53 protein-coding genes, 1 rRNA gene and 1 pseudogene (1 of these 55 cut by a window edge) are annotated in these 57,241 nt (G+C 57.9%); 23 read left to right on the top strand and 32 right to left on the bottom strand.

Annotated features, from left to right (window positions below):
• Together iscR and trmJ are read right to left on the bottom strand one after the other, a co-directional pair.
• Positions 1-313 carry the 5' portion of a Fe-S cluster assembly transcriptional regulator IscR gene (iscR, locus tag WFN61_RS09550; RefSeq protein WP_144818148.1) on the bottom strand. It extends 179 nt beyond the left edge of the window, so the window shows 313 of its 492 coding nt (coding positions 1-313); its start codon is at positions 311-313; the stop codon falls past the left edge of the window.
• A gap of 174 nt (positions 314-487) precedes the next feature.
• On the bottom strand, positions 488-1,216 hold the full coding sequence (gene trmJ, locus WFN61_RS09545) for a tRNA (cytosine(32)/uridine(32)-2'-O)-methyltransferase TrmJ (protein ID WP_144818147.1): 729 nt from the start codon (positions 1,214-1,216) through the stop codon (positions 488-490).
• 122 nt (positions 1,217-1,338) lie between these two features.
• Between trmJ and suhB the strand changes: the two genes are divergently transcribed.
• Complete coding sequence (gene suhB / locus WFN61_RS09540) at positions 1,339-2,142, top strand: inositol-1-monophosphatase (protein WP_144818146.1); 804 nt, start codon at positions 1,339-1,341, stop codon at positions 2,140-2,142.
• Between the two features lie 41 nt (positions 2,143-2,183).
• Here suhB and WFN61_RS09535 read toward each other — a convergent pair whose 3' ends face one another.
• Both WFN61_RS09535 and WFN61_RS09530 read right to left on the bottom strand, forming a co-directional pair.
• Positions 2,184-3,158, bottom strand: coding sequence for a nickel/cobalt transporter (locus WFN61_RS09535; RefSeq protein ID WP_312928211.1), 975 nt, complete (start codon positions 3,156-3,158; stop codon positions 2,184-2,186).
• Positions 3,155-3,796: a DUF1007 family protein gene (locus WFN61_RS09530; RefSeq protein ID WP_312177596.1), complete on the bottom strand. Its 642-nt coding sequence runs from the start codon at positions 3,794-3,796 to the stop codon at positions 3,155-3,157. Before WFN61_RS09530 ends, WFN61_RS09535 begins: the two co-directional genes overlap by 4 nt.
• 124 nt (positions 3,797-3,920) lie before the next feature.
• Here WFN61_RS09530 and csiE point away from each other — a divergent pair, with 124 nt between their 5' ends.
• Positions 3,921-5,198, top strand: coding sequence for a stationary phase inducible protein CsiE (gene csiE, locus WFN61_RS09525; RefSeq protein WP_144818143.1), 1,278 nt, complete (start codon positions 3,921-3,923; stop codon positions 5,196-5,198).
• On the opposite strand, the gene WFN61_RS09520 is transcribed toward csiE, so the two are convergent.
• Positions 5,195-6,334 (bottom strand): 3-phenylpropionate MFS transporter, encoded by a 1,140-nt coding sequence (locus WFN61_RS09520; RefSeq protein ID WP_144818142.1) that lies wholly within the window; start codon positions 6,332-6,334, stop codon positions 5,195-5,197. The two genes, csiE and WFN61_RS09520, sit on opposite strands and share 4 nt — an antisense overlap.
• A 415-nt stretch (positions 6,335-6,749) precedes the next feature.
• On the opposite strand from WFN61_RS09520, the gene WFN61_RS09515 reads away from it, so the two are divergent.
• From WFN61_RS09515 to WFN61_RS09490, 6 genes are all read left to right on the top strand, one after another.
• A complete protein-coding gene (locus WFN61_RS09515) occupies positions 6,750-7,733 on the top strand; it encodes an autoinducer 2 ABC transporter substrate-binding protein (RefSeq protein ID WP_042389020.1) in 984 nt (327 codons plus the stop codon).
• Between the two features lie 103 nt (positions 7,734-7,836).
• Positions 7,837-9,345 carry a sugar ABC transporter ATP-binding protein gene (locus tag WFN61_RS09510; protein ID WP_257758231.1) on the top strand — a complete coding sequence of 503 codons (1,509 nt, stop codon included), beginning with the start codon at positions 7,837-7,839 and terminating at the stop codon, positions 9,343-9,345.
• Positions 9,338-10,324 carry an ABC transporter permease gene (locus tag WFN61_RS09505; RefSeq protein ID WP_144818140.1) on the top strand — a complete coding sequence of 329 codons (987 nt, stop codon included), beginning with the start codon at positions 9,338-9,340 and terminating at the stop codon, positions 10,322-10,324. Before WFN61_RS09510 ends, WFN61_RS09505 begins: the two co-directional genes overlap by 8 nt.
• Position 10,325: 1 nt before the next feature.
• On the top strand, positions 10,326-11,279 hold the full coding sequence (locus WFN61_RS09500; protein WP_103818843.1) for an ABC transporter permease: 954 nt from the start codon (positions 10,326-10,328) through the stop codon (positions 11,277-11,279).
• Between the two features lie 17 nt (positions 11,280-11,296).
• On the top strand, positions 11,297-12,934 hold the full coding sequence (locus WFN61_RS09495) for an FGGY-family carbohydrate kinase (RefSeq protein ID WP_144818138.1): 1,638 nt from the start codon (positions 11,297-11,299) through the stop codon (positions 12,932-12,934).
• On the top strand, positions 12,931-13,530 hold the full coding sequence (locus tag WFN61_RS09490) for an SIS domain-containing protein (RefSeq protein WP_337038587.1): 600 nt from the start codon (positions 12,931-12,933) through the stop codon (positions 13,528-13,530). Before WFN61_RS09495 ends, WFN61_RS09490 begins: the two co-directional genes overlap by 4 nt.
• Positions 13,531-13,628: 98 nt before the next feature.
• On the opposite strand, the gene glyA is transcribed toward WFN61_RS09490, so the two are convergent.
• Positions 13,629-14,882: a serine hydroxymethyltransferase gene (gene glyA / locus WFN61_RS09485; protein WP_144818136.1), complete on the bottom strand. Its 1,254-nt coding sequence runs from the start codon at positions 14,880-14,882 to the stop codon at positions 13,629-13,631.
• A gap of 313 nt (positions 14,883-15,195) precedes the next feature.
• Between glyA and hmpA the strand changes: the two genes are divergently transcribed.
• Complete coding sequence (gene hmpA, locus WFN61_RS09480; protein ID WP_257758235.1) at positions 15,196-16,386, top strand: NO-inducible flavohemoprotein; 1,191 nt, start codon at positions 15,196-15,198, stop codon at positions 16,384-16,386.
• A gap of 55 nt (positions 16,387-16,441) precedes the next feature.
• Here the strand turns inward: hmpA and glnB are convergent, their stop codons facing one another.
• From glnB to purL, 5 genes are all read right to left on the bottom strand, one after another.
• On the bottom strand, positions 16,442-16,780 hold the full coding sequence (gene glnB / locus WFN61_RS09475; RefSeq protein WP_002438074.1) for a nitrogen regulatory protein P-II: 339 nt from the start codon (positions 16,778-16,780) through the stop codon (positions 16,442-16,444).
• 80 nt (positions 16,781-16,860) lie between these two features.
• Positions 16,861-18,198 (bottom strand): two-component system response regulator GlrR, encoded by a 1,338-nt coding sequence (gene glrR, locus WFN61_RS09470; protein WP_144818248.1) that lies wholly within the window; start codon positions 18,196-18,198, stop codon positions 16,861-16,863.
• Positions 18,198-18,932, bottom strand: coding sequence for a two-component system QseEF-associated lipoprotein QseG (gene qseG / locus WFN61_RS09465; RefSeq protein ID WP_257758236.1), 735 nt, complete (start codon positions 18,930-18,932; stop codon positions 18,198-18,200). The genes glrR and qseG overlap by 1 nt, the downstream gene beginning before the upstream one ends.
• On the bottom strand, positions 18,933-20,363 hold the full coding sequence (qseE, locus tag WFN61_RS09460) for a two component system sensor histidine kinase QseE/GlrK (RefSeq protein ID WP_312282956.1): 1,431 nt from the start codon (positions 20,361-20,363) through the stop codon (positions 18,933-18,935).
• Between the two features lie 498 nt (positions 20,364-20,861).
• Positions 20,862-24,749, bottom strand: coding sequence for a phosphoribosylformylglycinamidine synthase (purL, locus tag WFN61_RS09455; RefSeq protein ID WP_312282957.1), 3,888 nt, complete (start codon positions 24,747-24,749; stop codon positions 20,862-20,864).
• A 266-nt stretch (positions 24,750-25,015) separates the two neighbouring features.
• Here purL and mltF point away from each other — a divergent pair, with 266 nt between their 5' ends.
• The gene (gene mltF, locus WFN61_RS09450) at positions 25,016-26,590 is read left to right on the top strand and encodes a membrane-bound lytic murein transglycosylase MltF (protein WP_312282958.1); all 1,575 of its coding nucleotides are present in this window, start codon (positions 25,016-25,018) and stop codon (positions 26,588-26,590) included.
• On the opposite strand, the pseudogene tadA reads toward mltF, so the two are convergent.
• The 4 genes and pseudogenes from tadA to murQ form a co-directional block, all read right to left on the bottom strand.
• Positions 26,587-27,112, bottom strand: a pseudogene (gene tadA / locus WFN61_RS09445) (tRNA adenosine(34) deaminase TadA). The gene mltF and the pseudogene tadA sit on opposite strands and share 4 nt — an antisense overlap.
• Positions 27,113-27,138: 26 nt before the next feature.
• Positions 27,139-27,774 (bottom strand): phosphatidylglycerophosphatase C, encoded by a 636-nt coding sequence (gene yfhb, locus WFN61_RS09440; protein WP_144818129.1) that lies wholly within the window; start codon positions 27,772-27,774, stop codon positions 27,139-27,141.
• A gap of 3 nt (positions 27,775-27,777) precedes the next feature.
• A complete protein-coding gene (locus WFN61_RS09435; protein WP_312177571.1) occupies positions 27,778-29,142 on the bottom strand; it encodes a PTS transporter subunit EIIC in 1,365 nt (454 codons plus the stop codon).
• A gap of 9 nt (positions 29,143-29,151) precedes the next feature.
• Positions 29,152-30,048 (bottom strand): N-acetylmuramic acid 6-phosphate etherase, encoded by an 897-nt coding sequence (gene murQ, locus WFN61_RS09430; protein WP_312235407.1) that lies wholly within the window; start codon positions 30,046-30,048, stop codon positions 29,152-29,154.
• A gap of 116 nt (positions 30,049-30,164) precedes the next feature.
• Between murQ and WFN61_RS09425 the strand changes: the two genes are divergently transcribed.
• Positions 30,165-31,013 (top strand): MurR/RpiR family transcriptional regulator, encoded by an 849-nt coding sequence (locus tag WFN61_RS09425; RefSeq protein ID WP_144818126.1) that lies wholly within the window; start codon positions 30,165-30,167, stop codon positions 31,011-31,013.
• A 55-nt stretch (positions 31,014-31,068) separates the two neighbouring features.
• Positions 31,069-31,329 carry a YfhL family 4Fe-4S dicluster ferredoxin gene (locus WFN61_RS09420; RefSeq protein ID WP_144818106.1) on the top strand — a complete coding sequence of 87 codons (261 nt, stop codon included), beginning with the start codon at positions 31,069-31,071 and terminating at the stop codon, positions 31,327-31,329.
• Here the strand turns inward: WFN61_RS09420 and acpS are convergent.
• The 7 genes from acpS to lepA all read right to left on the bottom strand — a co-directional run bounded on the left by acpS (position 31,326) and on the right by lepA (position 37,845).
• The gene (acpS, locus tag WFN61_RS09415) at positions 31,326-31,706 is read right to left on the bottom strand and encodes a holo-ACP synthase (protein WP_312282969.1); all 381 of its coding nucleotides are present in this window, start codon (positions 31,704-31,706) and stop codon (positions 31,326-31,328) included. The genes WFN61_RS09420 and acpS overlap by 4 nt on opposite strands.
• Complete coding sequence (gene pdxJ / locus WFN61_RS09410; RefSeq protein WP_144818104.1) at positions 31,706-32,437, bottom strand: pyridoxine 5'-phosphate synthase; 732 nt, start codon at positions 32,435-32,437, stop codon at positions 31,706-31,708. The genes acpS and pdxJ overlap by 1 nt, the downstream gene beginning before the upstream one ends.
• Before the next feature lie 29 nt (positions 32,438-32,466).
• Complete coding sequence (gene recO / locus WFN61_RS09405) at positions 32,467-33,192, bottom strand: DNA repair protein RecO (RefSeq protein WP_337038586.1); 726 nt, start codon at positions 33,190-33,192, stop codon at positions 32,467-32,469.
• Between the two features lie 65 nt (positions 33,193-33,257).
• Positions 33,258-34,166, bottom strand: coding sequence for a GTPase Era (era, locus tag WFN61_RS09400; protein ID WP_312282970.1), 909 nt, complete (start codon positions 34,164-34,166; stop codon positions 33,258-33,260).
• Complete coding sequence (rnc, locus tag WFN61_RS09395; RefSeq protein ID WP_042395511.1) at positions 34,163-34,843, bottom strand: ribonuclease III; 681 nt, start codon at positions 34,841-34,843, stop codon at positions 34,163-34,165. Before rnc ends, era begins: the two co-directional genes overlap by 4 nt.
• A gap of 210 nt (positions 34,844-35,053) precedes the next feature.
• Positions 35,054-36,028, bottom strand: a complete 975-nt coding sequence (lepB, locus tag WFN61_RS09390; RefSeq protein ID WP_042395509.1) for a signal peptidase I — start codon at positions 36,026-36,028, stop codon at positions 35,054-35,056.
• Between the two features lie 17 nt (positions 36,029-36,045).
• Entirely contained in the window at positions 36,046-37,845 is a 1,800-nt protein-coding gene (lepA, locus tag WFN61_RS09385) for a translation elongation factor 4 (protein WP_042395506.1), read from the bottom strand.
• 287 nt (positions 37,846-38,132) lie between these two features.
• Here lepA and WFN61_RS09380 point away from each other — a divergent pair, with 287 nt between their 5' ends.
• The gene (locus WFN61_RS09380; RefSeq protein WP_337038585.1) at positions 38,133-38,531 is read left to right on the top strand and encodes an acyltransferase family protein; all 399 of its coding nucleotides are present in this window, start codon (positions 38,133-38,135) and stop codon (positions 38,529-38,531) included.
• Positions 38,506-39,267: an acyltransferase family protein gene (locus WFN61_RS09375; protein ID WP_337038743.1), complete on the top strand. Its 762-nt coding sequence runs from the start codon at positions 38,506-38,508 to the stop codon at positions 39,265-39,267. Before WFN61_RS09380 ends, WFN61_RS09375 begins: the two co-directional genes overlap by 26 nt.
• Positions 39,268-39,340: 73 nt before the next feature.
• Here WFN61_RS09375 and rseC read toward each other — a convergent pair whose 3' ends face one another.
• The 5 genes from rseC to rseD are packed head-to-tail and all read right to left on the bottom strand — an operon-like array spanning position 39,341 to position 42,104.
• The gene (gene rseC / locus WFN61_RS09370; RefSeq protein ID WP_312282971.1) at positions 39,341-39,820 is read right to left on the bottom strand and encodes a SoxR-reducing system protein RseC; all 480 of its coding nucleotides are present in this window, start codon (positions 39,818-39,820) and stop codon (positions 39,341-39,343) included.
• On the bottom strand, positions 39,817-40,770 hold the full coding sequence (gene rseB / locus WFN61_RS09365; protein WP_222888530.1) for a sigma-E factor regulatory protein RseB: 954 nt from the start codon (positions 40,768-40,770) through the stop codon (positions 39,817-39,819). Before rseB ends, rseC begins: the two co-directional genes overlap by 4 nt.
• Entirely contained in the window at positions 40,770-41,420 is a 651-nt protein-coding gene (gene rseA, locus WFN61_RS09360; RefSeq protein WP_222888531.1) for an anti-sigma-E factor RseA, read from the bottom strand. The genes rseB and rseA overlap by 1 nt, the downstream gene beginning before the upstream one ends.
• Before the next feature lie 31 nt (positions 41,421-41,451).
• On the bottom strand, positions 41,452-42,027 hold the full coding sequence (gene rpoE / locus WFN61_RS09355; protein ID WP_042395496.1) for an RNA polymerase sigma factor RpoE: 576 nt from the start codon (positions 42,025-42,027) through the stop codon (positions 41,452-41,454).
• Positions 42,024-42,104: a rpoE leader peptide RseD gene (rseD, locus tag WFN61_RS09350; RefSeq protein ID WP_243731523.1), complete on the bottom strand. Its 81-nt coding sequence runs from the start codon at positions 42,102-42,104 to the stop codon at positions 42,024-42,026. Before rseD ends, rpoE begins: the two co-directional genes overlap by 4 nt.
• Before the next feature lie 307 nt (positions 42,105-42,411).
• On the opposite strand from rseD, the gene nadB reads away from it, so the two are divergent.
• Positions 42,412-44,031, top strand: coding sequence for an L-aspartate oxidase (nadB, locus tag WFN61_RS09345; RefSeq protein WP_312235552.1), 1,620 nt, complete (start codon positions 42,412-42,414; stop codon positions 44,029-44,031).
• Here the strand turns inward: nadB and trmN are convergent.
• Entirely contained in the window at positions 44,016-44,753 is a 738-nt protein-coding gene (gene trmN, locus WFN61_RS09340; RefSeq protein WP_144818097.1) for a tRNA(1)(Val) (adenine(37)-N(6))-methyltransferase TrmN, read from the bottom strand. The genes nadB and trmN overlap by 16 nt on opposite strands.
• Positions 44,754-44,884: 131 nt before the next feature.
• On the opposite strand from trmN, the gene srmB reads away from it, so the two are divergent.
• Positions 44,885-46,207, top strand: a complete 1,323-nt coding sequence (gene srmB, locus WFN61_RS09335; protein WP_257758244.1) for an ATP-dependent RNA helicase SrmB — start codon at positions 44,885-44,887, stop codon at positions 46,205-46,207.
• Positions 46,208-46,251: 44 nt separating this feature from the next.
• Here the strand turns inward: srmB and grcA are convergent, their stop codons facing one another.
• Positions 46,252-46,635 (bottom strand): autonomous glycyl radical cofactor GrcA, encoded by a 384-nt coding sequence (grcA, locus tag WFN61_RS09330; protein WP_042395490.1) that lies wholly within the window; start codon positions 46,633-46,635, stop codon positions 46,252-46,254.
• 314 nt (positions 46,636-46,949) lie between these two features.
• Here grcA and ung point away from each other — a divergent pair, with 314 nt between their 5' ends.
• A complete protein-coding gene (gene ung / locus WFN61_RS09325) occupies positions 46,950-47,639 on the top strand; it encodes a uracil-DNA glycosylase (RefSeq protein WP_144818095.1) in 690 nt (229 codons plus the stop codon).
• Positions 47,640-47,687: 48 nt separating this feature from the next.
• On the opposite strand, the gene WFN61_RS09320 is transcribed toward ung, so the two are convergent.
• Complete coding sequence (locus WFN61_RS09320; RefSeq protein ID WP_144818094.1) at positions 47,688-48,737, bottom strand: tRNA/rRNA methyltransferase; 1,050 nt, start codon at positions 48,735-48,737, stop codon at positions 47,688-47,690.
• Positions 48,738-48,929: 192 nt separating this feature from the next.
• Here WFN61_RS09320 and trxC point away from each other — a divergent pair, with 192 nt between their 5' ends.
• The 5 genes from trxC to WFN61_RS09295 all read left to right on the top strand — a co-directional run bounded on the left by trxC (position 48,930) and on the right by WFN61_RS09295 (position 54,675).
• On the top strand, positions 48,930-49,349 hold the full coding sequence (gene trxC / locus WFN61_RS09315) for a thioredoxin TrxC (protein WP_144818093.1): 420 nt from the start codon (positions 48,930-48,932) through the stop codon (positions 49,347-49,349).
• 73 nt (positions 49,350-49,422) lie between these two features.
• Positions 49,423-50,121: a tRNA-uridine aminocarboxypropyltransferase gene (gene tapT / locus WFN61_RS09310; protein WP_312282977.1), complete on the top strand. Its 699-nt coding sequence runs from the start codon at positions 49,423-49,425 to the stop codon at positions 50,119-50,121.
• A 32-nt stretch (positions 50,122-50,153) separates the two neighbouring features.
• On the top strand, positions 50,154-52,814 hold the full coding sequence (locus tag WFN61_RS09305; protein WP_312282972.1) for a bifunctional acetate--CoA ligase family protein/GNAT family N-acetyltransferase: 2,661 nt from the start codon (positions 50,154-50,156) through the stop codon (positions 52,812-52,814).
• Positions 52,815-52,943: 129 nt separating this feature from the next.
• Positions 52,944-54,299: a CDP-diacylglycerol--serine O-phosphatidyltransferase gene (gene pssA, locus WFN61_RS09300; protein WP_257758300.1), complete on the top strand. Its 1,356-nt coding sequence runs from the start codon at positions 52,944-52,946 to the stop codon at positions 54,297-54,299.
• Between the two features lie 55 nt (positions 54,300-54,354).
• Positions 54,355-54,675: a YfiM family lipoprotein gene (locus WFN61_RS09295; protein WP_312282973.1), complete on the top strand. Its 321-nt coding sequence runs from the start codon at positions 54,355-54,357 to the stop codon at positions 54,673-54,675.
• Here WFN61_RS09295 and WFN61_RS09290 read toward each other — a convergent pair.
• Positions 54,672-55,124, bottom strand: a complete 453-nt coding sequence (locus WFN61_RS09290; protein ID WP_256596821.1) for a DUF4385 domain-containing protein — start codon at positions 55,122-55,124, stop codon at positions 54,672-54,674. The genes WFN61_RS09295 and WFN61_RS09290 overlap by 4 nt on opposite strands.
• 119 nt (positions 55,125-55,243) lie before the next feature.
• Here WFN61_RS09290 and WFN61_RS09285 point away from each other — a divergent pair, with 119 nt between their 5' ends.
• Positions 55,244-57,040 (top strand): thiamine pyrophosphate-requiring protein, encoded by a 1,797-nt coding sequence (locus WFN61_RS09285; RefSeq protein ID WP_312282974.1) that lies wholly within the window; start codon positions 55,244-55,246, stop codon positions 57,038-57,040.
• Between the two features lie 100 nt (positions 57,041-57,140).
• Here WFN61_RS09285 and rrf read toward each other — a convergent pair.
• Positions 57,141-57,241 (bottom strand): 5S ribosomal RNA (rrf, locus tag WFN61_RS09280); the annotation flags it as partial.

The raw sequence follows: 57,241 nt of genomic DNA, 5'->3' as shown, positions 1-57,241 counted from the left end.
GGCACTTATCGCCGCCCTGGCAGCCGCCTTTACCCTGACAGCGGGTGGCGTCTACCGATTCGTCAACGGCGCTGATCACTTCGCCAACGGCGATGCTGTTGGCATCTTTACCTAACAGATAACCGCCGCCCGGACCGCGCACGCTGGCGACCAGGCCATTTTTACGCAGGCGGGAGAAGAGCTGCTCCAGATAAGAGAGGGAGATTCCCTGACGCTCGGAGATATCAGCCAACGGCACCGGGCCCGATTCAGAGTTGAGCGCAACGTCCAGCATTGCAGTAACGGCATAACGCCCTTTAGATGTCAGTCTCATGTCTTACTTAACCTCAAACTCGCCCCTGCCCGGGGTTGTCGTTATATAGATAGTTATAAAAACAGTTATAAATGGTCTGTTACATAGCAGGCGCAAGTGTGACATTCCCGACTAAAATGGTCAACTATTTACTTGACTGTTTTAGTCAGGTATTAGGCGTTTTGTGCCGTTTTATTACTCTTTACTCTTCTGCTCAATCGACGCCAGAATACCGCGCAGGATGTTCAGCTCCTGGCTCTCCGGACGTGCGCGGGTAAACAGTCGACGCAGCTTGTTCATTACCTGTCCCGGATGATCGGGGCGGATAAAACCGGTCGCCAGCAGAGTCTGTTCAAGGTGGCCGTAGAAGCGCTCAAGGTCGTCTACCAGCGGATAAGGCGTCTCTTCCTCTGCCGGTTCAGCGTCGGCTTCCTGCGCCGCCAGCCAGGCCATGCGGACTTCATAGGCGATGACCTGTACCGCCATGGCCAGGTTCAGCGAGCTGTACTCCGGGTTCGCAGCAATAGCAACGTGGTAGTGGCACTTCTGCAACTCTTCGTTGGTCAGGCCCACGCGCTCGCGGCCAAATACCAGCGCGACCGGCGCGTGCTGCCCTTCGCTAACGCTCTTCAGTCCGCACTCGCGCGGATCCAGCATTGGCCACGGCAGCGTACGGGAGCGCGCGCTGGTGCCCACCACCAGGCTGCAGCCCGCCAGCGCGTCGTCGAGGGTGTCGACAATCTGTGCATTACCGATGACGTCGCTAGCCCCGGCGGCCAGGGCGATGGCCTGGGAGTCCGGCTTCACCAGCGGGTTAACCAGCCAAAGGTTTGTTAAGCCCATGGTTTTCATGGCGCGGGCAACGGAGCCCATGTTGCCGGTGTGAGAGGTTTCAACCAGCACGATTCGTATATTTTGCAGCATAGTTTTTCAGCGTCTTAAGAATATTTGCGCATATTAGCATAAAGCAAAGACATAATCCGAACTCGCTGGTATACTCTGCGCCGTTTTCACCCCCGTTCTTTAACATCCAGTGAGAGATACCGATGCATCCAATGCTGACCATCGCCGTGCGCGCAGCGCGCAAGGCGGGTAATGTAATTGCCAAACACTACGAAACGCCCGACTCTGTTGAAACCAACCAGAAAGGCAGCAATGATTTCGTAACTAACGTTGATAAAGCCGCCGAGGCTATGATTATCGACACTATCCGCAAATCTTACCCGCAACATACCATTATCACCGAAGAGTCCGGTGAACACGCAGGCGAAGATCAGGATGTGCAATGGGTTATCGATCCACTGGATGGCACCACCAACTTTATCAAACGTCTGCCCCACTTCTCGGTCTCAATCGCTGTGCGTATTAAAGGCCGTACCGAAGTTGCCGTGGTTTACGATCCAATGCGTAACGAACTCTTCACCGCTACCCGTGGCCAGGGCGCACAGCTCAACGGCTACCGCCTGCGTGGCGGCACCGCTCGCGATCTGGATGGCACCATCCTGGCGACCGGTTTCCCGTTCAAAGCCAAACAGCATGCCCCGACCTACATCAAGATCGTGGGTAAACTCTTCACCGAGTGCGCTGACTTCCGCCGCACCGGCTCTGCCGCGCTGGATCTGGCCTACGTTGCCGCTGGTCGCGTAGACGGTTTCTTTGAGATCGGCCTGAAGCCGTGGGATTTTGCCGCAGGGGAGCTGCTGGTTCGTGAAGCAGGTGGCCTGGTGTGTGACTTCACCGGTAACCACAACTACATGATGAGCGGTAACATCGTCGCCGGTAACCCGCGCGTAGTGAAAGCCATGCTGGCGAACATGCGTGACGAGCTGAGTGAAGCGCTGAAGCGTTAAGCATCGCTAACGCCGGATGAGCGCTTCGCTTATCCGGCGATTTAAAACGGCCTCAATCCCCTGCCCACCGGCACTGCACTGAGCCACATCACCACCGCCGCCGTTACCAGAATCACGCCTCCAGCCAAAGCCAGCGTTGACCAGCCTACCTGCTGCCACAGCACCGGCGTTTTAGTGCCGCCGAGTTTGACCGCCAACCGCCGAAAGCTATGCACCAGCAGCGCCAGAGAAGAGATGGTCAGCGAAGTGCCTGCCGCCATCGCCATGGCCGATGCCATTCCCCAGCTAAACACCCCGATAACTTTACTAAACAGCAGGACCATGATCGCCCCGGAACAGGGTCGCATCCCCATCGACAGAATAATCATCAGTCGGGCGCGCCAGTCATCGCCGCGCGTGAGCTGCTCCGGCGTGGGCAGATGCTGATGCCCGCAGCCGCAGTGGGCATCGTGCACATGGTGTGGGGTAAAAGCGGTAAACTTCGGCCTGCGCAAGAGCAGACGCAGCTTATTCAGCGCCCGCCAGCAGAGCAGGAGTCCCAGCACGCCCACCAGAGCATAGCTCCCCTTCTCTAACCAGTAGCTGCTCACATGCAGCTGACGGGCAGGCAGCTGGAGCAGGGTCAGAACCACAACCACCAGCACAATGGCTACCAGCCCCTGCAGCAGCGACGAGGCGAGGGTCAGGCCTATGCTCGACCTCAGTTTTGACGGATGGGTGGCGAGCCAGGTGGTTATCACCACTTTACCGTGGCCCGGCCCAAGGGCGTGTAGCACTCCATAAAGAAAGCTAAACAGCAGCAGCGCCCCACCCGCCCGGCTCGGATCCGCCGCCACGCCTTTTAACAGGGCGCTCATCTGCTGGTTAACTTCCCGCTGCCAGCCCGCGCTCTCCAGCATGATCCGGGGCCAGGCGTGCCACAGCTGAATCCCACCCACCACTGCACAGAGCAGCAGCAGGGCCAGCGGCCAGAGCGCACGCCAGCGGGGCGCGCCTCTTACTGAACTTAGCATCATGCCTTGCACTCCAGAGTCACGGTCTGGGCAAACTGCTTGCCGAGATCCATATCCTCCGGCGGCGCATCCTCTTTATCCAGCGACTGCGCGAAGGCCAGAGTCTCCTCCCCCGGCGTCGGCGTGTGCAGCTCTGCCTGGCAATGTTTTTGCAGATCGGCAGAGAGCGTAATGTCGCGCTCGCTCTGGTAGGTCATATCGACATAGTAGGTGGGATCGAAGGTGGAAAAGGTGTAGCGCTGCCCGGCCAGCGGCTGCGGCGTGGCCAGCGGCAGGGTAAAGGTCAGCACGGCCTGGTGATCGACCCGCGACATGCCGTAGTGCGTGGGCCGATTAAGAAACTTAACCCGCTGCCCGTTATGCCAGACCTCGGTAAAGTAGTGCTGCCCCAGCACGTTGGCCATCACCTCTGCCGCCAGCTTTTTCCATACCGGCGATTCCGGCTTAGCGTCGCCAGCGTCATAGAGCAGATCGGCTGAAGTGATCTCATCCATCGTCCAGCGCATATCGAGAGCAACGAGCTGCCCCTTCGCCACAACCGGCTCGGTTTGCAGACGAATAAAGCTATGGGGATGCGCCAGCGCGGGAAGCGATAAAAACGCGAAAACCAGCGCGCCAGCGTACGGTTTAACTGTTTGCATGTGTTCCTTACGAGAAAAATTCTGTGACGCCCCCCGGCATTCCTGAGGGAAAGCCCGACAGCGGGGCTTTCGCCGCCGTATCCTTTAGCTATTCTTATCGAAACCCCTAACTGGAATCCAGCAGATGACAACCGTAACGATACCGCCATCTGTGCTCTCCAGTTCACAACGCCGCTGTCATGTACTCCTAATGCTCGCCCTGCCAGGACAAACGGTGACACCAGATATACTCGGCAAGCTGAACAACGTGGACGGCACAATTACCCGGCAAGATATTGCCGATACGGGTCATGAGATCCAGCGCTACCATCGGCTGAACATTACCGCGCAGCAGGACGGCAGCTACCGCATCGAGGGCGCGGCCCTTGACCAGCGTCTCTGCCTCATCCACTGGCTCAAGCGCGCCATTCGTCTCTGCCCCAACTTTGTTAGCGCTCACTTTACCCCGGCGCTAAAAAATGCGCTTAAGCAGCAGGGTATCGCCAGAACATTGTATGACGATACTAACCTGCATGCCCTGATTAATCTCTGCTCCCGTCGCCTTGAACGGCAGTTTGAGCAGCGGGATATTCAGTTCCTCCGCCTCTATCTACAATATTGCCTGCTTGCGCACCAGCTTGGCTTTACGCCCGCGTTCGCCCCCTTGCAGCAGGCCTGGGCCGAGGCGCGGGCGGAGTATCTGGTCGCCCATGAGATCATTCGCCACTGGCAGCGCCGGGTCGTTCCGATCCCACACGTGAGCGAGCATCTCTTTCTGGCGGTGCTGTTTATGCTGCTGCGCACGCCGGATCCGATCCGCGACAGCCACCAGCAGGATACCCGGCTGCGGGAAGCTATTCACCGCACCATCGAACGCTTTCGCACCCTCTCCGGGATGGACTTTAGCGATGAGCAGGGGCTGACCGATCAGCTCTATATTCACCTGGCGCAGGCGCTGAACCGTAGCCTGTTTGGCATCGGAATCGACACCAGCCTGACGGAGGAGATTAATCTGCTCTATCCCCGGCTGATGCGTACCACCCGCGAGGCGCTGCTCTGTTTCGAAGAGGAGTATAACCTGTGCTTTACCCATGAGGAGGCGGGACTGGTGGCAGTGATCTTTGGCGCATGGCTGATGCAGGAGAGCGATCTGCACGAGAAGCAGGTGGTCCTGCTCACCGACGACGCGCCGGAGCGGGAGCGGGCCATTGAAGAGCAGCTGCGTGAGCTGACGCTGCTGCCGCTGAATATCAAGTATCTGCCGCTCGCCACCTTCCAGCAAGAGGGAGCCCCGCGCGAGGCCGCCCTGATAGTGACCCCTTACGTGACGCCGCTGCCGCTCTTCTCCGCCCCGCTGATCCATGCGGTGATGACCCTGAGCGAGCAGCAGCAGCGACACATTCGCGACATGCTGGAGTCTTAAGCCCGGGCGGTAACGCCGGGCCGAACAAACAGCGCGGGCAGCGCGACCAGCGCCATCACCCAGAATACGCCCTGGTGCAGATGCTGGAACAGGAAGCCAGCAAAGATGGTCATGACCGCGATGCTACCCCCCATCGCCACCGCCGAGTAGACGGCCTGCAGGCGGATCACCTCGCTCCCCTGGCGGGCGGCAATATAGCGCATCGCCGCCAGGTGGCAGACGGTAAAGGTTCCACAGTGCAGCACCTGCACCACCAGCAGCCACGGCAGCGCCGTGGTCCAGCCCATCAGCGTCCAGCGCACTACGCCGCACACCGCCGACAGCAGGAGCAGATCCCGGGCGCTCCAGCGGCGGAACAGGCGATTGCTCAGGGCGAAGATTATCACCTCCGCAACAACGCCCAGCGACCAGAGATAGCCCACCGTTGAGGCGGAGTAGCCCGCCTCCTGCCAGTAGATGGCGCTGAAGCCGTAGTAGGCGGCGTGCGCCCCCTGCAGCAGCGAGACGCAGGCAAGAAAGCGCCCGTTCTGACGTATCAGGCTGCGCCATGCGGGCCAGCCGGCGGCGGCCTGCGCCCGGCGCTCCCCAAGCGGCATCACCGACGGACGCAGCAGCATCCCGAGCAGCATGGAGACACTCCCCAGGGTAAGCATCGCCAGGATCGCCCGGTAGTCGAAGAGGCTCACCAGCTTGCCGGTTAGCGCCGAGCCGATCACAAAGGCGACCGATCCCCACAGGCGCACCCGGCCATAGTCCATGACGATCTGCTTTTGCCAGGTGTTGGCCAGCGCGTCGGTGAGCGGCACCAGCGGCGAGAAGAACAGGTTAAAGCCGATGATGATCGCCATCAGCCAGCCAACGTGGTTTCCAGCCCAAAAGGCCAGGGCAAACAGCAGCGTCAGGAGAGCCAGTACACGCAGGGCGAACACCAGCCGGGAGGGATCGGTGACCCGAGGGGCAATAATCAGGCTGCCAAGAAAGCGAGCGACCAGCCCTGCGCCGAGCAGCAGGCCGATGGTTTCCGGCGTCAGGCCGGTGCCCTTGAGCCAAACGCTCCAGAAAGGTAAAAAGATGCCGTAGCTGAAAAAGTAGGTAAAGTAGCTCAGCGCCAGCCAGCGCGTAGAATGCAAAACCATGAATCCCTCCCGTTTTGAAGGCGTTAGTCTGGCGTTAAAACCCTGCAGGTGCAAGCAAACCCTAAACAGCGAGACGGGTTGCCAAAGCGTGAATTTGCTTGTCTCGATTCAGTTCACATATTTGCAACTTGATACACGCTGGGAAAGGGTAAAACGACGCGAAACCGAGCCTGAGTTACGTTAAATGATAATAAAATGTTACATATAAGTTATTAATTAAGCATTTTTTAACATTAATAACCACTTATAACGTAATGTCATTATTGATATTTAACCTTATTTTAACCTAAAATTATCCTTGTATTTACATTTTCGTGCGCAGATCACACTTCAAATTTCTGCGATACGTTTCCCCTTCCCTTCATTGCTAATCTTCCCCTCGTGACATGCCTCGGTCCCTAAAAAAGGTAGAACTATGAAATTCAAACTCGCATTGCTCAGCGCAGCCCTGATTTCTGCATGCATGGTGTCCGGTACGTCGGTTGCAGCGGAGAAGTATGAAATTGCCGTGGTCGCCAAGGTGACCGGCATTCCGTGGTTTAACCGTATGGAAACCGGCGTCAACGAGGCGGCGAAAAAGCTCGACGTTAACGCCTACCAGACCGGCCCTTCAACGCCGGATCCGGCCCAGCAGGTGAAGGTGATTGAGGATCTGATCGCCAAAAACGTTAACGCCATTATCGTGGTACCGAACGACGCTAAAGTGCTGGAGCCTGTGCTGAAAAAAGCCCGCGATAAAGGCATCGTGGTGCTGACCCATGAGTCACCGGATCAGCAGATTGGTCAGTGGGATATTGAAACCATCGACAGCGAGAAGTATGCGCAGGCCAACGTCGATGAGCTGGCAAAAGATATGGGCGGCAAAGGCGGCTACGCCATCTACGTTGGCTCCCTGACGGTGCCGCTGCATAACGCCTGGGCCGATTACGCCATTAAATATCAGAAAGAGAAATACCCGGATATGTTTGAGGTGACCTCGCGCCTGCCGGTAGCCGAGAGCATCGACAAGTCCTACTCCACGACTCTGGACCTGATGAAAACCTATCCGCAGATGAAAGGGGTGATCGGCTTCGGCTCCCTCGGCCCTATCGGTGCTGGCCAGGCGGTGCAGAAGAAACGGGCAAAAGAGAAAGTGGCCGTGGTGGGTATCGCCATGCCAGCCCAGGCTGCACCTTATCTGATGCGCGGCGATATCAAGAAAGCGCTGCTGTGGGATCCGAAAGATGCAGGCTATGCGCTGGTGACCGTTGCCGACCAGCTGCTGAAGGGTAAAGAAGTCACGTCCGATCTGACCATCGACGGTTTAGGGAAAGCCGATGTCGACATGGAGAAGAAAGTGATCCGCTTTAACAAGATCCTCGAAGTCACTAAAGATAACGCACAGTCGCTCGGTTTCTAAGGCTCTCCGCCTACACCAGGGAACCTCAACGCCGGCCGTCTGGCCGGCACACTCGAACAAAACGACTTAAGCGCCCAAACGGGCGCTCGCAGGGGTATTGTCCATGGCCGACACCACCGCATTTATCACTCTTGAGAATATCAGCAAGCAATTCCCGGGCGTGCTGGCGCTGGATAACGTGAACCTGACGCTACAGAAAGGTGAAGTTCACTGTCTGGCAGGGCAGAACGGCTGCGGTAAGAGCACCATTATTAAAGTGATCTCCGGCGTCTATCACCCGGAAAAAGGGGCGCAGATCCAGCTCGACGGCAAACTGTTCCACCATCTGACGCCACAGCTCTCTGCCCACTACGGCATTCAGGTTATCTACCAGGATCTCTCCCTGTTTCCTAACTTCAGCGTGGCCGAAAACATAGCCGTTAACCGCTATCTGCCGGGCGGAGACGTTTGGGTGCGGCGCGGCGCGATGCGCAAGCAGGCGCTGGCGGCAATGCAGCGGATCGGCGTCAGCATCGATCCCGATAAAAAGGTCGAGAAACTCTCTATTGCCGACCGTCAGCTGGTGGCGATTTGTCGCGCTATCGCCGCCGATGCCCGGCTGGTGATTATGGATGAGCCAACCGCCTCCCTCACCCGCCAGGAGGTAAACGGCCTGCTACGGGTAGTCAACGAATTGAAAGCCGCCGGGATCTGCGTGGTATTCGTCAGCCACCGCCTCGACGAAGTGATGGAAGTGGCGGATCGCATCAGCGTCATGCGCGACGGCAAGCTGGTGGGGACGTATCCGGCGAGCCAACTCGACAGCCACGAACTGGCGTTCCTGATGACCGGCCAGCGCTTCCACTACAGCCCGCTGCCGGAAAAACCGTCTGCCGAGCAGGAGCCGATGCTGGAGCTGCGTAACTTAAGCCGCCGGGGAAAATACCAGAATATCAACCTGTCGCTGCGCAGCGGTGAGATTGTCTCCATCGTTGGCCTGCTGGGTGCCGGGCGCACCGAGCTGTGTCTGAGCCTGTTCGGTATGACCCACCCGGAGAGCGGAGAGATGCGCATCAACGGCAAGCCGGTCACCCTGCGCAATAACCATGACGCCATTAAGCACGGGATCGGCTACGTCTCAGAGGATCGCCTGACCCAGGGGCTGATCATGGAGCAGTCGATCTACGACAACACCATCGTCACGGTATTCGACAAGCTGCATTCGCGCGGCGGCCTGCTGGATCACGGCAAGGCGAAAAAGCTAGTGGCCGATCTGATCCGCAACTTGAATATCAAAGTTTCCGATCCGCATCTGCCGGTGAAAACGCTCTCCGGCGGTAACGCTCAGCGGATCGCCATTGCGAAATGGGTAGCGACGGATCCGCGTATCCTGATCCTCGACTCCCCCACCGTTGGGGTGGATATCGCCAACAAAGAGGGTATCTACCAGATCGCCCGCGACCTGGCAGAACAGGGCATGGCGGTGCTGATGATCTGCGATGAGATCCCGGAAGCCTATTACAACAGCCACCGCGTGCTGGTTATGCGCCGCGGCAAGCTGGTCGCAGAGTTTAATCCGCATCGCTGTACGGAACAGGAGATTGCTGAAGTGGTTGAGGTGATCCATGAATAACAGACTTTCCCGCCTGGTCGGGCAACATGAGTTCTGGCTTGGGCTGCTGGTGGTAGCGCTGGCGGTCGGGCTGAGCATCAGCACCGACGAGTTTTTCTCGCTGGGTAACCTGACGGACGTCGCCACCAGCTACGCAATCCTCGGGATCCTCGCCTGTGGCCTGTTCGTGGTGCTGATCTCCGGCGGGATCGATATCTCCTTCCCGGCCATGACCGCCATTGCCCAGTATGCGATGGCAAGCTGGGTGATCGGCCACGGCGGCAACTTTGCCCTCGCGCTGGCTATCGCGATGGCCGTCGGGCTGCTGCTCGGGCTGATCAATGGTTTCCTGGTCTACTGGCTGCGGGTCCCGGCGATTATCATCACCATCGCGACGCTTAACGTCTACTACGGCCTGCTGGTTTACGCCACCAAAGGCACCTGGCTGTATGGCTTCCCGGACTGGTTTATGAACGGCATCAACTGGCTGTCGTTTACCGCCGCCGACGGCTACGACTACGGCCTGACCCTGCCCCTGCTCTGCCTGGCGGCGGTCATTCTCTTTACCGCCGTACTGATGAACTTTACCCGCCTCGGTCGCCAGATTTACGCCATGGGTGGCAACCGCGACGCGGCCTCACGTCTGGGGCTGAATCTCGTGAAGCTGCACTTCTACGTCTACGGCTACATGGGCATTCTCGCCGGGGTCGCCGCCGTGGTGCAGGCGCAGATCACCCAGTCCGTTGCCCCCAACTCGCTGCTCGGTTATGAGCTGACGGTGCTGGCGGCGGTAGTGCTGGGCGGAACCAGCATGAGCGGTGGACGCGGCACCTTAACCGGCACGCTGCTGGGGGTTGTGCTGCTGGCGTTTCTGCAAAACGGCCTGACGCTGCTGAGCGTCTCCTCTTACTGGCACACCGTATTCAGCGGCGTCATTATCCTGGTCAGCATCAGCGCCACGGCGTGGAATGAAAAACGCAAACTCGCAAGGGAGCTTTAAGATGAAAGCAATCGCACGACTCTTACCCGGTGATGCCATCATCCGCCTGCAGTGCGTGATCATTATCGTCGTTGCCGTGGTCTTCTCGGCGCTGCTGGGCAGCCGCTTCTTCAGCGTTGCTAACTTCCAGTCCATCACCTCGCAGCTGCCGATCCTCGGTATGCTGGCGCTGGGAATGGGCATCACCATGCTCACCGGCGGCATTAACCTGTCGATTATCGCTGGCGCTAACGCCTGCTCGCTGGTGATGGCGGCGGTGATCGTCAGCCATCCGGATAATCCGCTATTTCTGGCGCTGGCCCTGCTAGCCGGGGCGGCGGTAGCGGTAGCGATCGGCACGCTGAACGGAGCGCTGATCGCCTGGGTGGGGGTATCGCCTATCCTCGCTACGCTCGGCACCATGACGCTGATCTCCGGCCTCAATATACTGCTCTCTAACGGGACGGTGATCTCCGGCTTCCCGGCAGCGATCCAGTTCCTGGGCAATGCCACCGTGGTGGGCATCCCCGTGGCGCTGCTGCTCTTCTTATTGGTGGCGGTGCTGCTGTGGGTTCTGTTGGAGCACACCACACTCGGGCGCAGCCTCTACCTGGTGGGCTCTAACGAGCAGGCCACCCGCTACAGCGGCGTGAATACCGTCCGCGTGCAGATTGCAGTGTATGTCATCTCTGCCCTGCTCGGCTGGGTCGCCGCCATTTTGATGATGGCGAAATTCAACTCAGCAAAGGCTGGCTACGGCGAATCCTATCTGCTGGTGACCATTCTCGCCTCGGTGCTGGGCGGCATTAACCCCGACGGCGGATTTGGCCGCATTGTCGGCCTGGTGCTGGCTCTCGTCGTACTGCAGATGCTGGAAAGTGGCTTTAATCTGCTGGGGATCAGCAGCTATCTGACCATGGCGCTGTGGGGTGCCGTGCTGATCCTCTTTATCGCATTACAGAATCGTAAAGCCTGATGTCAGGAGAACAAATTATGGCGAGTTACTTCATTGGTGTGGACGTAGGCACAGGGAGCGCCCGGGCGGGCGTGTTTGATCTTAACGGCAGAATGGTCAGCCAGGCCAGCCGGGCCATTGAAATGTATCGTCCGCAGGCTGATTTCGTTGAGCAGTCCTCCGACAATATCTGGCAGATGGTGTGCAACGCGGTGCGCGATGCGATGAATCAGGCGGATATCAATCCCATTCAGGTGAAAGGCCTGGGGTTCGACGCTACCTGCTCGCTGGTGGTGCTGGATAAAGAGGGTAAGCCGCTGACGATCAGCCCCTCCGGGCGCAGCGAGCAAAATATTATCGTCTGGATGGATCACCGCGCCATTACCCAGGCCGATCGCATCAACGCCCTGCACCATCGCGTGCTGGACTACGTCGGGGGAATTATCTCCCCGGAGATGCAGACCCCGAAGCTGCTGTGGCTGAAGCAGCACATGCCGAATACCTGGGCCAACGCGGGTTACTATTTTGATCTGCCGGATTTCCTTACCTGGCGCGCCACGGATGACGATACACGCTCGCTCTGCTCTACGGTCTGCAAATGGACCTACATGGGCCACGAGGATAAGTGGGACGGCAGCTACTTCCGCCAGATTGGGCTGGAGGATCTGCTTGAGCACGACGCGGAGAAAATTGGCCGCTACGTTAAAACCATGGGCGAACCGCTCGGCCACGGCCTGACGCAGCGTGCCGCCAGTGAGATGGGGCTGATCCCCGGCACCGCGGTGAGCGTGTCAATTATCGATGCCCATGCGGGTACCCTCGGCACGTTGGGAGCCAGCGGCGTCTCTGGCGAAGTAGCGGATTTCGATCGCCGCGTGGCGCTGATTGGCGGTACCTCGACGGGTCATATGGCGATCTCCCAGCAGCCGCGCTTTATCGGCGGCGTCTGGGGGCCTTACTACTCGGCGGTGCTGCCTGACTACTGGCTTAACGAAGGCGGCCAGTCGGCGACCGGGGCGCTGATCGACCATATTATTCAGTCTCACCCCTGCTACGAAACCCTGCTGGCGCAGGCTAAAACCCAGGGGCAGACCATCTATGAAATACTCAACGCCCTGCTGCGCAAGATGGCCGGCGAGCCGGAGGATATCGCTTTCCTGACCCGCGATATTCATATTCTGCCCTACTTCCACGGCAACCGCTCACCGCGCGCTAATCCGACGTTAACCGGGGTGATTAGCGGTCTGAAGCTCTCCCGTACGCCGGAGGATATGGCCCTGCACTATCTGGCAACTATTCAGGCGATTGCCCTCGGTACCCGGCACATTATTGAGACTATGAATCAGACTGGCTATACCATCGACACCATTATGGCCAGCGGCGGCGGCACCAAGAACCCGATCTTTGTGCAGGAGCACGCTAACGCTACCGGTTGCGCGATGCTGCTGCCGGAAGAGAGTGAAGCCATGCTGCTCGGCGGTGCGATGATGGGCACGCTTGCGGCGGGCGTGTTCGAAACCTTCCCGGAGGCGATGTCGGCCATGAGCCGGATCGGTAAGACCGTCACGCCGCAGACCAATAAGATCAAGCAGTACTACGACCGCAAGTACAAGGTGTTCCACGCGATGTATGAGGATCACATGAAGTACCGCCAGCTGATGCAGGAGGGCGCATGAGCTCATCGTGGCAGCAGGCAACCGCCGCCTGGGATATCTATAGCGAGGCGTTGGCTGGACTCGGTCAGCACCTCAGCGAGCCGCAGTGGGAGGCGCTGCTGGCCGAACTGCGCGGTTGCAAAGGCAAGATTGTCGTGACGGGAGTCGGTACCTCCGGCATCGCGGCGCGTAAGATTGCCCATATGCTGGCCTGCGTAGAGCGCCCAGCGATCTACCTGAACGCCACCGACGCGGCCCACGGCGATCTGGGCTTTTTACGCGCCGATGACCTGATGATCATGCTCTCCCGCGGGGGGAACTCCGATGAGCTGACGCGCCTGCTGCCAGGGCTTGCGGCCCGCAGCGTGCCACTGGTCAGCGTGACCGAAAATGCTGATTCGGCGATTGCTCACGCCTCGCGGCTGGTGATCTCTACCGGCGTGCAGCGTGAGATCGATCCATTGAACATGCTGGCAACCACCTCCATCGTGCTGGCACTGGCGATTTTTGATGCCGCCTGCGCCTGCCTGATGAGCGAGAGTGGGTATTCAAAAGAGAGCCTGCTGGCAGTGCATCCCGGCGGCGACGTGGGCGTTACGCTGCGCAGCGAGCAATGATACGCCCGGCGGCGCGATGCTTGCCGGGCCTACAGGCTAGCGCACTACCTGACGAAAAAAAGGCCGCATCAGCGGCCTTTTTTCATAACAAAGCGGGATTATGCGTAAACCGGGAAGCGGGCGCAGATATCCAGCACTCTCTTTTTGGTGCTTTCAATGACGGCTTCGTCGTTGATATTGTCCAGAATGTCGCACATCCAGCCAGCCAGCTCTTTCACTTCCGCTTCTTTAAAGCCGCGGCGAGTCACAGCCGGAGAACCGATACGGATACCGGACGTCACAAACGGGCTCTTCGGATCGTTTGGCACGCTGTTTTTGTTCACGGTGATGTTGGCGCGGCCCAGGGCAGCGTCAGCTTCTTTACCGGTCAGGTTCTTATCAACCAGATCCAGCAGGAACAGGTGGTTTTCAGTACCGCCAGAAACCACTTTGTAGCCACGGTTCAGGAACACGTCCACCATCGCTTTGGCGTTCTTCGCGACCTGCTGCTGGTAAACCTTGAACTCTGGCTCCATCGCTTCTTTCAGTGCCACCGCTTTTGCCGCGATAACGTGCATCAGCGGGCCGCCCTGCGCGCTTGGGAAGACAGCGGAGTTCAGTTTTTTGTACAGCTCTTCATCACCGCCTTTCGCCAGGATCAGACCGCCGCGTGGGCCCGCCAGGGTTTTGTGGGTGGTGGTAGTCACAACGTGCGCGTGCGGAACCGGGTTCGGGTAGACGTCTGCGGCAATCAGACCCGCAACGTGCGCCATATCAACGAACAGGTAAGCACCGATGCTGTCTGCGATTTCACGCATTTTTGCCCAGTCAACCACGCCGGAGTAAGCGGAGAAGCCACCGATGATCATCTTCGGCTTGTGCTCTTTAGCCTGCTTCGCCATGTCTTCGTAATCAATTTTACCTGACTCATCAATACCATAAGGGATGATGTTGTACAGCTTGCCGGAGAAGTTAACCGGGGAGCCGTGAGTCAGGTGGCCGCCCTGCGCCAGGTTCATACCCAGAACGGTATCGCCCGGTTGCAGCAGCGCAGTGTAGACCGCGAAGTTAGCCTGGGAGCCGGAGTGCGGCTGAACGTTAGCGTAGTCTGCGCCAAACAGCGCTTTGGCGCGGTCGATAGCCAGCTGCTCAACCACGTCGACGTATTCGCAGCCGCCGTAGTAGCGTTTGCCCGGGTAGCCTTCGGCATATTTGTTGGTCAGCTGAGAACCCTGTGCCTGCATAACGCGCGGGCTGGTGTAGTTTTCGGAGGCGATCAGCTCAATGTGCTCTTCCTGACGTACTTTCTCTTGTTCCATCGCCTGCCACAGCTCGGCATCATAATCGGCAATGTTCATTTCACGCTTTAACATCCGCATCTCCTGACTCAGCTAACGGTAATTTTCAATGGCCCTCGGGGCACCGGCGACCAGTATAACCGATCCATTTTCTGATAACAGGTCTTGACATGGGTTTTTACGCAAACGATTGGCTCCCCGTGGCGCAAGGGTTTGTCCCATAAGTATCCTCCCCTGTAATCACGATTTCTTTTCAGGTATATCGTGCAAATATTTCATGACATCGCGACGCAACCTAAATACGCTATTAACCATTTACAATGCAGGGGAACTTTTATAAGATGCATTTAAAATACAACTTATAGAAATGATCAATAAGGAAAAGGCAATGCTTGATGCTCAAACTATCGCAACCGTAAAATCCACTATTCCCCTGCTTGTTGAGACCGGCCCAAAGCTAACGGCGCACTTCTATGATCGCATGTTTAAGCATAATCCGGAGCTGAAAGAGATTTTCAACATGAGCAACCAGCGCAACGGCGATCAGCGTGAAGCGCTGTTTAACGCTATTGCTGCCTATGCCAGTAACCTTGAGAATCTCCCGGCGCTGCTGCCTGCGGTAGAAAAGATCGCCCAGAAGCACACCAGCTTCCAGATCAAACCTGACCAGTACAACATTGTCGGTGAACATCTGCTGGCAACCCTTGATGAGCTGTATAGCCCGGGTCAGGAGGTGCTGGAGGCGTGGGGTAAAGCCTACGGCGTGCTGGCGGGCGTGTTCATCAACCGCGAAGCCGAGCTGTATAAAGCCCACGCTACCCAGCCCGGCGGTTGGGAAGGCACCCGCCCCTTCCGCATCGTGGCGAAAACGCCGCGCAGCGCGCTGATCACCAGCATTGAATTCGAGCCGGTCGACGGCCAGCCGGTGGCCGAGTATCGCCCAGGCCAGTATCTCGCCGTCTGGCTGAAACCGGACGGTTTCCCGCATCAGGAGATCCGCCAGTACTCCCTGACCCGCAAGGCCGATGGTAAAGGGTATCGTATCGCCGTGAAGCGTGAGCAAGGCGGTCAGGTTTCCAACTGGCTGCACGACGAAGCGCGCGTGGGCGACGTGGTTCAGCTGGCTTCTCCGGCGGGTGACTTCTTCCTCGACGTGCCTGCGCAGGCTCCGGTGACGCTGATCTCCGCTGGCGTGGGTCAGACCCCGATGCTGGCCATGCTGGATACCCTCGCCAGCGCGCAGCATCAAGGCCAGGTGAACTGGTACCATGCAGCCGAGAGCGGCGAGGTGCACGCCTTTGAAGATGAGGTTGCCGCCCTGGGCAGTAAGCTGCCGCACTTCCAGGCGCACACCTGGTATCGTATTCCCACTGAGGCAGATCGCAGCGCAGCACGCTTTAATAGCGAAGGGCTGATGGATTTAAGCAAGCTGGAGGGGGCGTTTAGCGACCCGGCGATGCAGTGTTACCTCTGCGGCCCGGTAGCCTTTATGCAGTTTGCGGCGAAACAGCTGATTGCGCTTGGGGTTGATGCCGATCGCATCCACTACGAGTGTTTCGGTCCGCACAAGGTTCTCTAAGATCTCGCTTACCCCGGCCCGCGCAAAGGGGGGCTGGGGTAAGCCTGCGGACTCTTTAGATAGCCGCGTCGTCCTCTTCGCCGGTACGGATACGTACTACGCGTGCCACGTCGAAAACGAAAATTTTACCGTCGCCGATTTTCCCGGTCTGCGCCGTGCGGATAATGGTATCCACGCAGGTATCGACGATATCGTCCGTCACCACGATCTCAATTTTTACCTTCGGCAGAAAATCCACCATGTACTCCGCGCCACGGTACAGCTCGGTGTGGCCCTTCTGGCGACCAAAGCCTTTCACCTCGGTGACGGTCATCCCGGTAATGCCGACTTCAGCCAGCGCCTCACGCACATCATCGAGCTTGAAAGGTTTAATAATCGCATCAATCTTTTTCACGGTGATCCCCTAATTCTTTTGCCTGTCAGCAGCGTCGTAATCGATTGCTCACACTACCATATTTCACGTGCGTGTGCGGCCTACTCTTTAAAGTCGTTGGCGTCCAGCTCGTGACGAGAAAGCAGCTTATAAAACTCGGTGCGGTTACGCCCGGCCATCCGCGCGGCGTGGGTGACGTTACCCTTAGTGATCTGCAACAGCTTGCGCAGATAGTTAAGCTCAAACTGGTTCCGGGCGTCAGCAAAGGTCGGCAGCGCGGTGTTCTCTCCCTCCAGCGCCTGCTCCACCAGCGCATCGCTGATCACCGGCGAGGAGGTGAGCGCCACGCACTGCTCAATGACGTTCACCAGCTGGCGTACGTTGCCCGGCCATGAGGCGGTCATCAGGCGCTTCATGGCGTCGGTAGAGAAGGCCCGCACAAATGGCTTATGCCGGCTGGCCGACTGGCGCAGCAGGTGGTTGGCCAGCAGGGGGATATCCTCTGCCCGCTCCACCAGCGCCGGGATCTTCAGGCTGACCACGTTCAGGCGGTAGAAGAGATCCTCGCGAAATTCACCCCGCTCCATGGCCTTTGGCAGATCGCGGTGGGTCGCAGAGATGATCCGCACGTTGATATCGATATCGCGATTGCTACCCAGCGGACGTACTTTGCGCTCCTGCAATACGCGCAGCAGCTTGACCTGAAGTGGGATAGGCATATCGCCAATCTCATCGAGAAACAGCGTGCCGCCCTCTGCCGCCTGGAACAGCCCTTCCCGGCTGCTGACCGCACCGGTAAACGCCCCGCGCGCGTGACCAAACAGCTCCGACTCCAGCAGCTGCTCTGGCAGCGCGCCGCAGTTGATGGCAATAAAGGCATTTTTGCCGCGCGGGCTGGCGTTGTGGATCGCCTGGGCAAGGATCTCCTTGCCGGTTCCGCTCTGGCCGCTGATCAGCACGCTAACGTCGGACTGGGCCACCATGTGCGCCTGCTCCAGCAGGCGCAGCATCACCGGGCTACGGGTGATGATATTCTCCCGCCACGTCTCGTCGCTGGCGGGGGCCGCATGCTCAAGGGCATCGTCGATAGCTTTATAGAGCGCGTCTTTGTCCACCGGCTTGGTGAGAAAGCCAAATACCCCGCGCTGGGTGGCAGCAACGGCGTCGGGAATCGAGCCGTGGGCGGTGAGGATGATCACCGGCATGCCCGGCTGGACGCGCTGGATCTCGGCAAACAGCTGCATGCCGTCCATCTCGTCCATCCGCAGGTCGCTGATCACCAGATCGACCTTCTCCCGCGCCAGCACGCGCAGCCCCTCCTGGCCGCTTTCGGCGGTCACTACGCTATAGCCTTCGCTAGTCAGGCGCAGGCCCAGCAGCTTCAGCAGGCCGGGATCGTCATCCACCAGCAGCAGATGGGCGGGTTTACGCGGCGTCATCATGGCTTAACCTCCTCCTGTTGGGCATCCGGCTGTGCCGGACGGGTGCTGTCGGGGAGCTCCGCCCCGCCAGGTTTGCGCGTCGAGAGCCGCCGCTCAATGTCAGTTAAGTTCTCCAGCTTACGCGAGGTGATCTCCAGCTCCTCGCGCAGATGCTGCTGCTGCTGACGTAACGCCTCCAGATCGCTGTCCCGTGACTCCTGAAGCTTGGCATAGCGCGAACGCTCCTCTGCCAGCTGAAGCTGCGTCGCCTGACCGTCGCGCCACACCTGGAATAGCGTCCGCACCTGCATTGGCAGCTGCGGGCTGAGGGTGTCCATCCGCGTAGTAAAGGCGCGTCTCTCAAGCGGGGTAATTTTGGCGTTGGCCAGCAGAATGCCGCGCTTGAAGGTAGACTGCCAGGTGTCATCCGGCCAGCGCCTGGCTTCGGCACGCGCCATTACCGGCGAGAGGCGTTCCGCGCAATCCATGCCGCGCAGCCAGTAAAGCGGATTCGACTCAACGGCCTGCCCGGTGAGCGACCAGACGTTATCACAGGGCGTTGACAGAAAATCGGCCAGCTGATGCTGGGGAAGCTTCTCTTGCTGAACTTTATTCACCGGTTTAAGGGGGGCGTCAGGTGCGCAGCCCGCCAGCAGCAGGCAGGTTAAGCCAACAGGCAACGTGGAATGCTGCGAAATCATTTTCACAACGCGACTCAAAATATGCGACATAGTTACCTGATATAGATTCATTTAGCTTTTATCCGATCCAGCCAGCGGCAGCTCAATGCGAAAACAGACGCCCGCTTCATCGCTGGTGACCAGCTGCAGTTCACCCTGCATGCGCAGAATACAGTCCCTGGCGATGCTCAGACCCAGCCCGCTGCCTTTTACCGCGCCTTTTCGCTGGTGGCTACCTTGATAGAAAGGTTCGAAAATCATCTCCCGCTCGGCCTGCGGAATAGGTGTACCGCTATTGGTGACCTCTATACGCAAGCGCGTGCCGTGCGGATAGCTACGAATAAGAATGTTACCGGATTCAGTGCCATAGTGCACCGCGTTAGAGTAGAGATTGTCCAGCACGCTCAGTAACAGCACCGGCTCCGCCAGGCAGCTCTCCGCCTTCAGCGCGACCTCCGTATGCATCATTTTAGCCCGTGCCGGTAAACTGTGAGCGGAGATCACCGTCTCGACCAGCGGTGTAATGGCTACCGTCTCCAGCTCTACTGCCCCATCGGCCAGCTTGCGGTTGTAGTCCAGCAGCTGCTCGATCAGTTTTTGCAGGTTACGGCTACTGCCGTCCAGAATATCGACCACCTCTTTTTGCTCCGCCGTGAGTGGCCCCACCACCTCGTCGGCCAGCAGCTCCGTGCCCTCCCGCATGCTGGCCAGCGGAGTTTTCAGCTCGTGGGAGATATGGCGCAGAAACTGATGGCGCTGAGACTCCAGCCACGCCAGCCGCTCGCTGAGCCAGATGATGCGTTCGCCGACGGAGCGCAGCTCGCGCGGTCCCTTAAAGGCCACCCGACTGTTCAACGACTGCCCTGCCCCAAGCCGGTTGATCATTCGCTCAATCCCCTTCACCGGGCCGATGATCATGCGGGTAAAGAGCAGCACCAGCACCAGGCTGACCAGAAACAGCAGCAGCGCCTGCCAGCCAAAGAACTGACCGCGGGCGGCAATCTCCTGCTGAAGCTGCTGCCCGCGGTTAAACACCACTTTACGGGTAGTTTGCACCATCTCGGTATTGGCGGCAGCGAAGGCTTCAAGGCTGGTGGAGGCCGCCTGGGTGGGGCCGCTGTTGTGGCACTGCAGCTGGGCAAGGGCGTTGAGATCCTCCCGTAACGCCTGGGAGAGTCGCTCATCCGGCAGCACGTCAGCGTGGGCATCAAGCATGTCGCTGTAGCGTTTGCGCTGGCTCTGGTAGACCCGCGCCAGAGTGGGATCGTCAAGAACGCAGTACTGCCGGTAGCTGCGTTCCATCTCCAGCGCCGCGTTGGTCATCGCCTCGCTGCGCCGGGCATCGATAAGCGTGGTTCGGTTGGTGCGCGCCGCCTGGGCGCTGAGCGTGTTCAGGCTTTGCCACGCCTGCCAGGCCAGCACCAGCAGCGGCAGCAGAACCAACAAAAACGCCATAATGACAAGCTGTCGCAGGGAGTGGGGAAATGCAGGCCAGCGTTTCAACGCGTTACTCTCGTTAGAAAGGATTTACCGGAATGCTAGCTGAGGATGACCAAGGGGGGAAGGCTAAAAATAATAAAGCCGGGTAAAAACCCGGCATTATCATGAAATAGGCGGTGCCTTACTCGACGTTTCGCCTCGGGCCTGAAATAGCAGCGCTATGATCAGAAGTGAGACGGCAGGCACCTGTTTGTGCGTCATTCCAGGGTTTATGTAGCGCGTCCCGAAGGGGCTGACATAAGAAGGTGAATGAGCCACTGCGCTATTATATGCACAAGTTATGCCAATGTATATTGTTAATGCATAACCTTCTGTTTATATAGCTGTTTATTATTTTGTGAACTGCATCATCTTTGCGCTCTTTTTAAGCAAAGTGTCGCTAATTAGCAACACCTAACAAGCCTCAAAAATAAAGCATTTAAAATCAATAAATTAAATGTCTCCAAATGGAGACATCGATTTTTGCCGCTGTCGGGATTTTGCGACAGCGGCGTTGTGCTCTTAACCCAGCTGCTTACGGGCGTTGCGGAAAATGCGCATCCACGGGCTATCCTCGCCCCAGTTTTCCGGGTGCCAGGAGTTCGCCACGGTACGGAATACGCGCTCCGGATGCGGCATCATGATGGTGACACGTCCGCTTTCGCTGGTCACCGCCGTAATACCGTTCGGCGAGCCGTTCGGGTTGGCCGGATAGGTCTCGGTGACCTTACCGAAGTTATCCACGTAGCGCAGCGCCACCAGTCCCTTGCTCTCCAGCTGGGCGAGGTGCGCATCGTCACGCACTTCAACCAGGCCTTCCCCGTGGGAAACCGCGATAGGCATCATCGAGCCAACCATACCCTGCAGCAGCAGCGATGGGCTTTGCGTGACCTCAACCAGGCTGAAGCGCGCCTCGAAGCGATCGGAGACATTACGCACAAAGCGCGGCCACAGCTCGCTGCCAGGGATCAGCTCGCGCAGATTGGACATCATCTGGCAGCCGTTACAGACGCCCAGGGCCAGGGTCTGCGGACGGTGGAAGAAGGTTTCGAACTCGTCGCGTACGCGCTCGTTGAAGAGGATCGATTTCGCCCAGCCCTCACCCGCACCCAGCACGTCCCCGTAGGAGAAGCCGCCGCACGCCACCAGCGCGTGGGCGCTCTCAAGCGTAGTGCGGCCCGCCAGCAGGTCGCTCATGTGCACGTCAATGGCGTCAAAGCCCGCACGGTGGAAGGCGGCTGCCATCTCAACGTGGGAGTTAACCCCCTGTTCGCGCAGGACGGCCACTTTTGGCCGTGCGCCGGTGGCAATATAGGGCGCAGCCACGTCTTCATTGATGTCGAAGGAGAGCGTCACGTTGAGGCCCGGATCGTTATCCTGCGCCTTGGCGTTATGCTCCTGATCGGCACAGGCCGGGTTATCACGCAGGCGCTGCATCTGCCAGGTGGTCTCTGCCCACCACATACGCAGCGTGGTGCGGCTTTCGCTGAACACCGCCTGGTCGTTAGCGGTAATTACGAAGCGATCGCCCGCAACGGCGTGGCCCAGGTAGTGTACGCAGTCGGCCAGGCCATGGGCGCTGAGGATGTTCTCCACCGCCTCACGATCTTCGGCGCGCACCTGGATCACTGCCCCCAGCTCTTCGTTAAACAGCGCCGCCAGACGGTCGCTGCCCAGGGCGGCGATATCGGCCTCGATCCCGCAGTGGCCGGTAAAGGCCATCTCGGCGAGGGTCACCAGCAGGCCGCCGTCTGAGCGGTCGTGGTAGGCCAGCAGCTTACGCGCCGCCACCAGCGCCTGCATGGCGTCGTAGAAGCCCTTCAGCTGATGCACGTCGCGCACGTCGGCCGGTTTATCACCCAGCTGGCGATAAACCTGGGCCAGTGCCGTCGCGCCCAGCGCGTTGTGGCCCTTGCCAAGGTCAATCAGCAGCAGGGCGTTATCGTCGGTAGAGAGCTGCGGCGTCACGGTGTGGCGCACGTCCTCAACGCGGGCAAACGCGGTGATCACCAGCGACAGCGGCGAGGTCATCTCGCGCTGCTCGCTACCCTCCTGCCAGCGGGTTTTCATCGACATCGAGTCTTTACCCACCGGGATGGTCAGGCCGAGGGCCGGACACAGCTCCTCACCTACCGCCTTCACCGCCTCATAGAGGCCGGCATCTTCCCCCGGGTGACCCGCTGCGGCCATCCAGTTCGCGGAGAGCTTGATGCGTTTGATATCGCCAATCTGGGTGGCGGCCACGTTGGTCAGCGCTTCACCTACCGCCAGACGGGCGGAGGCGGCAAAGTCCAGCAGCGCCACCGGAGAGCGCTCCCCGATGGACATCGCTTCGCCGTAGTAGCTATCAAGGCTGGCAGTGGTTACCGCGCAGTTGGCCACCGGGATCTGCCACGGGCCAACCATCTGATCCCGGGCGACCATGCCGGTGACCGTACGGTCGCCAATGGTCACCAGGAAGGTTTTTTCCGCCACCGCAGGCAGGTGCAGCACGCGGTTAACCGCTTCGGCCACGGTAATGCCCTGCGGGTCGAAGAGATCACCAGCGGCTTTCAGCGACTCAACGTTGCGGGTCATCTTCGGCGTTTTACCGAGCAGGACGTCCAGCGGCAGATCGATAGGCTGATTGTCGAAGTGGCTGTCGGTCAGGCTCAGGTGACGCTCTTCGGTCGCTTCGCCGATCACCGCATACGGGGCGCGCTCACGGCGGCACAGGGCGTCGAAGAGATCCATCTGATCGGCAGCCACCGCCATCACGTAGCGCTCTTGTGATTCGTTACACCAGATCTCCAGCGGGCTCATGCCTGGCTCGTCGCTCAGAATGCTGCGCAGATCGAAACGTCCGCCGCGGCCGCCGTCGCTCACCAGCTCCGGCATGGCGTTAGAGAGACCGCCTGCGCCAACGTCGTGAATAAACAGAATCGGGTTGGCATCGCCCAGCTGCCAGCAGCGGTCGATTACCTCCTGGCAACGGCGCTCCATCTCCGGGTTATCACGCTGTACCGAGGCAAAGTCGAGATCGGCATCGGACTGGCCGGAGGCCATGGACGAAGCCGCCCCACCGCCAAGACCGATATTCATCGCCGGGCCGCCGAGCACGACCAGCTTCGCGCCAACGGTAATCTCACCCTTCTGCACGTGATCGGCGCGGATGTTACCGATACCGCCCGCCAGCATGATCGGCTTATGGTAGCCGCGCAGCTCTTCGCCGTTGTGGCTGTTGACCTTCTCTTCGTAGGTACGGAAGTAGCCGGTCAGCGCCGGACGGCCAAATTCATTGTTGAACGCCGCGCCGCCCAGCGGACCGTCGGTCATGATATCCAGCGCGGTAACGATACGATCCGGCTTGCCGAAATCCTCTTCCCACGGCTGCTCAAAGCCCGGAATACGCAGGTTAGAGACGGAGAAGCCCACCAGGCCCGCTTTCGGCTTCGCGCCGCGTCCGGTTGCGCCTTCGTCACGGATCTCACCGCCGGAGCCGGTTGCTGCGCCCGGCCATGGCGAGATCGCCGTCGGGTGGTTGTGGGTTTCGACCTTCATCAGGATATGGGTAGGCTCCTGATGGAAATCGTAACGGCCTGCTTCGCTATCGGCGAAGAAGCGCCCAACCTCTGAACCTTCCATCACCGCCGCGTTGTCTTTATAGGCCGACAGCACGTGGTCCGGGGTTTTCTCAAAGGTATTTTTGATCATTTTAAACAGCGACTTCGGCTGCTGCTCGCCGTCGATTACCCAGTCGGCGTTGAAGATCTTGTGTCGGCAGTGCTCGGAGTTCGCTTGGGCGAACATGTACAGCTCGATGTCGTTCGGGTTGCGCCCGAGGGTGGTGAAGGCATCGAACAGGTAATCAATTTCGTCTTCCGCCAGCGCGAGACCCAGACGCTGGTTAGCCTCTACCAGCGCTGCACGTCCCTGTTCCAGCATGTCCACGCTCTCTACCGGCGCGGGCTGATGGTGGGCAAAGAGTTTCTCCGCCTCTTGCAGCGCGTCAAAGGTCGTCTCCATCATGCGGTCATACAGCTCGGCGGCCACCGCCTGCCACTGTTCAGCGCTTAGGGTAGACGCTTCAACGTAGTAAGCGACGCCGCGCTCAAGGCGGGCGATCTGCGTCAGGCCGCAGTTGTGGGCGATATCCGTTGCTTTTGAAGACCAGGGAGAGATGGTCCCCGGACGCGGCGTCACCAGCAGCAGCTTGCCGGCAGGCGCGTGGCTGCTCAGGCGCGGGCCGTAGGTCAGCAGGCGGCCGAGCTGGGCGTGTTCATCGGCATTTAGAGGAGCGTTGAGGTCAGCGAAATGGACATACTCAGCGTAAATGTTGCTTACCGGGAGGGCGGCTGCCTGAAAGCGTGCCAGCAGTTTGTTGATACGGAATGCAGACAGTGCAGGCGAACCACGCAGAATTTCCATCATAAGTCTCTCGTCTTTAGCGCGTCGATGACGCTGTAAGAATGCGCCAGGGGGAAAACGGGCGTCATTATAAAGAATCCTGCCCGCCGACGAAACCGTTTGCGTGGAAATAAAATTGCCCGGAATTTTTAGCAATAGATGTTACCTAATTCTCTAATAAGTTGCTAAGTGCCGCAATCTTAAGCAAAATGCCGCTCACTTCCGGATAAATGCTTTTCTATAATAATGACGGCGGACTGAGGCGTCAGGTGACGCAGAGAATTAACTCCTTGAGAAAATTAAAGTTTAATTATCTGCTTATCGGCATTGTGACTCTGCTGCTGGCAGCAGCTCTGTGGCCCTCGATCCCCTGGTCGGGTAAAGCCGAAAACCGCATCGCTGCGATCCAGGCGCGCGGCGAGCTGCGCGTCAGCACCCTGGTCTCTCCGCTTACCTGGAACGCCACCAGTGATAAACCCACCGGCCTCGATTACGAGCTGGCCGAACAGTTTGCTACCTATCTCGGCGTGAAGCTGCGCATCACCGTGCGGCAAAACATCAACCAGCTGTTTGACGATCTCGATAACGACAGTGCCGATATGCTGGCGGCCGGGCTGGTCTATAACAACGAGCGCATCAAGCACTATCAGAGCGGGCCGGTCTACTATTCCGTTTCCCAGCAGCTGGTCTATCGGGTAGGCAGCCTGCGTCCACGCACGTTAGCCTCAGTGACCGATGCGCAACTGACCGTCGCGCCGGGGCACGTTGTCATTAGCGATCTGCAGGCGTTAAAGGAGAAGAAGTACCCGGATCTGAGCTGGAAGGTCGACGAGAAGCTGGGCACTAACGATCTGCTCTTGCAGGTTGCTCAGGGAAAGCTGGCCTATACCATCGCCGACTCCGTGGCCATCAGTCTGTTCCAGCGCGTGCACCCGGAGCTGGCGGTGGCGCTGGATATTACCGACGAGCAGCCGGTGGCATGGTTTAGCCAGAATGATAGCGATAACGCCCTCTCCGCCGCCATGCTGGACTTCTTCAACGTGATTAACGAGGACGGCACCCTGGCGCGCCTTGAGGAGAAGTATCTCGGCCACGGCAAGGGGTTCGACTATGTTGATACTCGCGCCTTCCTGCGCGCCATCGATAGCGTCTTGCCTGACCTGCGTCCGCTGTTTGAAAAGTACGCCCAGAAGATCGACTGGCGTCTGCTGGCGGCCATCTCTTATCAGGAGTCCCACTGGGACACGCAGGCCACCTCCCCCACCGGCGTACGCGGCCTGATGATGCTGACTAAAAATACCGCCCAGAGCCTGGGCCTGACCGATCGCACCGATGCTGAACAGAGCATCAGCGGCGGGGCGCGCTATCTTCAGGATATGATGGATCACGTCCCGGCAACGGTGCCCGAGGAGGAGCGGATTTGGTTTGCGCTGGCGGCCTACAACATGGGCTATGCCCATATGCTTGACGTCCGCGCCCTGACGGCGAAGACCAAAGGCAACCCGGATAGCTGGTCAGATGTCAAACAGCGTCTGCCGCTGCTTAGCCAGAAGGCGTGGTATAGCAGGCTCACCTATGGCTACGCCCGCGGGCATGAAGCTTACGCCTACGTGGAAAATATCCGTAAGTATCAGATTAGCCTGGTAGGTTATCTGCAGGAGAAAGCGCGGCAGCAGGAGCAGCAGATTGCTCACGAGCAGCGTATGGCGCAAAGCTATCCGGTGGTCGCTCAGGAGGAGCTTGCCGAGACCCACTACGGCGTGATGCCGCTGAGCGCCTTCTCTCCCGCCGAGGCGTTCGGTCAGTCCAGCTTTACGCTACCGGGGATTTTGAACCAGGCGTCAGCAGGCGCTGAGACGCCTTAGCGCGCCTGCTTTTGCGCTTTGATCGCCAGCCGACGCTGGCGGAAAAATTCGCTGAGCATGCCGGAACACTCCTCACTTAGCGTCCCCTCGACGATCTCTACCCGGTGGTTCATCCCAGGATGGTGCAGGACATCCATCAGGGAGCCTGCCGCGCCGGTTTTCAGATCGCGCGCGCCAAACACCAGCGTGCCGATACGGGCGTGAACCATTGCCCCCGCACACATAACGCAGGGCTCCAGAGTGACGTAGAGGGTGGTATCAAGCAGACGGTAGTTTTGTAGCACCAGCCCCCCCTGACGCAGGGCCATGATCTCGGCGTGCGCGGTGGGATCGTGGCGGCCAATGGGCCGGTTCCACCCCTCGCCAATCACGCGGTCGTTGTGCACCAGCACCGCCCCGACCGGCACCTCCCCTTCATCCCAGGCGCGCTGCGCGAGCATAAGCGCGTGGCGCATCCAGTATTCATGGGTCAATTCGGTATCGGACACGGCTCAGCACTCCAGTAGTCAAAACGGGGCGCATTATACACAGGTGTAAGTACGCACACACTATTCGAGTTGCTGAAGCTCACCGTGGGGGGTGACGCGCCACCGATGCTCGCAGAAGTAGAGCAGCGGGTTATCCTGCTTGCTGTCGCTGTAGCCGCTGTAGAGGCGCAGCGGCGTGCCGATTTTCCGCTCCAGCTGCACCACCTTCTCATGCCCGAGGCAGCGCATGGAGAGCACCCAGCCACCGTGGCTGCGCCGGATCTGGCTGGCGATCAGGTTGACGCGGGGCAGCCAGGGAGTATCAAAATAGACCTGCTCCACCAGCGGCTGCGGGGAGCCGGTGATCAGCCAGATATCAGCATCGGAGGCGTCGAGATAGTTGGTCAGGCGATCCTGCACCACCGGGAAGGCGGTGACGCGCTCGCGGAACCAGGTTACAAATGACTTTTCCAGCGCTTTAAGCCGCGCCTCGCTGTGGCCAAAGGTGCAGCCCCACAGCAGCAGGCTCATCGGCCAGCGGGCGGCCCGCCCCTTTACCAGTAACGCAATGCCGATAACCGGCAGCAAAGGTAGAACGAGCAGCGCATTGAGTGGCTGATGCCGCAGCAGATACCGCAGAAATGTCCCGAACATATCCTGCTGATGCAGCGTTCCATCCAGATCGAAAAACACAACACGACGCTCGCTATTTGCCAAACCCTACTCCTTTGGATCGTTAAAACCTAACAGCCAGGTAAACACGAACCCGGCGAGGACAGCCAATAAATAGCCTAACAGATAGATCGTGACTTTTCCGGTAACAATCGTTAAAGCCAGAGGTAAACCGGAAATGCCAAAGGTAATGACCGTCGCCACTTTCCAGTAGCAGACCAGTGCCCCACCCACCGCGCCGCCCAGACAGGCACCGATAAACGGCTTACCCAGCGGCAGCGTAACGCCAAAAATCAGCGGCTCACCGATGCCGAGCAGCCCTACCGGCAGCGCGCCTTTAATGACCGTTTTTAACCGGGTATTGCGCGTTTTCAGCAACACGGCGAGCGCCGCCCCGACCTGGCCGACCCCTGCCATTGAGAGGATAGGTAGCAGGGCGTTATAGCCATGCGCCTGGACCAGCTCCACGTGGATCGGCACCAGCCCCTGATGCAGGCCGGTAAGCACCAGCGGCAGAAAGGTCCCGGCCAGCACCGCCCCCACCAGCAGGCCGCCGCGATCGATAGCCCAGCCTGCCCCCTGAGCAATAGATTCAGAAATCCACCCCCCGAGCGGCTGTAGCGCCACGATAGCTATCGCCCCGGTGATGAGCGTGGTCAGCAGCGGGTTGAGAATCAGCTCCAGCGAACCCGGTAGCCGCTCGCGCAGCCGCTTCTCAAACCAGCACATCAGGGCTACCACCAGCAGCACGGCGATCACCCCGCCGCGCCCAGGCTGCAACGCTTCGCCAAACAGGGTGATCTGCGCCAGCTGCGGGCTGGAGAGAATACCGGCCATCACCCCGCCTAACGCCTGCGAGCCACCGAAGACCTTCGCCGCGTTGACCCCCACGAGAATATTCATGATCGCAAACACGGCGCTGCCAAAGATGCCGAGCAGCCCCAGCAGGTTGGGGTAGTGAATCGCGATATCGCCAGCAATATCGGGCCGCTTCAGGATATTGATAATGCCGGTGATAAGCCCGGAGGCGATGAACGCCGGGATAAGCGGAATGAAAACGTTCGCCAACATGCGCAGGGCGTCGCTCATTGGCGCTTTATACTGGGCTTTTGCCTGCGCCTTGTTACGGTCGATCTCATCCGGAATCGGCGCTGCCTCCGCCCCGTTAGCCAGCGAGCGCATGGCATCCACTACCTGGCCCGCTCTTCCTGGCCCGACAATCAGCTGATGCTGCTCCCCCTGCTTAACGTAGCCGCTGACGCCCGGAAGCGCTTTCAGCCCGCTGATATTGAGCAGCCCCTCATCCTGCACCTCAAACCGTACGCGGGTCATACAGTTTTCCAGCCGCAGAATATTGCCCTGCCCGCCAATGCCCTGCAGGATCTCTCCTGCCAGCGTCAGTGACTTATCCATGTGTACCTCTTAGCCATTCAGCGCGGCGCGTAAGAATCCCTGGTGCATGTCGAGCCGGGCGCGGGCTGCATCCACGTCCAGGCCGGTCAGCACCATCAAAATAGCGGGCTTGACGTCATACCCGGTCTGCTCCAGCACGCTGCGAGCCTGCTCAAGGGTAACGCCCGTGGCTTCAACTACCATTCGGCAGGCGCGGTCAATGAGCTTAATATTGCTCGCTTTCATATCGACCATCAGGTTTTGGTAGACCTTGCCAAACTTAACCATCGCCCCGGTGGAGATCATGTTCAGCACCAGCTTCTGCGCCGTGCCGGACTTGAGGCGGGTAGAGCCGGTCAGCGCTTCCGGCCCCACGACCGGCGAGATAGCAATATCCGCCGCCTGAGCTATCGGCGAACCGGGATTACAGGAGATAGCCACCGTGGTGCAGCCTGTAGCCCGGGCATACTTAAGTCCGCCGATAACGTAAGGCGTGCGGCCAGATGCGGCCAAACCTACTACCAGATCCTGGGGGGTGAGGGTCAGGTCACGCAGATCGTCCTCCCCCAGCTGCGGGTTATCCTCTGCTCCCTCTACCGCTTTAAGCAACGCCCCTGGACCTCCGGCGATCAGGCCAATCACCAGATCGTGCGGGACGCCAAAGGTCGGCGGGCACTCCGAGGCATCCAAAACGCCGAGCCTGCCGCTGGTGCCTGCGCCCATATAGATGATACGTCCACCTGCTTTCAGCGCTGTCGCGGCAGCATCCACTGCCCGTGCAACATCTGGCAATGTCTCTTTCACTGCCAGCGCGACCAGCGTATCCTGTTGATTAAAACGGGTTACTAACTCGATAGTCGAAAGCGCGTCCAGATCCATCGTCTCAGAATTTCGCGTTTCTGATACCAGTGAGCCAAGATTCATTATCAGTACCTTTTGAATATTTTATTCGTGTCCAGCGCAGTATAATGGAATATATAATTCATTGATGCCTGCGAACAGGATGTTTGTAGCCGTTGTCACGTTTTGCCCCTGGAGTTGTCATGAACTGTTTGATTCACATCCGTCAGCGCTATACGGGCCTGGCGCAGAGCGATAAAAAGCTGGCGGATTTTCTGCTTACCCAGCCCGCTCGCGCGCTCCATCTGAGTTCTCAGCAGCTGGCCGCCGAGGCGGGCATCAGTCAGTCGAGCGTGGTGAAATTTGCCCAGAAGCTAGGGTTTAAAGGCTTTCCGGCGCTTAAGCTGGCGATTAGCGAAGCGCTGGTTAGCACGCCAACGCCCCACTCCGTTCCGGTACATAACCAAATCCGCGGCGACGATCCCCTGCGCGTGGTGGGCGAGAAGCTGATCCATGAGAAGGTCAGCGCCATGAACGCGACCCTTGATGTAAATAGTGAAGATAAGCTGCAGGAGAGTGTGATCATGCTGCGCGATGCGCGACGGATCGTACTGACGGGCATCGGCGCATCCGGGCTGGTGGCGCGTAACTTTGGCTGGAAGCTGATGAAGATTGGTTTTCACGCCGTGGTCGAGCAGGATATGCATGCCCTGTTAGCAACGACCCAGGCGATGGAGAGCAGCGATCTGCTGCTGGCTATCTCCTATACCGGCGAAAGGCGGGAGATCAACATGGCGGCGGATGAAGCCTTACGCGTTGGAGCAAAGATCCTGGCGATCACCGGCTTTACCCCTAACGCCCTGCAGCAGCGTTCAACCCGCTGCCTCTATACCATTGCCGAAGAGCAGGCCACCCGCAGCGCCGCCATCTCCTCTACCAGCGCCCAGATGCTGCTCACCGACCTGCTGTTTATGGCCCTGGTGCAGCAGGACCTGGAGCACGCCCCGGAGCGGATCCGCCACAGCGAAGCGCTGGTGAAAAAACTGGTCTGAGCACAAATCGGGCGTATAATACCCGCCCTGCTTGTGTAGCTTCTGAGATTTTTCGATGGCGTTGCTGATCACCAAAAAATGCATAAACTGCGATATGTGCGAACCCGAGTGTCCGAACGAGGCCATCTCGATGGGTGAGAGCGTTTATGAGATTAACAGCGATCGCTGTACGGAGTGCGTCGGCCACTACGAGACGCCGACGTGTCAGAAGGTCTGCCCTATCCCCAATACCATTCTCAAGGATCCGGCGCACGGTGAGAGCCAGGAGCAGCTGTGGGACAAGTTTGTCCTGCTGCACCACGCGGATAAGATCTAACTCTCGATAATTACCGTCGCGCAGGCGTAGCGGCGTTCATCTGCCAGAGTGACGTGCATATGGGTCACGCCCAGCCGCTCTGCCAGCGTCAGCGCTTCGCCCCACAGGCGCAGACGCGGCTTGCCTAACTCGTCGTTAAACACTTCAAACTGGTTGAACGCCAGACCGTTGCGAATCCCGGTCCCGAACGCTTTCGCCGCCGCCTCTTTCACCGCAAAGCGCTTGGCAAGAAAGCGTACCGGCTGCTGGTGCGCCTGGTAGATTTCCCACTCGTTAGCGCTCAGTACCCGCTTTGCCAGCCGTTCGCCGGAGCGGGAGATGACCGCTTCAATGCGGTCAATCTCCACAATATCCGTGCCTAAGCCCAGAATAGCCATCAGGCGCGCGCTTCCAGCATCAGGCGTTTCATCTCGGCGACCGCCTCTTTCAGGCCGCTCATCACCGCCCGGCCAATAATGGCGTGGCCGATGTTCAGCTCGTGCATCTCCGGGATGCGGGCGATAGGTTTCACGTTGTGATAGGTCAGACCGTGGCCGGCGTTGACCTTCAGGCCGAGGCTTGCCGCATAGGTGGCGGCGCTGGCGATGCGCTCCAGCTCTTTGGCCTGGGTGGCGTCGTCTTCCGCGTCCGCATAGCAGCCGGTGTGAATTTCGATGTAGGGTGCCCCTACCTCTGCGGCGGCTTTGATCTGCTCGCGATCGGCATCGATAAACAACGACACCAGGATCCCGGCCTCCGCCAACCGCGTGCAGGCGTCGCGCATCTTATCCCGCTGCCCGGCCACGTCCAGTCCGCCTTCGGTGGTGACCTCCTGGCGCTTCTCCGGTACCAGGCAGCAGAAGTGAGGTTTAGTCTCGCAGGCGATAGCCAGCATCTCTTCGGTGACCGCCATCTCCAGATTCATGCGCGTATCGAGCGTCTGGCGCAGCACCTTCACGTCGCGGTCGGTGATGTGGCGGCGATCCTCGCGCAGATGCACCGTAATACCGTCCGCCCCCGCCTGCTCGGCAATAAACGCCGCCTGGACCGGATCCGGGTATGCCGTGCCACGCGCGTTACGCAGGGTGGCAATGTGATCGATATTAACGCCTAACAGTAGTTCAGCCATGACAATACAATCCTCGAATATCCTTTGTTTTATGGTGTATCCGGCGCTGGCCGTTTCGGCACAAACTGGCGAAACAACTCCCGGCTTTTTAACGGCTTACCGCCAAGATACGGCTTCAGGGCCGCGCGGGTAAAGCGTTTCGCCGCTTTTAACGTATCGCTATCGGGAAACTCACGCTCGGCGAGCGCTCGCAGCTGACGGCCGGTGAAGGTACGGTTATCGATTACCACGCTGGCGATAAACCCCTTCTCCTCCCGGTAGCGATAGGTCATGGTGTCCTCTACCGCTTCGCCGGTCCCGGCGCAGTGCATAAAATCGATGCCGTATCCCAGGTGCCCCAGCAGCGCCAGCTCAAAGCGCCGGAGGACCGGTTCGGGCGAGCCGCTCAGGCCTGCCAGCGCCTGGATACAGTGCAGGTAATCGAAAAAAAGTTCAGAGAAGCGCGTCTCATGTTCAAGCACGCGAGAGATAAGTTCGTTAACGTAGAGGCCGCTGTAGAGCGTGATACCACTCAGAGGGAGCGCCAGCGACACCGCTTCCGCGCTGCGCAGGGTTTTGACTTCACCCCGGCCGCCGAAGCGTACCAATAGAGGCGTAAAGGGCTGGAGTGCGCCCTTGAGGTTGGAACGTTTTGCGCGTGCGCCTTTAGCAACAAGGCGCACGCGGCCCGACTCTTCCGTGAAGACGTCCAGCATCAGGCTGGTTTCGCTCCAGGGACGACTATGGAGAACAAAAGCGCGCTGCCACCCTTCCATTAGCCTCTATACTCGTCGTCTTTCATGCCGCAGGTACGTTGGCCGTACCCGTTCGTTTCGGTCAATTACTTGAGGTCGTCAACGTAGCCGAGGCTACGCAGGGCGCGCTCGTCGTCAGCCCAGCCGGATTTGACCTTCACCCACAGCTCAAGGTGCACCGGAGCTTCGAACATCTCCTGCATATCTTTGCGGGCTTCAATACCGATGGTTTTGATCTTGGCCCCTTTGTTGCCAATCACCATCTTCTTCTGCCCCTCGCGCTCAACCAGGATCAGGCCATTGACGTCGTAACCGCCGCGCTCATTGGTGACAAATTGCTCGATCTCAACGGTCACCGAGTAGGGCAGCTCTTCGCCAAGGAAACGCATCAGTTTTTCACGGATGATCTCCGAGGCCATAAAGCGCTGGGAACGGTCGGTAATGTAATCTTCCGGGAAGTGGTGAATCGCTTCCGGCAGGTGCTTACGCACGATGCTGGCAATGGTATCCACGTTCATCCCGGTCTCGGCAGAGAGCGGCACGATATCGAGGAAGTTCATCTGGCTGGCGAGGAACTGCAGGTGCGGCAGCAGTTCCGCCTTCTCCTGCACGTTATCGACCTTGTTAACCGCCAGGATCACCGGCGCTCTGCCGTCGCGCAGCTTGTTGAGCACCATCTCATCGTCCGCCGTCCAGCGGGTACCTTCCACTACGAAGATCACCAGCTCAACGTCGCCGATAGAGCTGCTGGCCGCCTTGTTCATCAGGCGGTTGATAGCGCGCTTCTCTTCCATATGCAGACCCGGGGTATCCACGTAGATGGCCTGGTAAGCGCCTTCGGTATGGATCCCCGTGATGCGGTGACGCGTGGTCTGCGCTTTACGGGAGGTAATAGAGATCTTCTGCCCCAGCAGATTGTTCAGCAGCGTAGATTTGCCCACGTTGGGACGTCCAACGATGGCAATAAATCCGCAGTATGTTTTTTCGTTGCTCATTCCAGCTCCAGTTTTTTCAACGCCTGTTCGGCGGCAGCCTGCTCCGCCTTACGGCGGCTGGAACCTGTGCCGACCACCGGTTCACTCAGGCCGCTTACCTGGCAGTGGATAGTAAATTCCTGATCGTGGGCTTCACCACGCACCTGCACAACCAGATAGGTTGGCAGCGGCAGGTGACGACCCTGTAAAAATTCCTGCAAACGCGTCTTCGGATCTTTTTGCTTATCTCCTGGGCTGATCTCGTCCAGGCGAGTTTGATACCAGTAGAGGATCAGCTTTTCGACGGTCTGGATATCGCTATCGAGAAACACGCCGCCAATTAACGCCTCAACGGTGTCGGCCAGAATAGACTCCCGGCGAAAACCGCCGCTTTTAAGCTCGCCCGGCCCTAAACGCAGGCACTCGCCCAGCTCAAACTCGCGGCCGAGTTCAGCCAGCGTGTTGCCGCGCACCAGCGTCGCGCGCATCCGGCTCATATCGCCTTCGTCCACGCGGGGGAAGCGGTGATAGAGCGCGTTAGCAATAACGAAACTTAAAATGGAGTCACCCAAAAACTCCAGACGCTCATTGTGTTTGCTGCTGGCGCTGCGATGGGTTAACGCCTGCTGCAATAACTCCTGATGTTGAAAAGTGTAGCCCAGCTTCCGTTGAAGCCGATTAATTACGATGGGGTTCATGCGATACCAATAGGATGAATGCGTCAAAAATGCAGCACACGAAACCGACCTGAAGAGAACAACGCGGTTTCGTGTGCCGTGGCTCCCTGCGGAACCAGCCTTAACTTCGGGGGAATATTCTATACACAACGGCGAGGGATGTCGTTAGCCGGGACTGATTTATCGTGGAAATAATTTGGGTTGCAGCCAGATTCGCTGCAACCCGACGGATTAGTGGATGCCACCGATGCGATTTAAGCGCACGCCGGTAGGCCACTCGCCCTCTTGTTTCTCGAAGCTCATCCAGATCGCGGTGGCCCGACCTACCAGATTCGCCTCCGGCACAAAGCCCCAGTAACGGCTGTCCGCGCTGTTGTCGCGGTTATCACCCATCATGAAGTAGTGTCCCGGCGGCACGATCCAGGTCGCCAGCGGCTGGCCTGGCTGCTGGTGATAGAGCCCCAGCTGATCCTGCGCAATCGGCACGGTCAGAATGCGGTGCGTCACATCACCCAGCGTCTCTTTACGCTCGGCAAGGCGCACGCTGTTCTCTTTGGTTTCACCCGGCGGCAGCTGGAAGAAGCCGCTGCTGGCCTCGCCACCGTTACGGCGGCTAAAGGTCTGGACAAAATCGCTGGGCGCAACGTTGGAGTAAGTGATCGGCAGCGCGCTGGCGCACGCCTGACCGGAGCTGCACCCTGGCTGTACCGTTACCTGCTTGGCAACCGGATCGTAGCTGACCTTATCGCCCGGCAGGCCTACCACGCGCTTGATGTAGTCCAGGCGCGGATCGTCCGGATACTTAAACACCGCGATGTCGCCGCGTTTCGGGTGGCCGGTTTCGATCAGCGTTTTCTGGTAGATCGGATCTTTAATCCCGTAGGCAAATTTCTCCACCAGGATAAAGTCGCCGATCAGCAGGGTTGGCATCATCGAACCAGATGGGATCTGAAACGGCTCATAGATAAATGAGCGCACCACCAGCACAATCGCCAGCACCGGGAACACAGAGGCTCCGGTCTCCAGCCAGCCCGGTTTCGGGCTCACTTTTTTCAGCGTTTTTTGATCCAGCGTATCGCCCGCCGCCGCCTGGGCTGCGGCCTGCCGCTCCCGACGCTTTGGTGCAAATACGGCCTTGTCCAGGCACCAGAGCAACCCTGTCACCAGGGTTGCAATCACCAGGATCAGGGCAAACATGTTCGCCATACCAACTCCTTAATGGTTTATTTGCCGTCTTTACCTACGTGCAGAATGGCGAGGAAGGCTTCCTGCGGCAGCTCAACGTTACCGACCTGCTTCATACGTTTCTTACCGTCTTTCTGCTTCTGCAGCAGCTTTTTCTTACGGCTAACGTCGCCGCCATAGCACTTGGCGAGAACGTTTTTACGCAGCTGTTTCACCGTCGAGCGGGCAATAACGTGGTTACCGATGGCGGCCTGAATCGCGATATCAAACTGCTGGCGCGGGATCAGCTCTTTCATCTTCTCAACCAGCTCACGACCGCGGTACGGCGCGTTATCGTTATGGGTGATCAGCGCCAGGGCATCAACACGTTCGCCGTTAATCAGGACGTCAACGCGGACCATGTTTGAGGCCTGGAAGCGCTTGAAGTTGTAGTCCAGCGACGCGTAACCGCGTGAGGTGGACTTCAGGCGATCGAAGAAGTCGAGCACCACCTCCGCCATTGGGATCTCATAGGTCAGCGCCACCTGTTTACCGTGGTAGACCATGTTGGTCTGCACGCCGCGCTTCTCAATGCAGAGGGTGATGACGTTGCCCAGGTACTCCTGCGGCAGCAGCATGTGGCACTCAGCGATAGGCTCGCGCAGCTCCTGAATGTTATTCAGCGGCGGCAGCTTGGAGGGGCTGTCGACGTATACCGTCTCTTTTGAGGTGGTCACGACTTCATAGACTACGGTCGGCGCAGTAGTGATCAGGTCCAGATCGTATTCACGCTCCAGACGCTCCTGGATGATCTCCATGTGCAGCAGGCCAAGGAAGCCGCAGCGGAAGCCGAAGCCCAGCGCGGTAGAGCTTTCCGGCTCGTAGAACAGCGAGGCGTCGTTGAGGCTCAGCTTGCCCAGCGCATCGCGGAAGTTCTCGTAGTCGTCAGAGCTAACCGGGAACAGACCCGCGTAAACCTGCGGTTTCACCTTTTTAAAGCCCGGCAGCGCTTTATCCGCCGGGTTGCGAGCGGTGGTCAGGGTATCGCCCACCGGCGCACCAAGGATGTCTTTGATGGCACAGACCAGCCAACCGACCTCGCCGCACTTCAGCTCGGTGCGGTCAACCTGCTTCGGCGTAAAGATGCCCAGGCGATCGGCGTTATACGTCTGGCCGGTGCTCATCACCTTGATCTTATCCCCCTTGCGCATGGTGCCGTTGTTGATACGAACCAGAGAGACAACGCCCAGGTAGTTATCGAACCAGGAGTCGATGATCAGCGCCTGCAGCGGCCCCTCAGGATCGCCCTGCGGCGGGGGAATATCACGTACCAGACGCTCCAGCACGTCGCCCACCCCTACCCCGGTCTTCGCGGAGCAGCGTACGGCGTCGGCGGCGTCGATACCGACAATGTCTTCAATCTCTTCCGCCACGCGCTCTGGATCGGCAGCCGGCAGGTCGATTTTGTTCAGAACCGGAACCACTTCCAGATCCATTTCCATCGCGGTGTAGCAGTTAGCCAACGTCTGCGCTTCCACGCCCTGGCCTGCATCGACGACCAGCAGCGCGCCTTCGCACGCCGCCAGCGAACGGGAGACTTCATAGGAGAAGTCAACGTGTCCTGGAGTGTCGATAAAGTTCAGCTGATAGGTTTCACCGTCAGCGGCTTTATAGTCCAGGGTTACGCTCTGGGCTTTAATGGTGATCCCGCGCTCGCGCTCAAGATCCATGGAGTCCAGCACCTGGGCTTCCATTTCGCGATCGGAGAGGCCGCCGCAAAGCTGGATGATACGGTCAGACAGCGTCGATTTACCGTGGTCGATGTGCGCAATGATGGAGAAGTTACGTATATTCTTCATATGTAAGGATTTTCTAACCCAAGTGTTATTTTAAATCATTTGATGGACATGGCAGCGAACGTGCAGTGCTACTTACCGTCCCGTACATTGCCGAGCATCTTACACTGTAGAGGGCAAATCGTCAGCATAGGATCCTTTCATTAACATAAAAGGTTACATTCCTGCACGATTCTCACTTCCCACTATATGATGAGAACACCTTAAGCATATCCAGCACCGGGTATCGCTCAGTTCATCGGTAAGTGCTACTATGCGCGAGTCTGTATACATGACTACTCGGATCTATAATGTATAATTTATATTTAATTGTGATATTTTCTTTATCTCTGCTCTTGGTAATAAAAGCATTAAATTATTTACCCCACCCTGCTTCACAAGGAAGAAATATAACCCTTGACGCCTTCAGGGGCTTATTAGCACCCTTAGTACTATGTCATCATTTCGTTCTCACCTATCATTTCAAAGTGGACGGCGTTTGGGGGTTAGCGAAAAATAAACTTGTTAGTAATATTGGTGCCATTCCCGTATCAATGTTTTTTATGATTACTGGCTATCTTTTTATCGGAAAAATTTGCCGTGGAGGCATCCACTGGCGCGAATTGGCTATTAATAGGGTTTTGCGCATTTACCCTCTCTTTATATTTGTTTTAGGTGTGATTTATACCATCTACTTTTTTTTATTATAAAGGCCACGCTACGCCCGGAGAACTCATATTTTCATTTCGCGAAGCATTGATATTTAATCTTCCACCGTTAAATGGTATTGAGATCGCATCATTTATAAGCGGAGCCCACTGGACGCTCATTTACGAAGCTGTCTTTTACCTGTCGCTTCCTATCCTGGCTCTGCTTAATCTGAAGACGCTAAGCGTACGGGCTATTTTATGTGCAGCACTACCTGCAATAATTCTATATAGTAGCTATCATACTCTGGGTCTGATAGACGATCTATTTACTCTTTTTGCTTATGGTGGTCTCGCCTACGCTATCGCCTCTTCACGGTTCGCTTATATCTTCAGAAGCAAACTTATGACATACATTGCGCTAGTGACGTTAATTTATGCCCTATTCTTCTCACATTACTACACTTATAAACAGATGTTTTTAATTAGCATCTCATTTTGCTGTATTGCGGCCGGTAATGATATGTTTGGATTACTAAAAAACAGAGGGTTAACTAAACTTGGTGATATTAGCTATAGCATATATCTGACTCATGGGTTTATTCTTTATACCCTTTTTACTCTTTTTAATTTACTTCCCTTTGCAGATACACCTGAATATATTTACTACCTTCTCCTTCCAGCGATTATGACGCTTGCATGCGGCGTAGCCATAATAACTTATACCTATATTGAATCGCCCTTTCTTACGATTAATGCAAAGCTCAAAACACGGTTATTTAAAAAAGATAAAGCGTAGGAAGAGAGTTAAACAGCGTTAAATGAACGCCTGGCTGAGGATGACTCAAGCCAGGCGGTGAAAAAGCGAGACTTTATAGGCCTGCGTCCGGAGTGTGCATTTCTACACGTAGCTCGTTTGGCGGCAGGGCAACGCTCAGGATCACCGGCTGCCAGGCTTCGCGGGCAGCCAGCCTGGGTGAAAACGCGCGAGCCAGCAGAAAGCCCCCGACGCCGCCCAGCACCGCGCCGCCCATCGCCGCCAGGTCGTAACCAAACAGCGTCTGGAACAGTGCGGCCATGACAAACAGCCCCACCAGCGGTGACATATAGACCAGCAGCGCAGAGCTGAGCAGGCTGCCTTCGGCGATACCCAGCTCGACCTTCTGCCCGACCACCAGCGGCTGCGCGCTGGGCACGGTAATAGTGTGGGTCATCTGCGGGCCGAGCTTGTTCAGAACGCGGCTGCCGCACCCTGCGCGCGAGGCGCAGCTGTTACAGGATGCTTTAACATCACAGCTGACAACGGCTTCGCCATTGTGCCATGAGACCACGGTTGCCCACTCTTTGATCATTGTGCTGCCCTGAATTTAAGACTGTCTGCAATACGTTTTGCAGTCTGCGGCGGAAGCTCGCCGACTACGGTAATCTCTGCGTTATCCCGCACTGTGGTGCTGACGGTACGACGCCCGGTGCGTAGCATTTGATCGCTGCTGTTCTGGCTGGCGCGGTTAACGTTAATAGAGAAGCTGAACAGGCCGTCAGAGAAGAGACGCGACTCCACCGGCATATCGATCGTCGGCAGCTTGCGACGGCTGCTGGAGACTTCGCTAAAGCCCTGCGGTAGCCAGGTCGCCGACCAGTTGAAATTGATCTTTTCGCCCGCCGGAACCGACAGCAGCGGCGGCAGGTTAGCTTTGGCGAGGTTCTCCATATTGCTTCCCACCTGCTCATTCACGGTGACCGCGACGACGCGGAACTGCTCCAGGGTCTCCCCGTCGCGATCGAGCAGATCGACCCGCATGGGAAGCTTGGTCTCCGCATCCAACCAGACAATATAGCTGTAGCGGGTACCGTCACGGGCCACGACGCGGATCACCTCGCACAGGCGATCGGCAATCCGGGTACGCCCTACTGAGATGAAATCGTAGAAGGCCGCTAGCCGTTTGAAATCGGTATAGACCAGAGAGGGCAACGAATCGACGATGTAGTCGCCGGTCAGCGTAAACGGCTCAAGGCCCGGCTCGAAATAGCTTATTTCACTGCCGCGCTGAACGACCTCACGACGCGGGCCATCCATCTGTAACAGCTGGGCGAGAGGCTGATTTGCCAGCCGGGCATGTCGATAGCGTAACGACTCGACGCCCTGCTTATTAATGCTGACAAAAGAGAGCTCATAGTTGAGAGACTGGCTGGCCAGGTTCATCTGCTGCAACAACGCCCCGGAGGTGACATCAGCCGAGGCGTTAGCAGAAAACAACAGACTACCGGCCATGAGAGACATGGCACACCAAAGTTGCTTCATTACTGCGATTGCGTTCCTAAAGTTTGGGTTCCTGGCACCTGTACAGCGGCCTGCTGGGTTTGCGCCTGCTCAAACTGAAGCTGTTCGGAGTGCAGGCGACGCTGCAGCTCATAGTCCTGCAGCATCGCATTGATACGGCGGCGCTGCTCCTGAACCTGCTGCTGCTGACCCGCATCGGCAGTGGCCTCCGACGGGACGCCAAGGCTAACCGGGCTGGCTTTGCCCATCATAGGAAGCGTGTTAAACACCGGCGCTTCAGGCTGCTGGGCACTGTCGGATGGACTATTATAGTGCTGCACGCCAACGATCACCGCAAGCGAAACGCAGGCGGCTACGCCCATTTGCGTAAGCTGGCTTGCCCAGGGACGCACTTTGGCCCAGAACGGCATCTTCTGCCACTGCTGTGGCGCAGGCTGGGATTCCGGGATCAATGGTGTTGCCTGCCGTACCGGTTCGTCGGCAATAGCAGCCATGACGCGGGCTGAGATATCGAAATGGATGACGTCGGCAGTGTCACCGCGTAAAGCGTCACGCACCAGGTGATAACGCTCCCAGGTTTCCTGCATTTCCGGATCGCGAGACAGCTCCTTGAGCAGCTCGGTATCCAGCGTCTCACCATCCATTAAAGCGGAAAGCTTTTCTTTCTGCATGCCTAATACCTTTTCCAGTATCCCGCTATCGTCAACGCCTGATAAGCGGTTGAACTTTATTATCAATGGCTTCCCGAGCTCGGAAGATACGTGAACGTACCGTACCCACCGGGCAGTCCATAATGGCGGCTATCTCTTCATAGCTAAGGCCATCCAGCTCCCGTAAGGTAATTGCCATACGTAAATCTTCCGGAAGCGATTCAATGGTTCGGAAAACAATTTGTCTCAGTTCTTCTGACAACATTAAGTTCTCAGGGTTCGAAATTTCTTTCAGCGCCCCACCGTTTTCGTAGTTTTCTGCTTCTATAGCATCAACATCGCTGGACGGTGGACGACGACCCTGAGCGACCAGGTAATTCTTGGCGGTATTTACCGCAATACGATAGAGCCAGGTGTAAAAAGCGCTATCCCCCCGGAATGAATCCAGCGCGCGATAGGCCTTAATGAAAGACTCTTGTGCCACATCGGGAACGTCGCCCGACGGCACATAACGGGAAACCAGGCTCGCTACTTTATGCTGGTAGCGAACCACCAGTAAGTTAAAGGCTTTCTGATCTCCCTTCTGGACCCGTTCGACGAGGACCTGATCCGTTAACTGCTCGCTCATCCGAGGTAATGTCTCCCCAAACCTAATATCCACGCGTAATCGAAACGCCACTCCCACACAGCACTCTGAGCAAGCATGTGGTTAGAGAGACTTTTTCGGCAAAAGTTCCGTTACGCCTTTGTTTTTGTGTATCGTTTCGTAGACCGTTGGTTATGACTCATTATAAGTCTACTGACGCTAAACTATGCACGTCGCATAGTAGAAAAGCCTTTTATACCGTCAGCAGAGTAACGCAACCCTGCTTTTTTTTCACCACAAAACTGATTTAGCCTTTTCACCGCCTCGCTGTTTAGCCTTTACAACACAATTTAAAAAATTTGGTGATTTATACCGCCTTTAGATCTATGCTGGCGTCATCCTGTTTAGTAAATTAAACACACTATCATGAATACGACTCCCGATCTCTCCTGTGATGTGCTGGTAATTGGCAGTGGCGCTGCTGGTCTCTCTCTGGCGCTGCGTTTGGCGCAACACCATAGCGTGATTGTTCTTAGTAAAGGCCCGATTAGCGAAGGCTCCACCCTCTATGCGCAGGGTGGCATTGCCGCCGTGTTTGATGACACCGATAGCATTAGCTCACACGTGGAAGATACGCTTATCGCGGGGGCAGGTATCGTCGATCGCCATGCGGCTGAGTTTGTCGCCAGCAACGCCCGGCCCTGCGTACAGTGGCTTATCGATCAGGGCGTGCTGTTTGATACCCACGTGCAGCCCAACGGTGCAGAGGGCTACCACCTGACCCGCGAGGGCGGCCACAGCCATCGCCGGATCCTGCACGCCGCCGACGCTACCGGCAAAGCGGTCGAGACGACGCTGGTAAGCCAGGCGCTGAGCCATCCCAATATTCGCGTGCTGGAGCGCTGCAACGCTGTAGACCTGATTATCTCCGACAAAATTGGCCTCTCCGGCCCGCGTCGGGCGGTTGGCGCTTGGGTGTGGAACCGCAATCGCGAGGCGGTTGAGACCTGCCGGGCGAAAGCGGTAGTGCTGGCCACCGGCGGTGCGTCGAAGGTCTATCAGTACACCACTAACCCGGATATCGCCTCTGGAGACGGTATCGCCATGGCCTGGCGGGCAGGCTGCCGGGTGGCTAACCTCGAATTCAACCAGTTTCACCCCACCGCCCTCTTCCACCCGCAGGCGCGTAACTTCCTGCTTACCGAGGCACTGCGCGGGGAAGGCGCCTATCTTAAGCGCCCGGATGGCACGCGGTTTATGCCCGACTTCGATTCCCGGGGCGAGCTGGCGCCGCGTGACATCGTGGCCAGAGCTATCGACCATGAGATGAAACGTCTTGGGGCGGACTGCATGTACCTGGATATCAGCCATAAGCCAGAGGCCTTTATCCGCCAGCACTTCCCCATGATCTACGAGAAGCTGCTTGGCCTGGGTATCGATCTCACCAAAGAGCCGGTGCCTATCGTGCCGGCGGCACACTACACCTGCGGCGGCGTGATGGTGGATGACGCAGGCCGTACCGACGTGGACGGGCTGTATGCCATCGGCGAGGTGAGCTATACCGGCCTGCACGGCGCAAACCGTATGGCATCGAACTCACTGCTGGAGTGTCTGGTCTACGGTTGGTCAGCGGCGGAGGATATTACCGGGCGGCTTTCTGCTGTGTCAGAGGTCGCTACGCTCCCCGCGTGGGACGAGAGCCAGGTTGAGGATCCGGATGAGCGAGTCATCATTCAGCATAACTGGCACGAGCTGCGCCTGCTGATGTGGGATTACGTGGGGATCGTGCGCACCAGCAAGCGGCTGGAGCGCGCGCTACGGCGGATCCAGATGTTGCAGCAGGAGATCGACGAGTATTACGCTAACTTCCGCGTCTCTAACAATCTGCTGGAGCTGCGTAATCTGGTGCAGGTTGCGGAGCTGATTGTTCGCTGCGCCATGGCGCGTAAGGAGAGCCGAGGATTGCACTACACGCTTGATTACCCGGCGCTGCTGCCAGACTCCGGGCCATCGATACTTGTCCCGCGCACCTACATAAAGAGATAGAACGCCTGGGTCAGCGCCGTATAGTCTTCTGAATAGCGCTGATCCGCGCCGCGGATGGTCATGCGATCGCTAAAGCACTCCCCCTGGGTGGGGGAGAAAGCCAGCAGTACGCGGTGCGGTAGACGACTTTCGTTATCGGCAACGTCGGTGCGCAGGCGCAAATGCCAGCCCGTCTCCAGCGCCTTTTGCGTAAAGCCATTTCCCAGCGCCTCCGGCAGCACCACGCATAAAAACCCCTCTTCAGTGATGCACTCGGCGGCGCAGGCCAGCAGCGTACCGTGATCCAGAGAGACGGTATAGCGCGCCTGCTCCCGCTGCGGCGTGCCGCACTCGACCCCTTTTTCATAGTAAGGCGGGTTGCTGACGATGAGATCGTAGCGGCGGGTGCAGGTGTTGACCCACTCCTGAATGTCAGCAGAGTGGATCTGAATGCGATCCGCCCACGGCGACTCGCTCACGTTCTCCTGCGCCTGTTGAGCGGCATCGGCGTCCAGCTCTACGGCATCAATACTTACTGTCTCACCGGTACGCTGGGCCAGCATCAACGCCAGTAAGCCGCTGCCGGTGCCGATATCGAGGATACGCTTAACCCCGGCAACCGGCGACCATGCCCCGAGAAGAATACCGTCAGTACCCACCTTCATGGCACATCTGTCATGGGCAATAAAAAACTGTTTAAAGGTGAAACCATTACGACGCAGCTGCGCTTTGCTGTGGGGCATTCTTAACAATCCAACTAACGAAACCGGTGTAGAATAGGGGAAAGCCGCCAGGCGGGAAAGCGTTATCCACACAAAGAGATGAAGATTGCAGCCATAACGATTATAATCAGCGCCCCACACTGAGGTAGAACATGACTGTAACGACTTTTTCCGAACTCGAACTCGATGAAAGCCTGCTGGACGCGCTCCAGAGTAAAGGCTTCACACGCCCAACTGCCATTCAGGCGGCTGCTATTCCGCCTGCGCTGGAGGGCCGAGATGTACTCGGTTCCGCGCCTACCGGCACGGGTAAAACGGCAGCGTATCTGCTGCCTGCGTTGCAGCACCTGATCGATTTTCCACGTAAGAAATCCGGACCGCCGCGTATTCTTATCCTGACGCCTACCCGCGAGCTGGCAACGCAGGTGGCCGAGCACGCCCGTGAGCTGTCGGTAAATACCCATCTGGATATCGCCACCATCACCGGCGGCGTAGCCTATATGAACCACGCCGAAGTGTTCAGCGAAAACCAGGATATCGTGGTCGCCACAACCGGCCGCCTTATGCAGTACATCAAAGAAGAGAACTTTGACTGCCGCGCCGTAGAGACGCTGATCCTCGATGAAGCAGACCGCATGCTGGAGCTGGGTTTCGCCCAGGATATCGAGCACATCGCCGGGGAGACGCGCTGGCGTAAGCAGACCATGCTCTTCTCCGCCACGCTGGAAGGCAACGCCGTGAAGGACTTTGCCGAGCGCCTGCTGGAAGATCCGGTCGAGGTCTCTGCGACACCGTCTACCCGCGAACGTAAAAAAATCCACCAGTGGTACTACCGCGCGGATGACTTTGCACATAAGACCGCCCTGCTGAAGCACCTGCTGACCCAGGACGATGCGACCCGCACCATCGTGTTTGTTCGTAAGCGCGAGCGCGTGCATGAGCTGGCAGAGCTGCTGCGTAACGCCGGTATTAACAACTGCTATCTTGAAGGCGAGATGGCCCAGGTGAAGCGTACCGAAGGTATCAAACGTCTGACCGAAGGCCGGGTGAATGTGCTGATCGCCACCGACGTTGCCGCGCGTGGGATCGATATTCCAGACGTGAGCCACGTGATTAACTTTGATATGCCACGCAGCGGCGATATCTACCTGCACCGTATTGGCCGTACCGGTCGCGCCGGGCGCAAAGGCACCGCGATTTCGCTGGTCGAAGCTCACGATTACCTGCTATTGCAGAAAATTGGCCGCTACGTTGATGAGCCGCTAAAAGCCCGTGTTATTGACGAGCTGCGCCCCACCACCCGTGCGCCGAGCGAGAAGATGACGGGTAAGCCGTCGAAGAAGGCGCTGGCCAAGCGTGCCGAAAAGAAAGAGAAAGAGAAAGAGAAGCCGCGCGTAAAGGTGCGTCATCGCGATGCTAAAAACGTGGGTAAGCGTCGTAAGCCGAGCGGCTCTCAAGAGTCGTCAAACGAGTAATAAAAAAGCCGGGTTCGCTACCCGGCTTTTTTTATGCAGGCCTGTTACAGGCTTTCAGTAAAGGTACGGGCGATAACGTCGCGCTGCTGCTCTGGGGTCAGGGAGTTAAAGCGTACCGCATAGCCTGACACGCGGATGGTCAGCTGCGGATATTTTTCCGGGTGCTCAACCGCATCCATCAGGGTTTCACGACGCAGCACGTTAACGTTCAGGTGCTGGCCGCCTTCAACGCGAACCTGCGGCTGAACTTCCATCGGTACTTCGCGATACTCGATGCTGCCCAGCTGGTCAATCGCCACCACGTCATCTTCGGCAAAACCGGCTTTAGCACATACGCAACGCGCTTCCCCTTTTTCGCTGTCGAGCAGCCAGAAAGAGTTCAACAGATCGTCGTTTGCGGCTTTGGTGATTTGGATACCTGTAATCATATGATGCCTCCCGGGCGTCTTAAATTATTGTGTCGGCCATATCCCGGCCAATTGGTAAAACCATTGTTGCCTGAGTGTATATATACCAGCCAAACTGGGGTCATTCCTTGACCTATATCAATAAAAGCCACACCACAAAGAGGGTCATGATGGGAAATAGTTGTTTTATATCAAGTTATGCCGCGTGGCTCTCTAAAAATATTTTGTAATTTCTCAAATTTTGTTAAGTCTGAGCCCGCGTTTATGCCCACATATTTTATTCCGCGGAAAGAAGCGGTTAAGCTTAGGATCACTAAAAGAGGCAGGAGACCGGAATGACCACTTCGCAAACATGGCACGACGTGCTGGCTGAAGAGAAAAAGCAGCCCTACTTTACCAATACGCTTAACGCAGTAGCCGCCGAACGCGAGGCTGGCGTGACGGTTTACCCGCCACAAAAGGATGTGTTCAACGCCTTTCGCTTCACCGAGCTGGGGGATGTGAAGGTGGTGATCCTCGGTCAGGATCCCTATCACGGGCCGGGACAGGCACACGGCCTGGCCTTCTCCGTCCGCCCCGGCGTCGCTACGCCCCCGTCGCTGCTCAATATGTACAAAGAGCTGGAGAGCTCAATTCCGGGATTTACCCGGCCGACGCACGGCTATCTGGAGAGCTGGGCGCGTCAGGGAGTGCTGCTGCTCAACACGGTGCTGACCGTGCGCGCAGGCCATGCGCACTCTCATGCCAGCCTCGGCTGGGAGACCTTTACCGATAAGGTGATTGCTTTGATTAACGAGCACCGTGAGAACGTCGTGTTTTTACTGTGGGGATCCCACGCGCAGAAGAAAGGGGCGATTATTGACGGCCAGCGCCACCATATCCTGAAAGCGCCTCACCCTTCACCGCTGTCGGCGCACCGGGGATTTTTTGGCTGTCACCATTTTGTACTGGCTAATGAGTGGCTGGAGCAGCACGGCGAGAAGCCGATTGACTGGATGCCGGTTCTGCCGGCAGAGAGCGAATAGCGAAGGGATTGGGCCCGGCGGCGCGATGCCTGCCGGGCCTGGAAAGCGTTACGCTTTGTTCTGACGCCACCACTCGGCGAGCAGAACGCCGGTCGCCACGGAGACGTTAAGGCTTTCAACGTTGCCGGTGCCCGGAATAGCAAGGCTCAGATCGGCGCTGGCCAGCGCCGCATCGGAGAGACCGTCACGCTCCTGGCCTAATACCAGCACCATCTTCTTCGGCATCTCGGCCTGATAAAGCGGCGTACCTTCATGGCTGGAGGTGGTTACAATGGTGTAGCCCGCTTTGCGGAAGGCATCCAGCGCATCAAGCACGCTGTCACCGGTGATCGCCTGCACGTGCTCGGCCCCGCCCTCAGCGGTACGTACCGCTGCGCCAGACTCGATAATTCCCGCGTCCTGCAGCACTACGCCTTTCACACCGAAGTGCGCGCAGCTACGCATCATCGCGCCGAGGTTGTGCGGGTTGCCCACATCCTCCAGCGCCAGGACGCAATCCTGCTCGCCCGCCTGGCTCACCCACTGCTGCACGGAGATACCGCTACGCTTTTTGATAATAAAGCAGACGCCACCGTGGTGTTCGGTTCCGGACGCTTTTGCCAGCTCGGCCTCGTCTACCACATGGTAGGCCTTGCGGTTCGCAGCCATCCAGCGCAGCGCCTCTTTGAAGCGCGGCGTCACGCTCTGGACAAACCAGGCGCGGACGATGCAATCCGGGCGACTCTGGAACAGAGCCTGACAGGCGTTTTCACCGTAAACGCGTGTCTCTTCAGCGCGCTGGCGACGGATCACTTCAGGATCGATAACCGGCTTGCCGCTGGCTGACTCCTCCTCGTCCCTTACCGATTCGCTAACGGGCGGGCGGGAGACGGTGCGCCACGGCGATCCGCCGTCACGCTCGTTATCACGGTCACGATCGCGACCAAAAGGTTTTCTCTCATCGCGGGCGGGGCGACGGCCACCGTCTGCACGAGACGATCCCGGACGTCCGCCCCCCTTCCCGGTACGCGGGTTATGGGTACGTTTATCAGAATCATCATCACTGCGGACATACATCACTTTGACCTTGCCGCTTTTGTTTTTAAGTTCGTCGTTCATGCTTTTCTCCACCAGCGCTGCGCGAAGCGCGCAGATTACCCGATGTGCAGGCGCATAGCCATTACTTCATTTAAAAGCCTGCGACTATTGTACTCATTGAATAAAACGCGTTGTCGTTTCAAACCTGCTCAAAGATAATATGTAACATATTGGAAACATACTCTGTCCCACCGCACTACCCAGAGGTTAGTTATGAATACCGTATGTGCAAGCTGTCAGGCACTGAACCGCATTCCCGATGACCATGCTACCGACGGCGCGAAATGTGGACGCTGTGGCCACGATCTTTTCGATGGCGACGTAATCAACGCCACCGGCGAGACGCTAGACAAACTCCTGAAAGACGATCTGCCGGTAGTGGTAGATTTCTGGGCACCCTGGTGTGGCCCCTGCCGCAGCTTTGCCCCGATTTTTGAAGACGTTGCCGAAGAGCGCAGCGGCAAAGTGCGCTTTGTAAAGATTAACACCGAAGCCGAACGTGAGCTAAGCGCCCGCTTCCGGATCCGCAGCATTCCAACCATCATGCTGTTCAAAAATGGTGAGGTTGTCGACATGCTGAGCGGCGCGGTGCCGAAAGCACCGTTTGATAGCTGGCTGAACGAATCACTCTGATCTTCCGGGGCGCGCTTGTGCCCCGTTTTTCCCTCTGCCACAATGGCGTTTTTTCTGCGCCACCTCTATGACCGTGACCAATAACGCCGTACTGCAACTTCGGGCGCAACGTCTTGCCCGCGCTACACGCCCTTTTCTCGCCCGGGGTAACCGTATCCGCCGCTGTCAGCGCTGCCTGCTGCCGCTAAAGCAGTGCCTGTGCGCCACGCTGCAGCCCAGCTCTGCCCGCAGCCGCTTCTGTCTGGTGATGTTTGATACCGAACCGATGAAGCCCAGCAATACCGGACGCCTGATTGCCGATATCCTGCCGGATACCGCTGCGTTCCAGTGGTCGCGCACCGAGCCGCCGCAGGCGCTGCTGGATCTGGTCGCCGATCCAGATTACCAGCCGATGGTGGTCTTCCCCGCTGCCTATGCGGGCAGCGAGCGTCAGGTGATCACCATGCCTCCCAGCGGTAAGCCGCCGCTGTTTATTATGCTCGACGGAACCTGGACCGAGGCGCGGAAGATGTTCCGTAAAAGTCCTTATCTCGACAGGCTACCGGTGATCTCTGTCGATCTCTCCCGCGTCTCCGCCTATCGCCTGCGCGAAGCGCAGGTTGAGGGGCAGTACTGCACGGCAGAGGTGGCGATCGCCCTGCTCGATCTCGCTGCGGACCAGCATGCCGCTCAGGCGCTGGGGGATCACTTCTCCTGCTTCCGCACCCGCTATCTGGCAGGAAAAACGCAGCATAAGGGCAGCGTCACAGCGGATATGAAAGAAAGCGTTTAAAATCATCAGGTCACTCTTTTCTGGAGACCGGTATGAGCCAACGAGGACTGGAAGCGCTGCTGCGCCCTAAGTCGATTGCGGTGATTGGTGCCTCAATGAAGCCGGATCGCGCCGGCTTTTTGATGATGCGTAACCTACTGGCCGGCGGCTTTGCCGGTCCGGTTCTGCCGGTGACCCCGGCCTGGAAGGCGGTGCAGGGAGTGCTGGCCTGGCCGGATGTCGCCAGCCTGCCCTTTACGCCGGATCTCGCCGTGCTCTGCACCCATGCGAAACGCAACCTAAGCCTGCTGGAGGCGCTAGGCCAGAAAGGGTGTAAGACCTGCATCATCCTCTCTGCGCCGCCGGAACAGCACGCCGATCTGCTGGCCTGCGCCAGCCGTTTCCAGATGCGCCTGCTGGGGCCAAACAGCCTCGGTCTGCTGGCCCCCTGGCAAGGGCTCAACGCCAGCTTCTCTCCGGTACCGATCGCGCGCGGCAAGCTGGCCTTTATCTCCCAGTCGGCGGCGGTATCCAATACCATTCTTGACTGGGCCCAGCAGCGCGAAATGGGCTTCTCCTACTTTATCGCCCTCGGCGACAGCCTGGATATCGACGTCGATGAGCTTCTGGACTTCCTTGCCCGCGACAGCAAAACCAGCGCTATTCTGCTCTATCTGGAGCACCTGAGCGACGCCCGGCGCTTTGTCTCCGCCGCCCGTAGCGCCTCACGTAATAAGCCCATTCTGGTGATCAAAAGCGGTCGTAGCCCAGCGGCGCAGCGTCTGCTGCACGTTAACGCCGGGATGGATCCCGCCTGGGATGCGGCAATTCAGCGCGCAGGTCTGCTGCGGGTGCAGGATACCCATGAGCTTTTCTCCGCCGTTGAGACTCTGAGCCATATGCGCCCGCTGCGCGGAGAGCGCCTGATGATTATCAGCAACGGCGCGGCACCGGCGGCGCTGGCGCTGGACGAGCTCTGGCTGCGCAACGGCAAGCTGGCGATGCTGGGGGAAGAGACCCTCTCCCGCCTACGTGAAGCGCTGCCGGGATCGGTTGTGGCGGATAACCCGCTGGATCTGCGCGACGATGCCAGCAGCGAGCGCTATATCACCGCGCTTAATATCCTGCTCGACAGTACAGACTATGACGCCCTGCTGGTGATCCACTCCCCCAGCGCCGTAGCGCCCGGCAGTGAAAGCGCGCTGGCCCTGATCGATGCCCTGAAAAAGCATCCACGCGGTAAATATGTCACCGTACTGACCAACTGGTGCGGGGAGTTCTCTTCGCAGGAGGCCCGCCGCCTGTTTAGCGAAGCGGGGCTGCCAACCTACCGGACGCCGGAGGGGACGATTACCGCCTTTATGCATATGGTGGAGTACCGTCGTAACCAGAAGCAGCTCCGGGAGACGCCTGCCCTGCCCAGCAACCTGACCGCCGATACGGCCGAAGCGCATAAGCTGTTGCAGCAGGCTATCGATGAGGGAGCCACCACGCTTGATACGCATGAGGTGCAGCCGGTACTTCGCGCCTACGGGCTGCAAACGCTTCCCACCTGGATTGCCAGCGACAGCGCCGAGGCGGTACACATTGCCGGGCAAATTGGCTACCCGGTCGCCCTGAAGCTGCGATCCCCGGATATCCCACACAAGTCCGAAGTTCAGGGCGTAATGCTCTATCTGCGCACCGCTGCGGAGGTGCAGCAGGCGGCAGAGGCGATTATCGATCGCGTTAAGATGCGCTGGCCCCAGGCACGGGTGCACGGTTTGCAGGTGCAGAGCATGGCTAACCGCGCCGGTGCCCAGGAGCTGAGGGTGGTGGTTGAGCAGGATCCGGTGTTTGGTCCGCTGATTATGCTGGGCGAAGGTGGCGTGGAGTGGCGAGCGCAGGATCAGGCCGCAGTAGCGCTGCCGCCGTTGAACATGAACCTTGCTCGCTACCTGGTTATTCAGGCCATCAAGAATAAGAAGATCCGCGGACGCAGCGGTCTACAGCCGCTGGATGTGATCGGCCTGAGCCAGTTTCTGGTGCGGGTATCAAACCTGATCGTTGACTGCCCGGAGATCCAGCGGCTGGATATTCACCCGCTGCTGGCCTCCGCCGGGGAGTTTACCGCCCTCGACGTGACGCTGACGCTGGCACCGTTTAGCGGCAGCAGCGAAAGCCGGCTGGCGATACGCCCCTATCCACAGCATCTTGAGGAGAGCGTGACGCTGAAAAACGGCGATGCCTGCCTGTTCCGCCCCATCCTCCCTGAAGATGAACCGGCCCTGCAGCGTTTTATCGCCAAGGTCACAAAAGAGGATCTTTATTATCGTTACTTCAGTGAGATCAACGAATTCACCCATGAGGACTTAGCCAATATGACTCAGATCGACTACGATCGGGAGATGGCGATCGTTGCCGTGCGGCGCACTGACGATGGCGAAGAGATCCTTGGCGTGACGCGGGCGATCTCCGATCCTGACAACGTTGATGCGGAGTTTGCCGTGCTGGTCCGCTCTGACCTTAAGGGGTTAGGTCTGGGGAGACGCCTGCTGGAGAAACTTATTGGCTACACCCGCGATCACGGTCTCATGCGTCTGAATGGTATTACGATGCCTAATAATCGCGGTATGGTTACGCTGGCACGTAAACTCGGCTTTACCGTTGATATCCAGCTTGAGGACGGGATTGTCAGCCTGACGCTTCCTCTTGCCGGGCCTGGCGGCTCCTGAGTAAGGTATTGGAAATGTTGACCACTTTCGCTGGCTCTGGTGTTATCATTGTCCGCTTATGTGGTCTGCATGCTTCTGTAGATGCATGATACAGAGACCCTTCAATAAACAGAGAAGATACGCACTGTGATGTTGTCAAAATTTAAGCGTAATAAACATCAACAACACCTTGCTCAACTACCTAAGCTCTCTCAGTCAGTTGATGATGTCACGTTTTACTACGCTCCCGCCGATTTTCGGGAAACGCTGCTAAAACAGATTGCTGGTGCGACACAACGCATCTGTATTATCGCCCTGTATCTTGAGCAGGACGACGGCGGTAAAGACATTATGGCGGCGCTCTATGAAGCGAAACGCCAGCGTCCAGAGCTGGATGTCCGCGTCCTGGTTGACTGGCATCGCGCCCAGCGTGGCCGGATCGGGGCTGCCGCGGCCAATACCAATGCCGACTGGTACTGCCGTCTGGCGCAGGAGAATCCTGGCGTCGATATCGCCGTTTATGGCGTACCCGTGAATACCCGTGAAGCGCTGGGCGTGCTGCACTACAAAGGTTTTATCATTGATGATGCCGTGCTCTATAGCGGTGCCAGCCTGAACGACGTCTACCTGCATCAGCACGAAAAGTATCGCTACGACCGTTACCAGCTGATCCGCAATGCACGGATGGCAGACATTATGCTGGAGTGGGTCGACCACAACCTGATTCAGGGGTGCGGCGTTAATCGCCTTGATAGCGACCAGCGGCCTAAAAGCCCGGAAATCAAAAATGATATCCGTCAGTTCCGTCAGGAGCTGCGTGATGCTGGCTACCATTTCCAGGGCGATGCCGATAACGAGCAGCTGGCGGTGACGCCGCTGGTGGGTCTGGGCAAAACCAGCCTGCTTAACAAGACAATCTTCCATCTGATGCCGTGCACCGAGCACAAGCTGACGATCTGCACTCCCTACTTTAACCTGCCGGCGGTGCTGGTACGCAATATCATCCAGCTGCTGCGTGAAGGCAAGAAGGTAGAGATTATCGTCGGGGATAAGACCGCGAACGACTTCTATATCCCGGAAAACGAGCCGTTTAAAATTATCGGTGCGCTGCCCTATCTCTACGAAATTAACCTGCGTCGTTTCCTGAGCCGCCTGCAGTACTATGTGAATACCGATCAGCTCATTGTCCGTCTGTGGAAAGACGCGGATAACAGCTATCACCTGAAAGGAATGTGGGTGGATGACGAGTGGCTGCTGCTGACCGGCAACAACCTTAACCCACGCGCGTGGCGACTGGATCTGGAAAACGCGATCCTTATTCACGATCCGCAACAGGAGCTGGCCCCGCAGCGTGATAAAGAGCTGGCGCTGATCCGCACTCACACCACCGTGGTGAAACACTATCGCGATCTGCAAAGTATTGCCGAGTACCCGGTTAAGGTGCGTAAGCTTATCCGCCGTCTGCGCCGGATACGTATCGACAGGCTGATCAGCCGTATTCTGTAACGTTAACATAGTGTCTGGCCCCGTCATTGATGGGGCCTTTTTATTGGGATTGGCGATGCGCGCTCTTATCTTATCTGCCCTACTGACCCTAACTGGCTGCTCGCATATGGCTGACGACCAGTGGCACGGTCAGGACAAAGCCCAGCATTTTCTCGCTTCCGCCATGCTCTCTGCTGCCGGGAATGAGTATGCCCAGCACCAGGGCGTTAGCGCCGATCGCAGCGCTGTTCTCGGCGTTATGTTTTCGTTAAGCCTGGGCGCATCAAAGGAGCTGTGGGATAGCCGCCCGGCAGGAAGCGGCTGGAGCTGGAAAGATTTTGCATGGGATGTCGCGGGAGCAACGACCGGTTACGCCGTCTGGCAGCTGGCGCACTAACCCCATTTCGCCTGGTGCGCTTTTTTGCGCTTCAGGTAATCCTCATCGGCACGGATCCGATCCCACCAGGTTTTAAAGATCGCTGCCGCCGCGGCTTTGACCGGATCGTTGCCGCGTGGATTGAGCTCGCGATTCTCATCATACTTTTTTCCGCCTTTGTAATTAGCGTAACGCCGGGCGCGGGTATAACCCATTTGAATAAACTTACGCGCCATATCCATACCCACAAAGTCATCATTTTTGCGGTACTCCTCAAACAGAGCGTAGATTTGTTCCGCTGACTTTTGCGCTGACTCCGGATCCTTATAGCGCCAGAAGGGCAGGATCTCCCCCTTATACGGCTCGACCAGCAATACACCCTGCTCTCCCCGGCCAACCTGGTAACGTTCAGGATGCTGGCGAAAATCGGTTTCAGTAAAGTCCTGCTCATAATCAAATTCTTTGCGCACCGATACTCTCCGTTTTGATTGCTCTTCTAAACATAGCACTGTTCAGAGAACTCCCCCTTTTTCCCCAATTTGCCTTAGGTGAACTATCCTCGAACAAACACCTGAAGCGAGGCAAAATAATGACGCAGATGACCAGTGATTTCTTTGTAGAACGATTAAAAGCCTGGGGAGTGACCCGTATTTACGGCTATCCCGGGGATGGTATTAACGGCGTGCTTGGTGCGCTACAGCGTGCTGAAAAAGCGGGTAACGGAATTGAGTTTATCCAGGTGCGCCACGAAGAGATGGCTGCCTTTATGGCCTGCGCCCATGCCAAGTTTACTGGCGAGCCTGGCGTTTGCCTCTCTACCGGTGGCCCAGGGGCGACCCACCTGCTGACGGGCCTGTATGACGCCCGCATGGATCATATGCCAGTGATCGCCATTGCTGGTCAGGCAGAAGCCACGGCCCGCGGCTCAAATTATCAGCAAGAGATCAATCTCGATCGCGTGTTTAGCGACGTGGCGAACTTCGTCCAGGAGGCAGCAACCCCTTCCCAGGTTCGCCATCTGGTGGATCGCGGCGTACGTATCGCCAAAGCCAATAACGGCGTCACGGTGCTGATCCTGCCGAAAGATATTCAGGATGAAGAGTGGCAGGAGCCCCAGCATGCCCACGGCTTTACCCATTCCGGCACCGGCTATCAACGCCCGCAGGTCATTCCTTATCAGTACGATCTCCAGCGTGCCGCTGATATCCTCAACGAGGGCAAAAAGGTCGCTATCCTGATTGGCGCGGGCGCACGGGATGCCGCCGTTGAGGTAGTTCAGACAGCTAACCTGCTTGGTGCAGGGGTAGCGAAGGCGTTGCTGGGTAAAGATATCCTGCCTGACGATGCGCCGTTCGTTACCGGCTGTATCGGCTTGCTGGGTACTGAACCTTCATGGGATCTGATGCAGGAGTGCGATACGCTGCTGATGATTGGTACCGGCTTCCCATGGACCGAGTTTTTACCCAAAGAGGGACAGGCGCGTGCCGTACAGATTGATATTGATGCCTCCATGCTGGGGTTACGTTATCCCACTGAAGTGAATCTGCACGGTGATGCCGTCAGTACGCTACAGGCATTGCTGCCTCTGCTTAAGCACAAGGACGATCGTGCATGGCAGGAGAAGATCGCGGTCTCAGTTCAGGCGTGGTGGGAGAAAATGGAGGAGCGGGCCATGGCAAAAGCTAACCCGGTTAACCCTCAGCGCGTAGTGTGGGAGATGTCACCCCTGCTGCCAGACAATGCCATCGTGACGTCTGACTCAGGCTCCTGCGCAAACTGGTACGCACGTGATTTCAGGATAAAACAGGGCCAGCGATCTTCCCTGTCAGGTGGCCTGGCCTGTATGGGCGCGGCGGTACCCTATGCTATCGCCGCTAAGTTCGCCTTCCCGGAAAAACCGGTTGTTGCGCTGGTCGGCGATGGCGCTATGCAGATGAATAACCTGGCCGAGCTCATTACCATTCAGAAGTACTGGCAAGGTTGGTCCGATCCACGTCTGATCGTCTGTGTGTTTAATAATGGCGATTTGAACGAGGTGACATGGGAGCAGCGCGTCATGGAAGGGAACCCGCGCTATGAAGCCTCACAGGATATACCAGATGTGCCTTACGCTAAGTTTGCAGAATCCATTGGACTGAAAGGGATCTTCATTGACGATCCGGAAAAGCTGCATGACGCATGGAACGAAGCGTTGAGCGCGGATCGCCCGGTGGTGCTGGAGGTTAAAACCGACCCGGAAGTAGCGCCTCTACCGCCGCATATCACGCTGGAGCAGGCAAAAGCGTTTATGTCATCGCTGGTTAAAGGTGACCGTTCCGCAGGTAAAGTGATTACCGATACGGCGCATCAGATTATGAATACGGTCCTGCCGGGGCATAAAGCGTAAAGTTGGAATACTTGCCCGGTAAGCGCAGCGCCACCGGGCGTTCAGTCAGCAACACAACGCAAAAAGGCCATCCTTTCGGATGGCCTTCTGCTTGTTTGATGCCTGGCAGTTCCCTACTCTCGCATGGGGAGACCCCACACTACCATCGGCGCTACGGCGTTTCACTTCTGAGTTCGGCATGGGGTCAGGTGGGACCACCGC

Origin of the sequence: Pseudescherichia sp. AS216 (assembly GCF_037152055.1) — a bacterium.
Classification (GTDB): Bacteria; Pseudomonadota; Gammaproteobacteria; order Enterobacterales; family Enterobacteriaceae; genus Pseudescherichia.
The sequence above is the reverse complement of the archived record's forward strand: the minus strand, read 5'-3'. Positions and strand labels throughout refer to the sequence as shown.

Coding starts and splice junctions, on each gene's coding strand:
- glyA (WP_144818136.1), bottom strand. CDS start 14,882: ATGTTAAAGCGTGAAATGAACATTGCCGATTATGATGCCGAGCTGTGG.
- lepB (WP_042395509.1), bottom strand. CDS start 36,028: ATGGCGAACATGTTTGCCCTGATCCTGGTGATTGCAACCCTGGTGACA.
- recO (WP_337038586.1), bottom strand. CDS start 33,192: ATGGAAGGGTGGCAGCGCGCTTTTGTTCTCCATAGTCGTCCCTGGAGC.
- trxC (WP_144818093.1), top strand. CDS start 48,930: ATGAATACCGTATGTGCAAGCTGTCAGGCACTGAACCGCATTCCCGAT.
- rseC (WP_312282971.1), bottom strand. CDS start 39,820: ATGATCAAAGAGTGGGCAACCGTGGTCTCATGGCACAATGGCGAAGCC.
- pssA (WP_257758300.1), top strand. CDS start 52,944: ATGTTGTCAAAATTTAAGCGTAATAAACATCAACAACACCTTGCTCAA.
- rseD (WP_243731523.1), bottom strand. CDS start 42,104: ATGCTTGCTCAGAGTGCTGTGTGGGAGTGGCGTTTCGATTACGCGTGG.
- srmB (WP_257758244.1), top strand. CDS start 44,885: ATGACTGTAACGACTTTTTCCGAACTCGAACTCGATGAAAGCCTGCTG.
- lepA (WP_042395506.1), bottom strand. CDS start 37,845: ATGAAGAATATACGTAACTTCTCCATCATTGCGCACATCGACCACGGT.
- WFN61_RS09285 (WP_312282974.1), top strand. CDS start 55,244: ATGACGCAGATGACCAGTGATTTCTTTGTAGAACGATTAAAAGCCTGG.
- WFN61_RS09435 (WP_312177571.1), bottom strand. CDS start 29,142: ATGGATAAGTCACTGACGCTGGCAGGAGAGATCCTGCAGGGCATTGGC.
- grcA (WP_042395490.1), bottom strand. CDS start 46,635: ATGATTACAGGTATCCAAATCACCAAAGCCGCAAACGACGATCTGTTG.
- hmpA (WP_257758235.1), top strand. CDS start 15,196: ATGCTTGATGCTCAAACTATCGCAACCGTAAAATCCACTATTCCCCTG.
- purL (WP_312282957.1), bottom strand. CDS start 24,749: ATGATGGAAATTCTGCGTGGTTCGCCTGCACTGTCTGCATTCCGTATC.
- csiE (WP_144818143.1), top strand. CDS start 3,921: ATGACAACCGTAACGATACCGCCATCTGTGCTCTCCAGTTCACAACGC.
- ung (WP_144818095.1), top strand. CDS start 46,950: ATGACCACTTCGCAAACATGGCACGACGTGCTGGCTGAAGAGAAAAAG.
- rseB (WP_222888530.1), bottom strand. CDS start 40,770: ATGAAGCAACTTTGGTGTGCCATGTCTCTCATGGCCGGTAGTCTGTTG.
- WFN61_RS09320 (WP_144818094.1), bottom strand. CDS start 48,737: ATGAACGACGAACTTAAAAACAAAAGCGGCAAGGTCAAAGTGATGTAT.
- WFN61_RS09495 (WP_144818138.1), top strand. CDS start 11,297: ATGGCGAGTTACTTCATTGGTGTGGACGTAGGCACAGGGAGCGCCCGG.
- era (WP_312282970.1), bottom strand. CDS start 34,166: ATGAGCAACGAAAAAACATACTGCGGATTTATTGCCATCGTTGGACGT.
- rpoE (WP_042395496.1), bottom strand. CDS start 42,027: ATGAGCGAGCAGTTAACGGATCAGGTCCTCGTCGAACGGGTCCAGAAG.
- trmJ (WP_144818147.1), bottom strand. CDS start 1,216: ATGCTGCAAAATATACGAATCGTGCTGGTTGAAACCTCTCACACCGGC.
- WFN61_RS09505 (WP_144818140.1), top strand. CDS start 9,338: ATGAATAACAGACTTTCCCGCCTGGTCGGGCAACATGAGTTCTGGCTT.
- acpS (WP_312282969.1), bottom strand. CDS start 31,706: ATGGCTATTCTGGGCTTAGGCACGGATATTGTGGAGATTGACCGCATT.
- rseA (WP_222888531.1), bottom strand. CDS start 41,420: ATGCAGAAAGAAAAGCTTTCCGCTTTAATGGATGGTGAGACGCTGGAT.
- WFN61_RS09510 (WP_257758231.1), top strand. CDS start 7,837: ATGGCCGACACCACCGCATTTATCACTCTTGAGAATATCAGCAAGCAA.
- WFN61_RS09425 (WP_144818126.1), top strand. CDS start 30,165: ATGAACTGTTTGATTCACATCCGTCAGCGCTATACGGGCCTGGCGCAG.
- qseG (WP_257758236.1), bottom strand. CDS start 18,932: ATGAATCTATATCAGGTAACTATGTCGCATATTTTGAGTCGCGTTGTG.
- WFN61_RS09520 (WP_144818142.1), bottom strand. CDS start 6,334: ATGGTTTTGCATTCTACGCGCTGGCTGGCGCTGAGCTACTTTACCTAC.
- WFN61_RS09515 (WP_042389020.1), top strand. CDS start 6,750: ATGAAATTCAAACTCGCATTGCTCAGCGCAGCCCTGATTTCTGCATGC.
- WFN61_RS09305 (WP_312282972.1), top strand. CDS start 50,154: ATGAGCCAACGAGGACTGGAAGCGCTGCTGCGCCCTAAGTCGATTGCG.
- suhB (WP_144818146.1), top strand. CDS start 1,339: ATGCATCCAATGCTGACCATCGCCGTGCGCGCAGCGCGCAAGGCGGGT.
- WFN61_RS09295 (WP_312282973.1), top strand. CDS start 54,355: ATGCGCGCTCTTATCTTATCTGCCCTACTGACCCTAACTGGCTGCTCG.
- WFN61_RS09420 (WP_144818106.1), top strand. CDS start 31,069: ATGGCGTTGCTGATCACCAAAAAATGCATAAACTGCGATATGTGCGAA.
- WFN61_RS09535 (WP_312928211.1), bottom strand. CDS start 3,158: ATGATGCTAAGTTCAGTAAGAGGCGCGCCCCGCTGGCGTGCGCTCTGG.
- WFN61_RS09490 (WP_337038587.1), top strand. CDS start 12,931: ATGAGCTCATCGTGGCAGCAGGCAACCGCCGCCTGGGATATCTATAGC.
- WFN61_RS09380 (WP_337038585.1), top strand. CDS start 38,133: ATGTATAATTTATATTTAATTGTGATATTTTCTTTATCTCTGCTCTTG.
- glrR (WP_144818248.1), bottom strand. CDS start 18,198: ATGACGCCGCGTAAACCCGCCCATCTGCTGCTGGTGGATGACGATCCC.
- WFN61_RS09500 (WP_103818843.1), top strand. CDS start 10,326: ATGAAAGCAATCGCACGACTCTTACCCGGTGATGCCATCATCCGCCTG.
- trmN (WP_144818097.1), bottom strand. CDS start 44,753: ATGCCCCACAGCAAAGCGCAGCTGCGTCGTAATGGTTTCACCTTTAAA.
- nadB (WP_312235552.1), top strand. CDS start 42,412: ATGAATACGACTCCCGATCTCTCCTGTGATGTGCTGGTAATTGGCAGT.
- WFN61_RS09530 (WP_312177596.1), bottom strand. CDS start 3,796: ATGCAAACAGTTAAACCGTACGCTGGCGCGCTGGTTTTCGCGTTTTTA.
- rnc (WP_042395511.1), bottom strand. CDS start 34,843: ATGAACCCCATCGTAATTAATCGGCTTCAACGGAAGCTGGGCTACACT.
- pdxJ (WP_144818104.1), bottom strand. CDS start 32,437: ATGGCTGAACTACTGTTAGGCGTTAATATCGATCACATTGCCACCCTG.